At 67.8% G+C, this 55653-nt stretch carries 58 protein-coding genes and 2 pseudogenes (2 of these 60 running past the window's edge); 19 read left to right on the top strand and 41 right to left on the bottom strand.

What is annotated here, in order from left to right; translation table 11 throughout:
- Positions 1–163 carry the 3' portion of a hypothetical protein gene (locus EXE58_RS18945; protein WP_135269713.1) on the top strand. 119 nt of this gene lie to the left of the window's left edge, so the window shows 163 of its 282 coding nt (coding positions 120–282); its start codon lies off the left edge, out of view; the stop codon is at positions 161–163.
- Positions 164–218: 55 nt separating this feature from the next.
- The gene (locus tag EXE58_RS18940) at positions 219–551 is read left to right on the top strand and encodes a YnfA family protein (RefSeq protein ID WP_135269283.1); all 333 of its coding nucleotides are present in this window, start codon (positions 219–221) and stop codon (positions 549–551) included.
- Positions 552–862: 311 nt separating this feature from the next.
- Here EXE58_RS18940 and EXE58_RS18935 read toward each other — a convergent pair whose 3' ends face one another.
- The 19 genes from EXE58_RS18935 to EXE58_RS18845 form a co-directional block, all read right to left on the bottom strand.
- Positions 863–1087 carry a DUF2188 domain-containing protein gene (locus EXE58_RS18935; RefSeq protein ID WP_135269282.1) on the bottom strand — a complete coding sequence of 75 codons (225 nt, stop codon included), beginning with the start codon at positions 1085–1087 and terminating at the stop codon, positions 863–865.
- Positions 1088–1301: 214 nt separating this feature from the next.
- Positions 1302–2081, bottom strand: a complete 780-nt coding sequence (locus EXE58_RS18930; RefSeq protein ID WP_167289017.1) for a DUF305 domain-containing protein — start codon at positions 2079–2081, stop codon at positions 1302–1304.
- 169 nt (positions 2082–2250) lie between these two features.
- On the bottom strand, positions 2251–3162 hold the full coding sequence (locus EXE58_RS18925; RefSeq protein ID WP_135269280.1) for a cation diffusion facilitator family transporter: 912 nt from the start codon (positions 3160–3162) through the stop codon (positions 2251–2253).
- Positions 3162–3866, bottom strand: coding sequence for a methyltransferase family protein (locus EXE58_RS18920; protein ID WP_135269279.1), 705 nt, complete (start codon positions 3864–3866; stop codon positions 3162–3164). The genes EXE58_RS18925 and EXE58_RS18920 overlap by 1 nt, the downstream gene beginning before the upstream one ends.
- On the bottom strand, positions 3859–4545 hold the full coding sequence (locus EXE58_RS18915; protein ID WP_135269278.1) for a cation diffusion facilitator family transporter: 687 nt from the start codon (positions 4543–4545) through the stop codon (positions 3859–3861). Before EXE58_RS18915 ends, EXE58_RS18920 begins: the two co-directional genes overlap by 8 nt.
- Positions 4545–5327 carry a cation diffusion facilitator family transporter gene (locus EXE58_RS18910; protein ID WP_135269277.1) on the bottom strand — a complete coding sequence of 261 codons (783 nt, stop codon included), beginning with the start codon at positions 5325–5327 and terminating at the stop codon, positions 4545–4547. Before EXE58_RS18910 ends, EXE58_RS18915 begins: the two co-directional genes overlap by 1 nt.
- Positions 5324–5719, bottom strand: coding sequence for an ArsR/SmtB family transcription factor (locus EXE58_RS18905; protein WP_135269276.1), 396 nt, complete (start codon positions 5717–5719; stop codon positions 5324–5326). Before EXE58_RS18905 ends, EXE58_RS18910 begins: the two co-directional genes overlap by 4 nt.
- Positions 5720–6248: 529 nt before the next feature.
- Complete coding sequence (locus EXE58_RS18900) at positions 6249–9251, bottom strand: LysM peptidoglycan-binding domain-containing protein (RefSeq protein ID WP_135269275.1); 3003 nt, start codon at positions 9249–9251, stop codon at positions 6249–6251.
- Positions 9248–9667 carry a TadE family protein gene (locus EXE58_RS18895; protein ID WP_135269274.1) on the bottom strand — a complete coding sequence of 140 codons (420 nt, stop codon included), beginning with the start codon at positions 9665–9667 and terminating at the stop codon, positions 9248–9250. The genes EXE58_RS18900 and EXE58_RS18895 overlap by 4 nt, the downstream gene beginning before the upstream one ends.
- The gene (locus tag EXE58_RS18890) at positions 9664–10059 is read right to left on the bottom strand and encodes a TadE/TadG family type IV pilus assembly protein (RefSeq protein WP_244242325.1); all 396 of its coding nucleotides are present in this window, start codon (positions 10057–10059) and stop codon (positions 9664–9666) included. Before EXE58_RS18890 ends, EXE58_RS18895 begins: the two co-directional genes overlap by 4 nt.
- 29 nt (positions 10060–10088) lie before the next feature.
- Positions 10089–10436: a TadE family protein gene (locus EXE58_RS18885; RefSeq protein WP_244242322.1), complete on the bottom strand. Its 348-nt coding sequence runs from the start codon at positions 10434–10436 to the stop codon at positions 10089–10091.
- A gap of 19 nt (positions 10437–10455) precedes the next feature.
- Positions 10456–10644: a hypothetical protein gene (locus EXE58_RS18880; RefSeq protein WP_135269271.1), complete on the bottom strand. Its 189-nt coding sequence runs from the start codon at positions 10642–10644 to the stop codon at positions 10456–10458.
- A gap of 25 nt (positions 10645–10669) precedes the next feature.
- The gene (locus EXE58_RS18875; protein ID WP_135269270.1) at positions 10670–11572 is read right to left on the bottom strand and encodes a type II secretion system F family protein; all 903 of its coding nucleotides are present in this window, start codon (positions 11570–11572) and stop codon (positions 10670–10672) included.
- The gene (locus EXE58_RS18870; RefSeq protein WP_135269712.1) at positions 11569–12402 is read right to left on the bottom strand and encodes a type II secretion system F family protein; all 834 of its coding nucleotides are present in this window, start codon (positions 12400–12402) and stop codon (positions 11569–11571) included. Before EXE58_RS18870 ends, EXE58_RS18875 begins: the two co-directional genes overlap by 4 nt.
- Before the next feature lie 5 nt (positions 12403–12407).
- The gene (locus tag EXE58_RS18865; RefSeq protein ID WP_135269269.1) at positions 12408–13865 is read right to left on the bottom strand and encodes a TadA family conjugal transfer-associated ATPase; all 1458 of its coding nucleotides are present in this window, start codon (positions 13863–13865) and stop codon (positions 12408–12410) included.
- Entirely contained in the window at positions 13862–14626 is a 765-nt protein-coding gene (locus EXE58_RS18860) for a P-loop NTPase family protein (protein ID WP_135269268.1), read from the bottom strand. The genes EXE58_RS18865 and EXE58_RS18860 overlap by 4 nt, the downstream gene beginning before the upstream one ends.
- On the bottom strand, positions 14626–15300 hold the full coding sequence (locus EXE58_RS18855) for an SAF domain-containing protein (RefSeq protein ID WP_135269267.1): 675 nt from the start codon (positions 15298–15300) through the stop codon (positions 14626–14628). The genes EXE58_RS18860 and EXE58_RS18855 overlap by 1 nt, the downstream gene beginning before the upstream one ends.
- A gap of 28 nt (positions 15301–15328) precedes the next feature.
- The gene (locus EXE58_RS18850) at positions 15329–15964 is read right to left on the bottom strand and encodes a hypothetical protein (protein ID WP_244242321.1); all 636 of its coding nucleotides are present in this window, start codon (positions 15962–15964) and stop codon (positions 15329–15331) included.
- A gap of 290 nt (positions 15965–16254) precedes the next feature.
- Positions 16255–16812 carry a hypothetical protein gene (locus EXE58_RS18845; RefSeq protein WP_135269265.1) on the bottom strand — a complete coding sequence of 186 codons (558 nt, stop codon included), beginning with the start codon at positions 16810–16812 and terminating at the stop codon, positions 16255–16257.
- 320 nt (positions 16813–17132) lie between these two features.
- Here EXE58_RS18845 and mobF point away from each other — a divergent pair, with 320 nt between their 5' ends.
- Both mobF and EXE58_RS18835 read left to right on the top strand, forming a co-directional pair.
- Positions 17133–20654, top strand: coding sequence for a MobF family relaxase (mobF, locus tag EXE58_RS18840; RefSeq protein WP_244242320.1), 3522 nt, complete (start codon positions 17133–17135; stop codon positions 20652–20654).
- A 103-nt stretch (positions 20655–20757) separates the two neighbouring features.
- On the top strand, positions 20758–21114 hold the full coding sequence (locus EXE58_RS18835; protein WP_135269264.1) for a hypothetical protein: 357 nt from the start codon (positions 20758–20760) through the stop codon (positions 21112–21114).
- A 131-nt stretch (positions 21115–21245) separates the two neighbouring features.
- On the opposite strand, the gene EXE58_RS18830 is transcribed toward EXE58_RS18835, so the two are convergent.
- Both EXE58_RS18830 and EXE58_RS18825 read right to left on the bottom strand, forming a co-directional pair.
- The gene (locus EXE58_RS18830) at positions 21246–22643 is read right to left on the bottom strand and encodes a PepSY-associated TM helix domain-containing protein (protein WP_135269263.1); all 1398 of its coding nucleotides are present in this window, start codon (positions 22641–22643) and stop codon (positions 21246–21248) included.
- Positions 22644–22739: 96 nt separating this feature from the next.
- Positions 22740–23375, bottom strand: a complete 636-nt coding sequence (locus EXE58_RS18825) for a hypothetical protein (protein ID WP_135269262.1) — start codon at positions 23373–23375, stop codon at positions 22740–22742.
- A gap of 121 nt (positions 23376–23496) precedes the next feature.
- Here EXE58_RS18825 and EXE58_RS20530 point away from each other — a divergent pair.
- The 3 genes and pseudogenes from EXE58_RS20530 to EXE58_RS18810 all read left to right on the top strand — a co-directional run.
- Positions 23497–23604, top strand: a pseudogene (locus EXE58_RS20530) (AAA family ATPase); the annotation flags it as partial.
- Positions 23567–23932: an AAA family ATPase gene (locus EXE58_RS20525; protein ID WP_135269260.1), complete on the top strand. Its 366-nt coding sequence runs from the start codon at positions 23567–23569 to the stop codon at positions 23930–23932. The pseudogene EXE58_RS20530 and the gene EXE58_RS20525, both read left to right, overlap by 38 nt.
- 802 nt (positions 23933–24734) lie before the next feature.
- Entirely contained in the window at positions 24735–25661 is a 927-nt protein-coding gene (locus tag EXE58_RS18810) for a VldE C-terminal domain-containing protein (protein WP_135269259.1), read from the top strand.
- Positions 25662–26092: 431 nt separating this feature from the next.
- Here the strand turns inward: EXE58_RS18810 and EXE58_RS20420 are convergent.
- Positions 26093–26344, bottom strand: a pseudogene (locus tag EXE58_RS20420) (cadmium resistance transporter); the annotation flags it as partial.
- A 155-nt stretch (positions 26345–26499) separates the two neighbouring features.
- Here EXE58_RS20420 and EXE58_RS18800 point away from each other — a divergent pair.
- Entirely contained in the window at positions 26500–26919 is a 420-nt protein-coding gene (locus EXE58_RS18800) for a flagellar basal body-associated FliL family protein (RefSeq protein WP_135269258.1), read from the top strand.
- Positions 26920–27398: 479 nt separating this feature from the next.
- Here the strand turns inward: EXE58_RS18800 and lnt are convergent, their stop codons facing one another.
- Entirely contained in the window at positions 27399–28934 is a 1536-nt protein-coding gene (gene lnt, locus EXE58_RS18795) for an apolipoprotein N-acyltransferase (RefSeq protein ID WP_167289013.1), read from the bottom strand.
- A 187-nt stretch (positions 28935–29121) separates the two neighbouring features.
- Here lnt and resB point away from each other — a divergent pair, with 187 nt between their 5' ends.
- The 6 genes from resB (at position 29122) to EXE58_RS18765 (ending at position 35588) form a co-directional block, all read left to right on the top strand.
- Positions 29122–30600 carry a cytochrome c biogenesis protein ResB gene (gene resB / locus EXE58_RS18790; protein ID WP_135269256.1) on the top strand — a complete coding sequence of 493 codons (1479 nt, stop codon included), beginning with the start codon at positions 29122–29124 and terminating at the stop codon, positions 30598–30600.
- Positions 30597–31511, top strand: a complete 915-nt coding sequence (ccsA, locus tag EXE58_RS18785; RefSeq protein WP_135269255.1) for a cytochrome c biogenesis protein CcsA — start codon at positions 30597–30599, stop codon at positions 31509–31511. The genes resB and ccsA overlap by 4 nt, the downstream gene beginning before the upstream one ends.
- A 99-nt stretch (positions 31512–31610) precedes the next feature.
- Positions 31611–32210 carry a copper resistance CopC family protein gene (locus EXE58_RS18780; RefSeq protein ID WP_135269254.1) on the top strand — a complete coding sequence of 200 codons (600 nt, stop codon included), beginning with the start codon at positions 31611–31613 and terminating at the stop codon, positions 32208–32210.
- Between the two features lie 89 nt (positions 32211–32299).
- Positions 32300–34282, top strand: a complete 1983-nt coding sequence (locus EXE58_RS18775; RefSeq protein ID WP_167289009.1) for a bifunctional copper resistance protein CopD/cytochrome c oxidase assembly protein — start codon at positions 32300–32302, stop codon at positions 34280–34282.
- Complete coding sequence (locus EXE58_RS18770; protein WP_135269252.1) at positions 34279–34623, top strand: BlaI/MecI/CopY family transcriptional regulator; 345 nt, start codon at positions 34279–34281, stop codon at positions 34621–34623. Before EXE58_RS18775 ends, EXE58_RS18770 begins: the two co-directional genes overlap by 4 nt.
- A 5-nt stretch (positions 34624–34628) precedes the next feature.
- Positions 34629–35588 carry a M56 family metallopeptidase gene (locus EXE58_RS18765; protein WP_135269251.1) on the top strand — a complete coding sequence of 320 codons (960 nt, stop codon included), beginning with the start codon at positions 34629–34631 and terminating at the stop codon, positions 35586–35588.
- 171 nt (positions 35589–35759) lie between these two features.
- On the opposite strand, the gene EXE58_RS18760 is transcribed toward EXE58_RS18765, so the two are convergent.
- The 12 genes from EXE58_RS18760 to EXE58_RS18705 all read right to left on the bottom strand — a co-directional run bounded on the left by EXE58_RS18760 (position 35760) and on the right by EXE58_RS18705 (position 46614).
- Positions 35760–36377: a TlpA family protein disulfide reductase gene (locus EXE58_RS18760; protein WP_135269250.1), complete on the bottom strand. Its 618-nt coding sequence runs from the start codon at positions 36375–36377 to the stop codon at positions 35760–35762.
- Positions 36374–37156, bottom strand: a complete 783-nt coding sequence (locus tag EXE58_RS18755; protein ID WP_135269249.1) for a cytochrome c biogenesis CcdA family protein — start codon at positions 37154–37156, stop codon at positions 36374–36376. The genes EXE58_RS18760 and EXE58_RS18755 overlap by 4 nt, the downstream gene beginning before the upstream one ends.
- Positions 37157–37172: 16 nt before the next feature.
- Positions 37173–37760, bottom strand: coding sequence for a vitamin K epoxide reductase family protein (locus EXE58_RS18750; RefSeq protein WP_135269248.1), 588 nt, complete (start codon positions 37758–37760; stop codon positions 37173–37175).
- A complete protein-coding gene (locus EXE58_RS18745; protein ID WP_135269247.1) occupies positions 37757–38395 on the bottom strand; it encodes a DsbA family protein in 639 nt (212 codons plus the stop codon). The genes EXE58_RS18750 and EXE58_RS18745 overlap by 4 nt, the downstream gene beginning before the upstream one ends.
- A 130-nt stretch (positions 38396–38525) precedes the next feature.
- The gene (locus EXE58_RS18740; RefSeq protein ID WP_135269246.1) at positions 38526–39002 is read right to left on the bottom strand and encodes a DUF3093 domain-containing protein; all 477 of its coding nucleotides are present in this window, start codon (positions 39000–39002) and stop codon (positions 38526–38528) included.
- 118 nt (positions 39003–39120) lie between these two features.
- Entirely contained in the window at positions 39121–40959 is a 1839-nt protein-coding gene (locus EXE58_RS18735; RefSeq protein ID WP_167289007.1) for a multicopper oxidase domain-containing protein, read from the bottom strand.
- 257 nt (positions 40960–41216) lie between these two features.
- Complete coding sequence (locus EXE58_RS18730; protein ID WP_244242318.1) at positions 41217–41864, bottom strand: vitamin K epoxide reductase family protein; 648 nt, start codon at positions 41862–41864, stop codon at positions 41217–41219.
- 26 nt (positions 41865–41890) lie between these two features.
- Positions 41891–42652: a DsbA family protein gene (locus EXE58_RS18725; RefSeq protein ID WP_135269244.1), complete on the bottom strand. Its 762-nt coding sequence runs from the start codon at positions 42650–42652 to the stop codon at positions 41891–41893.
- A 353-nt stretch (positions 42653–43005) separates the two neighbouring features.
- Positions 43006–44241 (bottom strand): tyrosine-type recombinase/integrase, encoded by a 1236-nt coding sequence (locus EXE58_RS18720; RefSeq protein ID WP_135269243.1) that lies wholly within the window; start codon positions 44239–44241, stop codon positions 43006–43008.
- Positions 44242–44643: 402 nt separating this feature from the next.
- On the bottom strand, positions 44644–45273 hold the full coding sequence (locus EXE58_RS18715) for an NAD(P)H-dependent oxidoreductase (protein ID WP_167289006.1): 630 nt from the start codon (positions 45271–45273) through the stop codon (positions 44644–44646).
- Positions 45274–45325: 52 nt separating this feature from the next.
- Positions 45326–45700, bottom strand: coding sequence for a DUF4267 domain-containing protein (locus EXE58_RS18710; RefSeq protein WP_135269242.1), 375 nt, complete (start codon positions 45698–45700; stop codon positions 45326–45328).
- On the bottom strand, positions 45697–46614 hold the full coding sequence (locus tag EXE58_RS18705; RefSeq protein ID WP_135269241.1) for an NADP-dependent oxidoreductase: 918 nt from the start codon (positions 46612–46614) through the stop codon (positions 45697–45699). The genes EXE58_RS18710 and EXE58_RS18705 overlap by 4 nt, the downstream gene beginning before the upstream one ends.
- A 121-nt stretch (positions 46615–46735) precedes the next feature.
- On the opposite strand from EXE58_RS18705, the gene EXE58_RS18700 reads away from it, so the two are divergent.
- Both EXE58_RS18700 and EXE58_RS18695 read left to right on the top strand, forming a co-directional pair.
- The gene (locus tag EXE58_RS18700; protein ID WP_135269240.1) at positions 46736–47194 is read left to right on the top strand and encodes a winged helix-turn-helix transcriptional regulator; all 459 of its coding nucleotides are present in this window, start codon (positions 46736–46738) and stop codon (positions 47192–47194) included.
- 101 nt (positions 47195–47295) lie between these two features.
- Positions 47296–48774, top strand: a complete 1479-nt coding sequence (locus EXE58_RS18695; protein ID WP_167289004.1) for a sensor domain-containing diguanylate cyclase — start codon at positions 47296–47298, stop codon at positions 48772–48774.
- Here EXE58_RS18695 and ald read toward each other — a convergent pair whose 3' ends face one another.
- On the bottom strand, positions 48775–49890 hold the full coding sequence (gene ald / locus EXE58_RS18690; RefSeq protein ID WP_135269238.1) for an alanine dehydrogenase: 1116 nt from the start codon (positions 49888–49890) through the stop codon (positions 48775–48777).
- Positions 49891–49945: 55 nt separating this feature from the next.
- Between ald and EXE58_RS18685 the strand changes: the two genes are divergently transcribed.
- The 3 genes from EXE58_RS18685 (at position 49946) to EXE58_RS18675 (ending at position 51726) form a co-directional block, all read left to right on the top strand.
- Positions 49946–50335, top strand: a complete 390-nt coding sequence (locus EXE58_RS18685) for an ANTAR domain-containing protein (RefSeq protein WP_135269237.1) — start codon at positions 49946–49948, stop codon at positions 50333–50335.
- 108 nt (positions 50336–50443) lie between these two features.
- Positions 50444–51355 (top strand): universal stress protein, encoded by a 912-nt coding sequence (locus EXE58_RS18680; RefSeq protein ID WP_135269236.1) that lies wholly within the window; start codon positions 50444–50446, stop codon positions 51353–51355.
- Between the two features lie 35 nt (positions 51356–51390).
- Positions 51391–51726, top strand: coding sequence for a YnfA family protein (locus EXE58_RS18675; protein WP_135269235.1), 336 nt, complete (start codon positions 51391–51393; stop codon positions 51724–51726).
- Here the strand turns inward: EXE58_RS18675 and EXE58_RS18670 are convergent.
- The 5 genes from EXE58_RS18670 to EXE58_RS18650 form a co-directional block, all read right to left on the bottom strand.
- Positions 51701–52201 (bottom strand): YpsA SLOG family protein, encoded by a 501-nt coding sequence (locus EXE58_RS18670; RefSeq protein ID WP_135269234.1) that lies wholly within the window; start codon positions 52199–52201, stop codon positions 51701–51703. The genes EXE58_RS18675 and EXE58_RS18670 overlap by 26 nt on opposite strands.
- A gap of 79 nt (positions 52202–52280) precedes the next feature.
- Positions 52281–52868 carry a hypothetical protein gene (locus EXE58_RS18665; RefSeq protein ID WP_135269233.1) on the bottom strand — a complete coding sequence of 196 codons (588 nt, stop codon included), beginning with the start codon at positions 52866–52868 and terminating at the stop codon, positions 52281–52283.
- A gap of 292 nt (positions 52869–53160) precedes the next feature.
- A complete protein-coding gene (locus EXE58_RS18660; protein ID WP_135269232.1) occupies positions 53161–53895 on the bottom strand; it encodes an ABC transporter ATP-binding protein in 735 nt (244 codons plus the stop codon).
- Complete coding sequence (locus tag EXE58_RS18655) at positions 53885–54673, bottom strand: ABC transporter ATP-binding protein (protein WP_135269231.1); 789 nt, start codon at positions 54671–54673, stop codon at positions 53885–53887. Before EXE58_RS18655 ends, EXE58_RS18660 begins: the two co-directional genes overlap by 11 nt.
- Positions 54670–55653 carry the 3' portion of a branched-chain amino acid ABC transporter permease gene (locus tag EXE58_RS18650; protein WP_135269230.1) on the bottom strand. 42 nt of this gene lie beyond the right edge of the window, so 984 of the gene's 1026 nt are visible here — the last part of the coding sequence; its start codon lies beyond the right edge, outside the window; the stop codon is at positions 54670–54672. Before EXE58_RS18650 ends, EXE58_RS18655 begins: the two co-directional genes overlap by 4 nt.

Below are 55653 nucleotides of genomic sequence, written 5' to 3'. Positions count from 1 at the left end.
GGCGTTCGCCGGCGTCGTGTTCGCGGTCGTGGTCGGTCTCGCGAGTGTCGTGGCGGTCGTGGTGCGCCGCGCACGCTCGCGCCCGGTCGCCTGCGCCACCACGGACAGCGTGGGTCCCGTCGAGCTGGAACTGGGCGCGGCGCGGGCCGCCGACATCGGTTGACTGCACGAGGTACGCGCCCACGGCATTGCGAGGACCGGCTGGAAGACTCGCCGCCATGGTCGTGAAGTCGCTGCTGCTGTTCGCCCTGGCCGCTTTGGCCGAGATCGGTGGCGCCTGGTTGGTCTGGCAAGGCGTGCGCGAGCACCGAGGCTGGCTGTGGGTCGGTGCCGGGGTCATCGCGTTGGGTCTGTACGGCTTCGTCGCCACGCTGCAGCCCGATGCGAACTTCGGCCGCATCCTGGCCGCGTACGGCGGCGTGTTCGTGGCCGGGTCCTTGGCCTGGGGCATGGTCTTGGACGGGTTCCGTCCGGACCGGTACGACGTCGCCGGTGCGCTGGTGTGCCTCGTCGGGGTGGCGGTCACCATGTACGCGCCGCGGACAGGCTGACCCTCCTCTCCGGCTGGGATCAGGCTGGCGACAGGAGCGCACTGTCGGTCCACATCTCGACGACGGTCCACGTCGAACCGCCCTCGTCAGGTGCCGCAACGATGATGAGACCGTCGTGCTGACCGCCAAGGCTGCGCCACTTGAGCAGAAGGGCTGCCTGCGTGCCGTACGAGCCTTCGTACCATCAGTGCCGCAGGGGTGGCGGCTGACCCGCAGGTGACGGTTGGGCTGGTGGCTCCGTCTTCGTGCGAAGCGGTCCGGCGCCGGGGGCGTCTTGGCTGTATGCGTCTGTGCGGCCGGTGGGGCCGTGTTCAGCCGGGGATGTTGCGGGGGTCGTTGCCATAGGTGTTGCGTTCGGCAATGGTGCCGTCCAGGTTGCTTATGAGGTGCTCGACCTGGCGTTCGCGGGCCTCCTCACGCCCGACACCGACGGCTTGCTCCTTGGTGTCGTACTCGCCTGGCAGTTCTTCGAGAGCTTCGACGCGGTTCTTCCACTTGCCGTCAGCGTGGTAGGTCTCGATGTCTCCGGTGGGCATTTCGTGTCCTCCTCGTGTGGCATAGCCGGACGGCCTTGGAGGTCGAGTACCCGCCAGCAGCGGCGGCGATGCACCAGGTGCGAGGCTCCATGTACTGAGGGACGTTGTGGTCCCAGGGTCGGCAAGACAAGACAGGCTGTCCAGCACTGTGAGCCCAGACGGGTAGAAGCAGGTCAGGTGGTGCAGCTCGTCTAGGAGTCGGCGACAGGCTCAGCTACCGCATCATCCGCGGGCCGCCCGTGCCGTGCATGCCGTTCCATCCGCTGTCGCGCGGGCCGTGGTTCATGCCACTCCACCCGCCGTCGCGCGGGCCGCCCATGCTGTGCATGCCTCTCCACCCGCTACCGCGCGGACTGTGCTGCCAGTCGTACCCGAACCAGTCTCGGAGCCACCGGCGCATCTGGAAGATCTCGTCGTGCTGCTCGCTGCGGATGGTTCGAGCCAGCGCCGCGACTTCGTCGTGCTCGGCCAGTCCCCGCGCCAGCAGCCGCTGCGACATCATCACCGCTGCCATGTGGTGCCGGGTCATGTCCTGCAAGAACACCCGGTCCAGTCTCTGACCGGACAGCCGGGTCAGGTCCCGCATCGTCGGCTCGTAGTTCACTTCGTCGGTCCGGTTCGGGTACCAGTCGGCCAGCCACTGCTGCATCTGGTCGATCTGGGCGGACTGTGAGGCGACGATGGCGGCACCGAACTCACGTATCCTCGCGCGCGGTGAGCGCCGCAGCTCTCGTGCCGCCGCGACCGCTTCCTCGTGGTGCGCGACCATCTCGGCCAGGTAGGCGTCCTCGCTGCTCACTCGTATCCCGTGCATGCCACCGGGCATCATCGGTCCAGGCCCGTGCCAACCCGGCTGCCAGTTTCGATGGGGCCGGTCGTCCCGGTCAGACATCATCATTGCGCCGCCGCGTCCGGACCATCGGTCATCGTTGTCCGCAACATTCACCGCGACTGCCGTGGTCGCACCGACCAACAGCACCGTCACGACGGCCACGAGCCACACCACAGGGCGTCTCATCTCAAACCTCCAAGGTTCGCTCCCTCCACCGTGCGCTAGGCGTGAAGCCATGACCAGAGGCGAACGTCCTGCGCCCAGCGCAGACTGGTCCACCAAGGGCGGGCGGCGGCTGGTGCCGACGCTGTGTGACGGTCGGCCGGGTCGGCTACCAGTCGAGCTCTTGGCAGCCCTTGTCGGCTGCTGCCTCGACCTGCAAGGTGGCGTGCTCGATGCCGTGGTCGGTGCGGAGCACCCGTCGCGCTTCGGTCAGGACGCCAGCTGCGGTGGTGGTGTCGCGGGCGACGAGGTGGGCGGTGGCGACGTGCATGCCGGAGGTGAGGGTCCACACGTGGAGGTCGTGGACGTCGTCGACGCCGTCGATGGCCTCGAGGTCGGCGGTCACGTCGTTCATCTCCATGCCGGCGGGGACGTGTTGGCCGAGGACTGCGAGGACTTCGCGGCCGAGCATGACCGCACGCACGGCAACGAAGGTGCCGATGGCCAGCGCCACCAGGGTGTCCCAGTAGGACTCGCCGGTGGCCGCGACGAGGAGGCCGGCGGCGATGACGCCGACCGAGCCGGCGGTGTCGGCGACGACCTCGAGGTAGGCGCCCTTGACGTTGAGACTCTCGGCGGCGCCGCCGCGCAGCAGGACCATCGCGATGACGTTGATCAGCAGGCCTACGGCGCCGACGACGAGCATCGGACCGGTCTCGACCGTGACCTCTTCCCCGATGCGACCGAACGCCTCGATGACGACGTACACCGCGACACCCAGCATCAGCAGGACCGCCAGGCCGGAGGCGAAGACCTCGGCGCGGTAGGAGCCGTAGGTCCGGCGTCCGGTGGTGTCACGTCGGGTGGCGATGCGGGTGGCGACGAGCGCGGCGCCCAGGGCGACGACGTCGGCTGCCATGTGGCCGGCATCCGAGAGCAGTGCAAGAGACCCGGACAGCAGGCCGTAGGTGAGCTCGACGACGAAGAACACGGCGATGAGGGCGAAGGAGACTGCGAGGCGCCAGCGGTGCCGCCCGCCCGCATGCCCTGCTGCGGGTCCGTGGCTGTGTCCGGCGCCCATCAGGCGACTCCCTCGGTGGTTGTGCGCCGGTCGGTCGAGCCGTCGGCAGAGTTGATGGCGGGGTGGTTGGTGGGTCTGGGTGTCGCGCGTCCGAGGCCGGGGATGAAGCGGCCGACGGTGGCCGCGTAGGCGGCGTAGGACTGGCCGTGGGTGCGCACGAGGTAGGGCTCTTCGACGACGCGGACCTGAAGCTGCAGTGCCACGAGGAGCAGGGCGAACCCGAGGAGCGCCACCAGGTTGGGGACCATGAGGGCGAGGCCGAGGCCGGTGGCGGCCATGGCGGTGAAGATGGGGTTGCGCACGAGGCCGAACGGGCCAGCGGTGACGAGGTCGGTGCGTTCGGTCTCGTCGACGCCGATACGCCAGCTCGTGCCCATCGCGAGCTGGGTGGCGAACGTGGCGAGGACGCCGGCGACCGCCACCCCGGCACCGACCACCTGCACGACCGCATCGCCCAGGGCTGCGACCGGCTCGAGCCCGAGCAGGGCGGTGACGGGGCCTAGGACGCCGGCTAGGAGCGCGGCGGTGAACAGGACGCCGGCCCACCACTCGGCAGAGCCGAACCGTCCTGAGATGCCTCGCCAGCCGGTGTCACCGGTACGGCGCCACTGCAGCCAGGTGCGTAGCCCGAACCCGACGCCGAGGTAGACCGCGTAGATGGCCAGCGCGGCGACCGCGACCGCGTCGTTGCCCAGCTCAGTCATCGTTCTCCTCCTGTTCGTCGTCGTCTTCAACGAGTTCGCCCTCCCAGGCCTCGCGTCCCTCATGGATGGCGAACGCGGCGATGACGAACCCGGCGAGGGGGTCGAGCCACGCCGCACCGGTCAGGGCGTACAGGCCGAGGCCGACGAGCGTGGAGATGCTCAGCAGCACGCAGATGCGGGTCTCCGCGGCGTCGGCCAGGATGAGCGGGTCTCCGCCGAGTTGTTCACCGACTCGTCCCTTGGCACGGGCAAGCAGCGGCATCACGACCACTGAGGCGACCAGCAAGACGATGCCGACGGTCGAGTTCTCCGGCGGTTCACCTTCGAGCAGAGACCGGGTGCCCTCGAGAACGACGTAGGCGGCCAGGACGAAGAACGTGACCGCGACGGCCTTGAGGGCGCGTCTCTCCTTGGCCTCGTCGGCTTCGCCGTGGCGGAGCCGGGCGGCGAGCCGGAGCCCGACCAGGACGGAGGCGGCGGACTCGATACCCGAGTCCAGCCCGAACCCGACCAGGGAGACGAGCCCGGCCATCAGACCGACGGTGATGGCGACCGCGCCCTCGATGACGTTGTAGGCGACGGTGAACTGAGCCAGCCGCAGCCCGCGGCGCGTGAGCCGTTCGGTCTCGGCGTCGGTCAGCGACGGAGAGCCAGGCAGGTTGTGCGCGGGTCGAGACATCACGGCCGCCTGCCGATCTCGAAAACCTCGGAAACCGGGGCGGTGGGCTCGTGGTTCTGGTCGACGGGTGTGCAGCAGCCGTCCGTGCACGTGCCGCCGCTGCAGCACCCGTCGCCGGCTTCCTCAGCTTCTGTGCCGATGCCGACGGGTCCGCACCCGCAGTTCTCCCCGCGCCACGCCTCCCGGCCCTCCTTGACGGCGACGGCGGCGATGACCAGGCCCGCGATGGGGTCAGCCCACGACCAGCCGAGCGTCGCGTTCAGCACGAGCCCCACCAGCAGCACCGCAGACAGGTACGTGCAGAGCAGCGTCTGCGTGGAGTCGGCGACCACCGCGTTCGAGCCGAGCGCCTTGCCGGTACGGCGTTGGGCCCAGGACAGGAACGGCATGATGACCAGCGACGCCGCGGCCAGCGCGATGCCGACCGTCGAGGTGTCCGGGTCGTGCCCGCCGAGAAGCGCGCGCACCGACTCGAAGGTGACGTAGGCGGCGAGCGCGAAGAACGACAGCGCCATCAACCGCAGCGCCTGCTGTTCACGGGACTCGGGGAGCCGGTGGCGGAACTGCCACAAGATGATGAGACCGCTGGACACTTCGACGACCGAGTCGAGGCCGAAACCCACGAGCGCGACTGACCCGGCGATGATGCCGGCGGAGATAGCGATGACCGCCTCGATGAGGTTGTAGGTCACCGACGCGCCGGCGAGCAGCTGGGCACGGCGACCGAGGCGCGCCTTGTCCTGAAGCGTCAGCGCGGCCGGGGCGTGCACGTGGGCGCTCATCGAGAGTCCTTGCGGAGGGTGTCGGTGCCGAAGTTGGGGCACAGCGTGACGGCGTCACCTGTCAGCCCGAGGAGCTGCTCGGCGGCGGCGAGCAGATCGAGCACGGCTTCCGGGTGGGTGAGAGAGAACAGCGACGCGCGGCCCTGGGGTCGGGAGTCGACCAGGCCGCAGTCCTTGAGGCAGGCGAGATGCTTGGACACCGTCGACTGGGCGAGCCCGAGGTGCGCCATCAGGTCGACGACGCGGTGCTCACCGAGGGCGAGGTGGCGGAGGATGATGAGCCGGTTCCGGTCGCTGAGGCCGTGGAAGAGGCAGGCGGCAGCGTCTAGCCCCGCGCGTTCGAGGGACGCAAGCGGTCCAGTAGCGGGAACATCGTTAGTTGTTGGCAGCATGATTCAGCGATGTTAGCGCATCACGGCGTGAGTGTCGTCCTCGGTTGGACGGGCAGTACGAACGCACTCCAGTCCCAAGGGAGTTCCTTGCCATGTTCGGGCCTGGTCGCCGATGCCACCCACTACACGTTCGTCGACTAGTCGAGAGGCAGTGCGACTTGTTCCTCCGGCAGTGTGACGGTCGCTCAGCTCAGCGTGTCGGTGACTGGGCTGGCATAGCCTGGCAGCGCCGTAGCAGCGCTCGCACCCGCAAGACTCCACATGTCGGGCGCGTGCTCGATGAGTCCAGTCGCTGGGTCGCGCTGCCGATCGGTGGTCGCTGCCCATGACCGCTGTTCTCGTGCCGCGAAGCAGTTCTCTGCACTTGTGCTCTTCGCCCAATCGCGGTACCGATGCCAGGCCGCCTAGAGGCGACGCGGTGCGACTGTCGCCAGGATCCAGGTGTCCACGGCATGTGTGTGATCGCGACGTGAGCAATGGTGGCAGATGCCAGGGCAGGAGCCTTTGCCTCGGAGCGTCGGGATACTGCTCATCCGGCAGATCGGGATCGTGAGGTCGCCCAACCGCGCTGCCGAACGATGCGCGAGGTATGTGCGGGCGTGTCGAGGGGACCGAGGCCGTCATCGGATCGGTCCAGAACTGCATCTGCCAGCAGCCGCTCCGCAGCTTCATCTTCGCCGCATGCGCTCCTGACCGCGACGAGATCAAGCCGGCTTGTCTCGTCGTACGGACAGGCGAGGTTGCCAGTCTCGGCGGCGAATCGGGCGAGGTCGAGGTCGCCAACGCTTAGCGCCTGGGTGGTCACGATGTGTGCCGTGTCAACGATGGCGCACGACATGATGTGGTCGAGGCGCTCGCCCTCGAAGAGCCACGACCATCCGGTGGGCCTCAGATCGGAGAAGGTTTCACCGCTCACGAGGGTCAGCGCCGTCTGGAGATCATCGATGCCGGCCGCGCCGCGACTCTGTCCGCGGGCTCGTAGTCGGCGGAAGAGATCGAGATCCGTAGCCACACCGCTGAGGACGTACCGGGCTCCTTCGCCTTTGACGTGCGTCTGACGAGCATTTGGGAGGTGGGGTTTGCCGGTCCGTTTGTCCGTACCGAGCCAACCTCGGAGGATGCCGAGATCCTTCCGAGCACGCTCGGGCTGGATGCCGAACGCTGTGCCGATCTCATCGGCCGTGGCTCCATTAGGGCGGAGCGCGAGGAAACTGAGCAGTTCGATGTAGAACGGTCGGCGGTGCGCCATTCTGCGCGCGTCACCCAAGGTCCGAGCGGACACCGGGCCCAGGAGCGTGAGTTTCGGCCCCATCAAGTGCGGTGACTGCCAACGGGCGACCTCCTCATCGAGGTCAGGATCTGACTCCGACACCTGCTCCTGGGTGGACTCGGAAACGACGGGCGCCAGGAGGTCTACGTCTTCACGAGTCGTGGCGGCGACCTCCGCGTACTCCGTGGCCGACAAGGGAAGCAGGGATCGGTCACCAGCAGGGCCTTGGGGTCTTGGCTCGGTGAGCGCTGGAGCGAGCCCCCCTCCCACGGTGGTGGCCCCGTCTGGCTGGAGCGGCGGGATTGTCTCCTCGGGGATATCGCGAGTCAGGTCGATCAAGGTCGAGCAGGCCACGGCATCCTCTGCGGTGAGGCCGGCTGCTGTCAGGGTGAGGCCGAGTTCGGTGCCGGTGAGGCGTCCCTCCGCGTCGAGTGACAGCTGCGAACTTGAGTCCACCGGATCGAGTGAGATGGTGACGATGGCAGCGCCGGCCCGCCCGGGATATGAGGCGACGACCTTGCGGAGGGCGTCGTGCTGGGCGTCCCCAGACGAGGCGATCACGACCCGGAACTGGTCGGGCTCCAGTGCGGGGTCTTCGGCTTCGAGGCCGCTAGCTAGTTCATCGAGGAAACCGTCGTCGGTCTCTGGGTGGTGATGGTGTCGCGAGGGATCCATGTCGGCGAGCTCGCCTGCGATGCCGATCGTGTCGACCTCGACCAAGGTCGACCAAGGGCTGAGCGAGAGCTCGGCGGTCAGGTGGCGGCCCAAAGCGGCAGCGCGCTCGGGATCACCGGTGATGGCGACGGTTCGGACCTCTTCCAAGTTCACCAGGACGAGCGAGCCGGCGTCGTCCATGCCGATGCTGACGAGCAGCGGGTAGGGCGCGACGTCGCCACTGGACTCCTGAATGTCTGCGGACAGGTCGAGTGACCACGCCGCCTGCTCTCCCGCCCAAGGCGCGGGGAGGTAGGCCGCTTCGGTCAGGTGCAAGGTGATCTTATCGGCGCTGAGCTCGACTGTGCTGAGACGAGGGACGTCAGAGCTGATCGTCGCCAACTGGCGCAGTGCCCGATCGAGAACGTCGACTCGCGGTGCCGACACCGTGCCGGTCAGGTGCGCCGTCTTGTCCACGTCGAGAAGCTCAGCTGGCGGCGGGACGAGCACGTGGCCGGGAGTGCGATAGCGGCGCTGTGTACGACGCTGTTGCCGCAGGACCAGCAGCATCGAACCGGCCAGCACAGCCCCTGCCCCGGTCAGGCCGACCAGTGCCCACCCAGGCGTGGCGGAGCCGCTCGTTTCATCAACACCCGCGCGAGCGGTATCGGGGCTCGAATCTTGCGATGACGGATCAGGGACCACTCTGGGGGTGGGGAGGCGCCCCGGCTCGGCATCTCGCTCGATCTGCTCGGACTCGGAAGTGTTCGTCCGAACCTGGCTTGGCAAGGTCAACTTCCAGCCGGGCAGGATGAGGTTCGGGTCCCCGAGCTGTCGCCCGTCGGGCTGCACGGTGTCCTGTGAAGCCACGAAGATTTCCGGGTACGCCGACGCTTCGCCGAGCTCTCGCTCGGCGATCTCCGAGAGCGTGTCGCCGGGCTGGACGACGTACGCCTCGCCGTTCGCCCTTTCATCCGGGATGCGCAGGATGAGGCCGGGCGTGATGAAGTCTGGCTGTCCGTTGAGGACATCGCGGTTGAGCGCGACGATCCCGCCATACCTTGTGCCGTCGCCCAGGTGCTCTTCGGCGATCCGCCACAGGCTGTCGCCGCGCTTGACGGTGTAGAACTGCGTCGGAGTCGGGTCGGGGGACTGCTGCGGCACGGAGACAGCAGGGGCAGGGGAAGCAGCTGGGGGAGCGACCATTGAGGGGACAGGCGGCGCAACCCCTGCGGCAGGGGGCGTACCTAACAACGAAGGCGTGAGCGGCGCACTCACGAAGAGCAATGCCGCCACCGCTATGAGCCGCCCGGCCGCGAGCTGAGGGACGGCCAGTCCGGGAAGTCGCAGGGGCGGGCCCCCGCGGAGGCGCCCCACGGCTTCCGCGCCCAACGACACCACCATCACGGCCCAGGCGATCCAGGCGACTCCACTGATGAGGACCAGAGCCAAGGTGCCGTCGTCGGGGGCGGTGAGCTGAGACCAACCGAAGTCGGAGGGACGCGGGACAGCATCGATGGCGATCAGTGTCGATGGCATCCCAATGACGAGAAGAAGGATCGCCAGGCATCCCGCGAGTCCGATCAGGCGGGTCTTGAGTGCCGTCATTGTTCTGTCCCTCCCAGGCTGCGGACGAGTCGCGCTGATGCCGAACCCGTCACGGGCAGGTTGTTGATGCCGATGAGACCGAGGAACCGGGTGCTGTAGGAGTCGTTGACCTCGACGGTGAGTTCCGTGCTTCCTGAGACGGCGACCGTTCCGTCGACGTGGGCAGCGGTCAGGTACGCCCGAGCTGCTTGAGAAGCGGCGACGGCGTCGACGTGGACGTACGCGCCGTTGATGGCGGGCGCGGCCTGTACTTGTTCCCCGCCGGCCCGTGCGGCCTGGGCGGCGAGGTCGTGGGCGCGTTGCTGGGCGTGCACCTGTCCGCCGAGGTCTACGGCGAGGCCCACAAGGAGCATCATTGCCACGCTGGTCAGTGCCAGCCAGATCGTGATCGCTCCGCCTTCGCCGTTCCGCGTCATGGCGTGCGCTCCCGCCACGAATCAAGCGGGCTGCTCATGGAGGAGCGGAGCAGGCGACTCCCGGGCAGTCCCGGGATGCTCAGGTCCGACAGCTCGAGACGGCACGCGACGGTAACCTCGACGGATCCCTCACGTCCGAGAGGGAGCGCGAAGGCTTCGCTGTCGACGCTCACGTCGATGCTGCGGCAGTCAAGGTGCTGGTTGTCGAGGCTGGTCTGGGCCGCCGTTCGTGCCGCTTCGTCGGCGGCAGTTCCAGTACGAGCAAGTGAGGCAGAGCGCGCGGCGTCTGCCGCAGCGGATTCGAGCGCCTGGTGGGCGGTTGCCGTACGTCCCCCCAAGACGATCAAGACGACGAACAAGGCAAAGGCAGGCAGCCCCACCACGGCCTCCACAGCCGCCGACCCTCGTTCGCTCCGCCGCTTCATGACAGGCGTTCCACCGGCATGCTCGCCGCCTGCCGGATCTCGGGTCGCCACCCTGGGATCACGCTGAGTGCGTATCCGCGAACGATGACGGTTGCTCGAGTAGGCGTGCGATCGGCGGTGACAGTGGGCGAGGTCAGTACCTCGTCACCACCTGCCACGGCGACGAAGTCCTGCGCGGCCGAGATCCCTAGTCCTTCGTGGCCGTTCTCGGCCGCAACGACCCGGGCACCCTCCTGAGCGGCGGCGATCGCCACCGTCTGGGCGTGGTGATAGAGCGCGGCCTGCATCCCCAGGAAGAGGACCGCCATCAAGGCAGGCAGCAGAATCACCAGCTCGATGCTCACCGAGCCACGTTCGCTGCGCCTACTGGATGTTGCCGGCCTGCGTGGTGACATATGTCCGGATGGCCACGACGACGATCCCCGCGATCGCGATGAAGGCGACCGCCCAGATCACGTGCTCGATCGTGACCGAACCGCCCTCGCGGCGTCGGTCGTGTCGCAGGTCCAGGACCAGTTGCGCTGCGACCAGCAGCGTCACGATGCATCTCATCGGTTCTTTCCTCTCGTTGTTGCTGTCAGGTGTTCCCGAACATGCGAAGCAGTGAGGGCGCGATCAGCAGCGCCATGAAGACCACACCGAGCAGTGAGCCCGGGATCGACATCCGCTCGCCGACCGCGTTGGCCTCGGCGAGCTCGTCGTTGAGCATCGCGGTGCGCATGGCTCCGGATCGGGCGCGGAGGGTGGCGTACACGCTGGCGCCTTCCTCTCCGGAGAGGCGCATGATGTCGGCGAAGTCGTCCAACTGGGGGAGACCGAGCTCCTCGGCGAGAGAGTGGAGCGCATCCCACGGAGGCAGCCCGGACCACCGCGACCGGCTGAGCTCTTCGGCGAGCCTGGTGAAGACCCATGAATCGCCGATCTCCGCGGATGCCTCCATCGCCTGCCGTGCGCCCGACCCGCTGTTGCGCTCGAGCGCCACCAGCTCGATGTATGCACCCAGCGCTCGTTGGAACTCGATTCGTGCTCGCCTGGCGTCGTCGATCGCGTTGTAGTTCGGCAGGAAGAACATCACCGCAGCCAGCCCGAGCGTCGCGACGAAGGGGACGCTGATCGGCAGGCCCAGCCCGATCAACTCGAAGAAGAGTCCGAGCATCGGTGCCAACACCAGTCCAGCTGCGGCGTAGGCCAGCTTCTCCCCGTAGAATCGCGCCAGCGGGATCCGCAACAGTGCCAGCTCGCGGTGCGGCGTTCGCACCCACAAGCCGGGAGGAAGGGTGCGCATCGCCCAGACACCGACCCGTTCCTGCGCCGTGGTTGGAGCGGCGCGCGCTGGTCCGGTGGTCGGACGGGCTGGGGCCAACCGGTCCAGTGCGTCAGCGAGATCCGGGTGTGCAGGGACCAGGCGTACGACGAGCAGGGCGACGCCGAGGCCGATCAAACCGCCGGCCACGAGTGCGAGTTGAAGGCCGGTGATCATGCGGCTGCCCTGCGTGCGTCGAGGAATCGGGGGAGCGGCTTGCCGAGGGCCATCCGGCGCATCCAGACGAGCGTGGCGACGTACGCACCCAGCAGCAGCACCAGGACCACCTGGCCGACCGGAGTGCCGTACGGCTGCACGTAGTCACCTGAGACTGCGAGAGCGACTAGCGCGGACGCGCTGATCAACGTCACCCAACGTGCCGTGGCGCGTGGCTTGGCCCGGTCGGCTTCGACCTGGCGACGCGATCGCACGTCGGCGGACACCGAACCCGCCAGCCCCTCCAACACGCTCGCCAGCCCCGCGCCCCGGCGTCGGGCGCCCAGGATCAGGTTCGCCGCTATCAGGTCGCCGGTGGAGTCATCGAGCTCGTCCGCGAACGCCCGCAAGGCGTCCTCGGTCACCCAACGTGCGCGGAGCCGGGAGACCAACCGGTTCACCTCGCCCGCGATCGGTGCCGGTGTGGACCTCAGCGTCGCGACGAGGGCCTGCTCCAGACCGACGCCGACCGTGAGGACACCGGCGAGTGATCGGGTCCATTCCTCCATCGCCTCGAGCCGCACGATCCGGGCGGCCGCATCGGGAACTGTCAGCAGCATGGGCAGGCCGACCGCTGCCAGCGGACCGAGAAGCAGGGCCAGCACCCAGCCGGTTACCAACCAGCCAACCACGCCGACCACCGAGCCGACGCCGACCAGGAGTCTCGTCCGCCGCGAGATCCCGCGGCGGATGCGCCGTGGTGCCTTCGGTCCCACTGGAACGGGTCGGAGCCCGATCACGAGCGCGATCGATCCGGTGACGATCAGCGCGCCGGCCAGCGCGGGCACCATGACGATCACGGCCGCATCCCCTGACCGGTGAGATAGGCCGAGAGGTCGAAGCCGTGCTCGACCAGTGACTGGTAGGTATCGGGTAGGACCCCGGGGACGGCAACTCCGTCCGGGCCGGCGGCGAAGACATGTGTGGTGGCGTAGCCGGTCTCCCTCTCGCCGGGGTCGATAGCCACGATCTCGGCGACTCGTCTCGTGCGGGATGCGACGCCGGCGCGGGTCGTCGTACGCAGGTCCAGGTGGACGATCAAGTCGAGGGTGGCGGCGAGCTTGCCGGTCGCCAGCGTCTGGGTGATGTGTTGACCGGCCTCCATCGCGCACGTGACGAGCTTGCGGACCGCGGCGACGGCGTCGGATGCGTGGGTTGTCGAGATGGAGCCGGTCCCGGACTCCATCGCCTTGATCATCGCCCAGATCTCGCGCCCCCGGACCTCCCCGACGATCTGGCGGGAGAGGTTGAAGCGGAACGAGTCCGTCAGCGCCTCGTCGAGGGTGAACTCGCCCGCCTGACATCCGTCCAGACCACGCTCGCCCGATCCAGGGCGCGACTCCCACGCGTGGACCATGTCGTGGCTCTTCAACTCGTGGAGGTGCAGCTCGTACTCGGTCTCGAAGGTGCCGAGCATCTCCTGCGAATCGATCTCTCCACACAGCGCGCGCACCAACGTGGTCTTGCCCGCGCCCTGGCACCCAGAGACCACGATCGACTTCCGAGCGCGTACGGCGGCCCGCAGGAACGACGCGGCCACCGGGGTGAGCATGTCCCGCGCCACGAGGTCATCGAGTGTCACCTGCATCAGCCGGTGACGTCGGATCACCACGGATGGCCGAGGCGTCACCCATGCGGCGGCTGCCAACCGGGCACCGCCATCGAGGCGCATGTGGAGACGGGGTTGAGCCTCGGAGAAGGCACGCGCGTTGACCTCGCTGCGAGAGGCGAGGAACACGAGGAAGTCGATCAGCTCCTCGTCGGACCCGGCGACCGGTGGGCCCGGGAGGATCGTCCCGTCGATGAGCTCGAGCCGGACCTTGTCGTACCCACTGATCATGATGTTCTCGACCCGGTCGTCATCGACGAGGGGTTGCAAGCGACCCAACCGGAACAGGGAGTCGAAGACTGCACGCGCGAGCGCCTGTTGCTCGGCCAACGTCCAGGCAGCGGATCCGGCGTTGACCGCCTCGGCCATCGCGGACTCGATCAGGTCCAGCACGATCGCGCGGCCGTACTCCTGCTGGGCTCCCTTGTCGAGGCGTCCTCGCTCGGCAGCAACCGCCTGGCTCAAGCGCTCCGAAGCCTGTGACCGGAGGGCCGCGACGAGGCCCCAGTCCAGCTCGTTGTCCGAGTGATCGAAGTCGAGGTCCGAGATCTCGCCAAGTCCTGACGTGTCGACCGGCAGGGGATCGGCTGCTTGGGCGAAGAAGGGCAGCGATGTCAGGTCGTCGATTCGAGCTTCCGCGGTCACGCCGGTGCCTCCGTCAGCAACTCGAACCGACTACGAGCGATCGTCGCCTGGATCGACGCAGCAGCGGCTCGCATCGACCGCACGAACGGGCCGGACTCGAAGTTGCGTGGGGGAGTGGCGCCGCGATGGAACACGGCCGCGCCGTCGGCAGCGTCGGCCACCGTGGCGCACACCGGCAGGTCCAGCACCTTGCCGACCTCGCGGGATCCGTAGGGCTCGCCCTCACCGATCAGGAGCACTCCGGCCTGTCGCCAACTGCGCTCACGACGTACGGCGCCCGCCCAAGTGCGCGCTGCCGCGAGCGCGGGCAAGGTCGAGCGCGTCACCAGCAGGGAGAGATCGGCTCCCGCGAGCAGCGGTTCCGGGCATCCGACGAGACCAAGGCGGCCGGCATCGACGATCACGTCCTGTCCCTGTGCATCCAGCTCGGCAAGCGCTTCACCCAACGGCTCCCAGACGCGGGTGAGAGCAGTCGCCTGGGCGGGTGATCGCGTTCCGGCGACGAAGAAGGAGTGCCCATCGTTGAGCGGTCGTACGACGTCGCGCAGCGCGTCGGCAGGAGACGCGGGGGAGAGCGCCAGCTCAATCAACCCGACGTCGTACTCCCGGGTGCCCCGGAAGTAGCCAGCCAGCACACCGGATCCGCCGGTTGGATCTGCCTCGATCAGCAGCACCGGACGCGGCCAGGTCAGCGCCAGTCCGACGGCCGTCGTGGTGACGCCGGGAGATCCCGACGCGGAGGTGAGCGCCATGACGGCCATCAGCGCTCTCCCGAGTCCAGGACGAGGGCGACGTTGCCAGTCGCGACTCGAGCGGCCAGCACCCCAGCCTCGGCTCGAGGAACCAGTAGGTCGACGACGAGCGCGCCGGTCATCTTGTCCGTCCTGGCGCCCACCACCTCGGCCTCGTTGAAGGGCGGTGACCCAGTGGGCGCATCCGCCCCTTCGCCGGGGGTCAGCACGACCCGGACCCGGTCGCCATTCCTCAGCGTCAGGCCGGGCGCCTGCGCGGCGGTCAACGCGACACCGACGACGGACATTCCATCCGGGGGCAGCGGTTCGGCTTGGGTGGCGGCTTCAGTCAGCAGGCTCCCGGCCGCGATGTCCAGCGCCGCACGCTGCCCGAGGATGTCGTCGTACGCCGACGCAGGCAGCGGCTGCAATGCGGGATCCGCGTTGATCCGCACCCGAGCGATGTCGTCGCTGGTGATCACCGCTCCGCGAGCAATCGTGTCGCGAGCTGCCAGCACTTCCTGGGTGTTCGTGGTGGCCGACCACGCCCACCCGGCAAGGACCGCGCCCAGGGCCACCAGCGCGACAGCAGCGGCGATCAGGGCGGGTCGGCGTCGCAGCTTCGGAGGCGGCGCGACGGGAGGGCCGGCGGGCGCCGGCTCAGGGCCGGTCATCCTGTCGTCTCGCGTGATGGTGTGCGTCATCCTGTCGCCTCTCACGTCTCATCGCCCGCTACTGCACGAGCACCTGCGCTTCTCCGACCGCGATCCGGGCCATACGGGTGAGCCCGTTCAGCCGGATGGTCCCGGTCTGTCCAGCCCCCGACCAGGTGACCACCCACGACGACGTCGCCGTGACCGTGAACTTGTCGCCTTCCTGACCGGCGCTGGACTGTTGATAGGTGTGCCCGCAGTCCGGGGACGCCTGCATGCCGAACTCCGGCCGGTATCGAGTGCCCGGGGTCGAGCACACGACCTCCGTGCCGTCGCCCATCGACCAGGTCACCTTGAGCAGGCTGGCGGTCGCCGTCACCGTGATGCCGCCCGCGCTCGCAGTCGCGGTCACGGGTCCCACCGTTTCGGCGTCCGGCTCCTTGGCCCACATCCAGACCGGCATCCCGACGATCCCGATGCTGTCCTCGTCTGCCTTGGGTGCGATCCCGATGCGGACAGCCTTCAAGTCCATCGACGCGATGGCCTGCTCGGCGACGACTCGTGGAGTTGGGCCTTGGCCTGCCTGGTCGGGCGGGTTGGCCAACCACAGCGGCACGATGATCCCGGTCTGCGGCTGATAGCAGAGGTAGACCGCGCCGTCTCCAGGCTCGTGACCTTGCCACGCAGCGTCGCCCGCCTCAGGCTGCGGATCCATCAGCCGGATGTAGCAGTTCATGGTGTTGGACCAGTAGCCGCTCTCCGAGTCGCAGGGGACGGGCCCGGCCGGTGGCTGCGAGATCCCCTGCTTGGCGGGATCCCAGTAACAGGCATGACCGGAACCGGTGTCCTTCGGTCCCTCCTCGCCTGGCTCACCGGGAGTTCCTGGAGTGCCCGGGACGTCGACCCACACAAGACAAGCGCCTGTGGATGCGTCTACTTGTCCGCACTCAGTGTCCGCATGGACGGGTGCCGCGCAGAGGATTGTGAACAGGACCGTGAGGACGGTCACGCGGCCGAGCACGGCGCCTTCTCCAGGTCTCGTCCGGACGCGATCCGCCAGCCTCCGGACGGGTCTTCTTTCCAGTGGTGATTGGTGACCTGATAGCGGGTCCAGCCGCGGTCTGCCCGCTCGGGGCTCACAATCGACTCTCCCTTGGCATCCACGACATCGACGTCGGAGACGTCCCAGCAGATGTCCATCTGAGCCGTCGGAACCTGACCGTCGAGATTGACTGACTGGACCACGGCTTCCACCACGCGCACTTCGCCCGTCTGGCGATTCGCGGCCGCACGCTGTCTGCGGGTGAATACTTCCTGAGCCGCGAGTTGCTCACCGATGGCCACCCGCTTCAGTTGCTTGAGTGGTCGATCCGAATTCTGACGGAGCCGATCGAGCGTGGCGAAGTAGTCGGCCGCGAGCTCGGCGACTGCCTGCTCTGCGATGGCCGTATCGCTCGGTGGATCACTCGTGGACGAACTCAGCGACGGTGACGAGCTCGAGGGAGTCTCGGTGGGAGTCGTCGTACTCGCTGGGTCCTCGCTGCAGCCGGCGAGCGCGCTCACGAGGAGCGCTGCGACAGCCAGCGCCAAGGTCCTCCGTGTGTTCGTCATGCCCGAGACCCGTTCCGGACTGAGCCACCGAGACTCAGCCACCGTCCGCCCTCTATTACGACACCACTCCGACACATCCGCAATGCCCTTCTCTAGACCACTCCGCACACTTCGTCACTCGACTTCACTCACCTCAGGTACGAAACCCCTGCCACGGCCGCCCTGCCCAGCCGTCTCCTGCACCATCCGTCCTCGTCATCACACGCATTGCAGATCGAGGACCGCTCTGTGGATAACCCGGCACACCTGAGGCGTGTGGAACGGAAGCGGTCGTGACTGTCTCGCTGCGTCGCATGTCAGCGGGCAACGGCTACCGGTATCTGCTGCGAAGCGTTGTGGTCGGTGACGGCAACCGCGCCCTGTCGACTCCGCTCACCCGCTACTACACCGAGGCCGGCACCCCACCGGGGCGCTGGATGGGGTCAGGCGTACGACGTCTCGGCAGCGGTCAGCTGGCTCCTGGCATGGAGGTGGCCGAGGCGCAGCTCGCCCTGCTGATCGGCATGGGCAGGGATCCGCTGACGGGGGAGCAGTTAGGCCGCGCCTACGCGAGGTACCGGCCTGTTGCCGAGCGCATCCAGGAGCGTGTCGACGCGCTCGATCCCGAGATGACCCTGGCGGACTGCGCCGCCGAGACCAGCCGGATCGAAGCCGAGGAGACTGCCGCTGGTGCCCGAAATGCGGTCGCGGGGTTCGACCTGACCTTCAGCGTCCCGAAGTCGGTCTCGGTGTTGTGGGGGCTGGCTGATGCCCCGACACAGGAGCGAATCGTCGAAGCGCATCATGCTGCCGTGGCGGACATACTCGAGTTCTTCGAGCGGGAGGTGGCTGCCACCCGAGCGGGCGTTTCGGGGGGTGACGGGGCTGTCGCCCAGGTTGAGGTTGCCGGGGTGGCTGCGGTGGCGTACGACCACTACGACTCCCGGGCCGGTGATCCGCAGCTCCACACGCATCTGGTCGTCTCCAACAAAGTCCAGGCATGGCTCGATGGCCGTTGGCGCAGCCTGGATGGTCGCCCCGTCTTCGCGTCTGTGACGGCGCTGTCGGCTCACTACAACGCGCTTCTCGCCGACAGGTTGTCGCGTGAGCTCGGCGTGGAGTGGGAGCTGCGCGAGCGCGGGTCCGACCGCAACGCGCAGTGGGAGATCGCCGGCATTGGTGAGGATCTCGTCCGGGAGTTCTCGTCACGCAGTCGAGAGATCGACCTCGAGAAGGATCGACTCATCGACGAGTACGTCGCTGCGCACGGCCGTATGCCCTCGGAGAAGAAGATCGTCGAACTGCGGGCTACCGCCACCCTCGCGACACGACCGCCGAAAGAGATCCGGTCGCTGGCCGAACTCACGGCGGAGTGGCGTCAGCGTGCAAGCGACCGACTGGGGTGTGATGCCACGGCCATGGCGACGGGTTTGCTGGGAGAGCTGTCCGCCGAACCGCTGGTCGCCGACGAAGTGCCACTCCCGGCCATACATGCCCTCGGCGCGGACGTGGTCGCGAAGGTCAGTCTCAAGCGTTCGACCTGGACCCACTGGAACGTGATGGCCGAGGCATCGAAGCAGACGATGGACCTGCGCTTCGCGAGTACGACGGATCGCGAGGCCGTGGTCGCGATGATCGTCGACGCCGCCCAGCAGCAGTCGATCGCCCTCACCCCGCCCGAACTCGCGCCAAGCCCCGCTGCCTTCCGCAGGCCGGATGGCACCAGCGTCTTCCGGCCACGACACTCGGTGAAGTACTCCTCGGTCGGCGTGCTTGATGCGGAGACGCGGCTGCTCGATCGGTCCGAGGTATTGGGCGCGCCTACTGTGGGACGCGCAATCGTGGATCGCGTTGCCAAACACGAGACCCTTAGTGTCGAGCAAGTCGCTGCCCTCGAAGCGATCGCCGCCTCGGGCCGGCAACTGGATCTGCTGGTCGGACCTGCGGGGGCCGGCAAGACCACTGCGATGCGAGCACTGCGCCACGCCTGGCTGGCTCAACACGGGCAAGGGAGCGTGGTCGGGCTGGCGCCTTCCGCCGCGGCTGCCCAGGCGTTGGCGGGCGACCTGGGAATCGCCTGCGACAACACGGCTAAGTGGCTTCATGAGTTCGACCGCGGAGCCGCGGCATTCCGCTCCGGCCAGCTCGTGATCGTCGATGAGGCCACATTGGCTGGCACCACGACGCTGGATCAGATCAGCGCGATCGCATCGGCAGCTGGAGCCAAGGTCCTGTTGGTCGGAGATCCGAATCAGCTGCAGTCGGTCGATGCCGGCGGAGCGTTCGGTCTGCTTGTCGACCGCCGTTCCGACGCCGCGCAACTCACCTTGATCCACCGCTTCCGGCACGACTGGGAGAAGGCAGCCACCCTGGACCTACGCAGCGGCAACGCCGAGGTCATCTCCACCTACGCCCGCCATGACCGGCTTCGAGAGGGCGACACCGACCGCATGATCGACTCCGCTTACGAGTCCTGGCGCCTCGACACCCAAGCTGGCTTGGCCAGCGTGCTGTTGACCGAGTCGGCCCACGCTGTACGTGCCCTCAACGAACGGGCTCGAGCCGAACGCCTGGTCCACGACGGTGCGGACGAAGGCTGTGAGATTCATTTGGCCGACGGCGTGCGCGCCTCGGTGGGCGATGTCGTGATCACTCGCCGTAACGACCGAACCCTGCGTGCGATGTCGTCGGGGTGGGTCAAGAACGGTGACCGGTGGCGCATCACCGACATCCGCAAGGACGGCTCCGTGGTACTGCGTCGCGTCGACCCAGGGTGCCAGGGGAGTGCCGTACTCCCGGCCGACTATGTGGCACAACACCTCGACCTCGGGTACGCCGTCACCGCCCACCGCGCCCAGGGCATGACCGTCGACACGTCGCATGTGGTCGTTACACCGTCGACGACGCGCGAGAATCTCTATGTCTCAATGACGCGCGGTCGCGATTCGAACATTGCCTACGTCGCCCTCGACCAACCAGACGACAGCCACACCCCTCCCAAGACCGAGGACATCAGCGCCAGGACCGTCCTGTACGGCGTGCTCCAGCACAGCGGTGCCAGCCTATCGGCACACAAGACGATCGAGGCCCAGCATGAGGAGTACGCATCCATCGCCCAGCTTGCCGCGGAGCTCGAGATGATCGCGGCCGCGGCGCAACACGATCGCTTCGCCGACCTTCTGCGCCGCTCAGGGCTGACTGATGAGCAGCACACCGCCGTTATTGAGTCGACGGCATTCGGCCCGCTGTCGGCGACCCTGCGGCGCGCGGAGGCACACCACCACGACCTCGAACGGCTGATGCCGCGCATTGTGAGTCAGCACCGCCTTGATGACGCCGATGATCTGGCTGCTGTGCTTCGGCATCGCTTGGAGAAGGTTGCTGCCTTGGGGCCACGGGGGAATCGCGCGCGACCCCGGCTCATTGCCGGATTGATCCCAGAGCCGCTCGGACCAATGGCTCCTGAGGATCGGCAAGCGATTGCTGATCGCGCCACGCTCATCGAATCGAGGGCACGCGTTCTCGCAGAGGAAGCGCTGGGCTCGGGCGCAGTGTGGGTTAACGGTCTCGGGAGCACGCCGCGTGAGATCGATGTGCGGGAGCCATGGCTCATGGAAGTCGTCACCGTGGCCGCCTATCGAGACCGTTATCGGATCGTCTCCGACCAGCCGGTCGGTCGGGGAGTGGACGACGATGCCCAGAAGAGCGACCGCGAGCGTGCGTTGCTCGCCCTACGCCGAGCGCGCGCTGCCGTAGCGCAACGCCCGGTGCGACCTTCGGCCGACCTCAGCTCTCCAGCCGTTGCCGGTCCATAGAGCGCCGTTACCCGGCTTCTCCACAGGACCGGGCGCGACATGCCGTCCCGCGTCGTGGGCAGGCGTACGCAGGGAGCCCCATTCCCGCACCGCGGAGGAGATCATGCTTCTTCTGGTCATGCTGCCCGTTGTGTTCGTCGTGGCGCGCGTGTACGACTACCTCCAGTTGAACGCACCCGCCAACGTCTCGATTCCACGTGTGCGTGCGGCGGCTCCGCGCTGGCGAACAGCGGCCGGGCTGACTCTTCTGGCTGCGACCCTTCTCATGGCGATGCACGTAGTCGCGGAGGCAGTCGTGCACGGCGCGCCCGGCTGGATGAACCTGATCGTTCCCATACTCGCGTGGGACTCCATCAGACTCGGACTCTTGGCATGCATCACCGCGGTTCGTCGGGTCGTGCACGTCGTGAGCGCGCGTACGACGACGTTAGGCAACCAGGTGGGGCGACTTGTTCGGTGATTCCACCCTTCAACGCGCGAGCATCCGGTCGGGGAGGGGGAAGGAGACCGGGACGTGGCCCGCAGATGGCGGGCAGGGAACCCCCGGTCCGTCATCTGTCCCGCCATCCTGTGAGCACCCTCGCGGTTCGCCTACTGCGCGCCGAGCCACCTCGTCATGACCGGCAGCCGGCGCACCACCAGCTGGTCGAACACCAGGACGGCGAGCAGCGTCACCCCGAAGAACGGCAGCAGCACGCCGAGCACCACCAGCCCGGCCAGAAGCCATGGCGACCCCGCAACCGGCATCCGTCCGCGGGGCGCATCAAGGCCAGCGCCGCGGCGGCGCCGCCACCACATCAGCGGGCCGGTCACGCACGAGGCGATGATGACTCCGCACATGAGCGCGGAGGCCCAGAACGTCACCAGGCCGAGGGAGCGGCCTTCGTGCAGGCCGATGCCTTGGGCGACCACCTTGGCGAGCAGCGGGTAGTCGTCGTAGCCGTAGGTCGACACGACCTCGCCGCCGAACCGATCCACGTGGACGGTCTGCTCGTCTGAGGGTGCGTCGAAGGCATAGCCGATGGCGGAGAAGACGCCGTCGTCACCGTCGGGCAGCGCGACCGTCATCGGGTGCCGCAGTCCTTCACCGGCCGCGACCTCGATGGCGGTGTCGACGTTCGCGACGGCGCCCTCGTGGCCTTCGTCGTCCGACTGGGGAACCTCCGTCTTCCCGGACCCCCAGGGCACCGCGTGGCTGTGCGGCAGGGACTCATCGAGGGTGGAGGCGGGGTTGGACTCGGCGCCGTGGTCGAGGCTCCACATGGAGGTGCCTTGGTTGGTGGCGAGCTCCTGGACCTGGGCTCCCCAGAACCCGGTCCACGGTAGCCCGGAGACCAGCAGAGTCACCAACCCGACGCCGGCCACGGCCCCGATGCGGGCGTGCCACGACCTCAGGGTTTTCGGTTTGCGCGAACGGGCACGGCGTCCGCGCCAGAACAGGTAGTAGCCGAGCAGAGCGGTGACGAGGGCCCAGCAGGCGCCGAGCTCCATGAGCCGGTCACCCCACACCCCCGACATCAAGTCGGCGTGGAGACGGACGGCGTATCCGCTCAGGGTGGTGTCGGGGTTCAGCGACCCGAGAACGTCGGCGCCCCACGGGTTGACGAAGATCTCGCGGGGTGACCCGTCGGGCATCTCGGCGGTGATGACGGTGGCGCGCTCCTCCGTCCGAGGCTCCGCCAGCGCCAGGAGGGTGGCGTCGGGATAGGCCCGCTCGGCGGCGTCGAGCTGGGCGCTGTAGGGCTGGGTGAAGTCCATCCCGGCTGGCTGGTTCGCGTGGAACAGGTCCGGGTGCAGGAGTGGCTCGAGCTGGAAGCGGAACAGGTAGATGAGGCCGGTGGTGGCGAGCACCAGCAGGACGGGAACGACGACGATGCTGGCGAAGAAGTGCCAGCGCCACACGGCGCGGAACCAGCCGCCGGACCTGGCGCGGGCTTGGGAGCGTGGCGGGGCTGGCTGCGCGGGCGGGCGCGGGTCGAGCTGGGTCATGGGTCTCCTCGGTGGGCCCGGAGGGCCTGGCGGGACGGGACGCGCCGACGGCCGCCGGGGTGCGGGGTACCAGTCGGCGGGTGGCGTGTGGAAGTCTCAGACGGGAAGGAGGTGTGGTGGTCCGCGGCGTACGACGCTTCCAACCTCAATGCGCGGCAGCAGCATGCCGAGCGCACCCGAGGCCGTTGCTCGCACCGGCGCGGGCGAGGCTGGTAGCGGCAGCAGTGGCAGGACCAGAGCGCGCCAGATGAGGCTCGCGAGGGTCCACACGGCTCGGTCGCCGGCCGCGAGCCACACTCCGACCACGACGGCCGCGGCGGTATGGGCGAGCAGCATGCGAGCGTCAGCAGCGAAGACCAGCTCGGACAGTTGAGTCACGACGCTGCTCCCCGCCGTCGTGCTGGCGTGGGCGTGGTGGGCACCCCCCAGCGCTCCACCTGACATGACGTGAGTAGGGCTGCTCGCGCCGCTCTCCTGAGCGGCTGCCAGCGTGAGGGTCGCGTGGGCGACGAACTGGCCGACCACCGTGAGCAGGACGATCCGTGTGCTGGAGGCCGGACGGGCGAGGAACGGTGCGAGTGCCGCCGTCAGGGCAAGGACGAGGAACGCCAGCACCGGAGACGAGGGAGCGGACCCGTCGGCACCGAGGTGTGCAGCGAGAGCCACCACCGTCGCTGCCGTCGCAACAGTCGTTGCGCGCGCCCAGCGCAACCCCGTCGCGGCAGTTCTCATGCGCGAAGTGTCCCACGACGCGATGACGCCACCTCGAACTGGAACATGGGAAGCAGAACCTGGTCTTCGAGCGGCACGGTGAACAAGTTCTCTCGGCCAGGGGGACAAGACGGCTGGTCTGATGGCCGGCCCCGCTGGCGCCGGAAAGACCACCGCGATGCGAGCGCTCCGACTCACTTGGCTGGCCGAGGATGGGCAGGGGAACGTCGTGGGGCTGGCGCCTTCGGCCGCACTGTCCAAGCCCTGGCGGACGACCTCGGAGTCGCTGCGATAACACAGCTAAGTGGCTCCACGAGTTCGGCCACGGAAACGCGGGGTTCCGCGCCAACCAACTCGTGCTCGTCGACGAGGCGACACTGGCCGGGACTACGACGCTCCATCGGATCAGCGGGCTAGCTGCGGCTGCCGGCGCGAAGGTCCTCCTAGTTGGGACCCGAGCCAGTGCAGTCGGTCGACGCTGGCGGAGCCTTCGGGCTCCTGGGTGGACCAAACGCCCAGACGCCGCGCAACTCCCAGCAATTCATCGCACCCGCAACGAGTGGGAGAAGGCAGCCTAAATGGATCTGCGAAGCGGCAATGTGGACGTGATCTCCACCTACGCCCGTGAGCATCGGATCCGGGAGGGCGATACCTACCACAGGCTCGACGACGTCTACGAGGCGTGGTGTGTCGACACTCAGGGTGGCCTAGCCAGCGTTCTCGTGACCGAGCCGGCACACGCTGTACGTGCTCAACGAACGGACGCGAGCCGAGCGACTGGTCCTCGAAGGGGCGGACGGCGCCAACGAGATCCAACTGGCTAACGGAGCACGCGCCTCTGTCAGCGATGTTGTGGTGACCCGCCGCAGCGACCGAAGCCTGCGGGCACTGTCGTCTGGGTGGGTCAAGAACGTGACCGGTGGCGAATCACTGACGTCCGTATGGACAGCTCCGTGGTCGTCCGTCGCGTCGCGCCACGTCGCCGGGGGAGTGCCGTACTCCCCGCCGGCTAGCTCCCGAAGACGCCGCTACGTCATTGTGGTTGCAAGATGTTCTGCAAAATGCCGGACGCGTCGGGTTCGACGAGGTGCCATTGGCCCGGTTGCCTGGCTCGACGTCCTGGCGGGCTGTCTGCTCGCCGACCCCAACGCGCTTGAAGAGCCACGAAGCGCGAGGAGTGGAGATAGACCCTGCTGCTGAAGATCCCCGAAGTCATGGAGCGGCTCACTCATCAAGCATTGATGACGGGTTCCTCGGTGCAGATTGAGACAGGCTGGGGTTGCTGTGCTTCACTCGGTGATCGTGCCCGCGCTCCGGACTGCCGGTTCCCCTGGAAGCGGCAGCACCTCCCCCGTCAGCACACAGCAAAGGATCAGCGCCGTGGCTCAGCATCGCCACAAGCGGGAAACCCCTGCCGGCAGTTTCTCTCGGGCCGCCCTGGTGGCCGCCCCTGTCGCCATCGTCGCCACCTTGTCAGCCGTCACTATGGGCGTGCTCAACGCCGAACCCGGCACGTCCGACCAGGATCTTCTGGCGTCCTCGGTCGGCTCCACGATCTCACGCACGCTCCCGAGCCACACGGCCCTCGTGCACCGGCGGGACCTCACCGTGTCACGGTCGCAGACGCGATCTACCGCTGGTACCAGAGCCCGCTCGCGACGTGGGGTCGGGAACGCACAAGGCCGCAACAGGACCGGGCTGATGGATGCTCGCGCCACTCTGAGCGCCGTACGAGGCGCCGACTCGAAGCTCTGGACCACCGCGGATCTGAACCTCTGGAACGGCCCTGGTCAGGATGCCGCCAAGGTCGGCCTCGTTGAGGAGCGAAAGCACGTTCTTGTCACCGGACGCCGCGAGGCTGACCGCGCGGAAATCGTCATCGGCGGTACTTCCCGCTGGGTCACGGCCGCCTACCTCAGTGCTGAGAAGCCGGCCCCGCCGGAGACAGGTCCGTCCCTCGGGGGGGTGTGCGCCAACGGCACTGCGATAGACGCCGGGCGACCTTCGCTCTATGACATCTTCGATGCCGTGTGTTCGAACTGGCCAGAGATCACGTCCTACGGGACATGGCGTAGCGACGGTGAGCACGGGCAGGGTCGCGCCATGGACATCATGGTGAGCGGCGCGACAGGCTGGGAGGTCGCCAACTTCCTCCGGGCCAACTATGGCGAACTTGGCATCGAGTACCTGATCCACGCCCGCAAGATCTGGTCCGTGGAACGCGCGGGCGAGGGTTGGCGGAGTATGGCCGACCGTGGCTCCGTCACAGCCAATCACCTGGACCACGTACACGTCACCGTGTACTGAATCTGCGGTTGTCACGTCCACTCGAGCTTGCCCTACTGCGAGGCGATTCACTGACGTCGCCCATCCACCGCGCAAGAACCGCCACCGAACCACACGAAGAGCTGAACACCGTCGAACGGGGCGTTGAGTTCATTGCCGCCTGCGGCGGCTAGCACGAATCCCCGCAGTCAGGATCCCTACGAAAGCCATGACGTAGGCCACGCGCGCCCCGCCACCGTCCCATGCGGACGGCGGGAGTCGTCGTGCTCATCACAGGGACGGTAACCACCGCGCTCGCTGCGCCTGCGGCGGGCAGTCGTGTGATCACTGTTCCGTCGGGTGCGATCGCACCGGAGATGCCGTTCATCGAGGAGACGACGACGGTGCGTCCGGGTTCTATGGCGCGGGCCCGCGTGATCATTCACTGCTGCTTCTGCTGTCCGGTCCCGAGGACCGAACGCGCCGCCTTCGATCGGGATGACGAGGCCAATCAGGATGAGGACGAGCGGGAACAAGATGTGTTCCCAGCGCTCCAGAACCTCTGCGATCGGTTTGCGGGTCGCCACGATCTTGGCGGCAAGGACGAAGACGACGACCTGGCCCAGGAACACGACGCAATAGGCCACGAGCGCGCCCGTTCCGACCGCGAGGAACACCGGCACGTGACCCCGATGTTGTCGACCGTTGGCGAAGGTGACCACGGCAAAGGCGCTAATCGCACCCGCGGTCGACGACGTCGGCCCGGATGTGCTCGATTCGAAGAGGCTGCCTTCGAAGTCCTCAAGAACAGTGTGCCCGGGCCGATCGGTCTGATCAACAGCGATGACTCGCCGGGACCCTCTGACCAGGAAGCACCACTATGACCAAGTCTGCGACGCCCGACGACGAGCCGAGGAAGGGCAAGAAGAAGATCCTCGCGATCGTCGCCCTCCTCGCCGTCGCTGCCGCAGCGTACTTTCTCGTCCTCCAGCCGAAGGCTGAAGGGGATCCTGAGCCAGTCGCGGGCGAGGTCGTCACTCTCGAGCCGATCCAGCTGAACCTCGCAGCCGGAAGCTATCTGCGGATCGCAATCGCGCTGCAACTCACAGTTGAGGCTGAGGAAGCGGACGGCAGCAGAGCTCTCGACGCCACAATAGAGATGTTCTCAGGCCGAACCGTCGCAGAGCTCTCTGACCTCAACCAGCGGAAGAAGCTGAAGGAGGAGCTCGCCGCTGAGATTGAGGAGCTCTACCACGGTGAGGTTATGGATCTCTACGTTACGGAGTTCGTCACGCAGTAGTCGCTGGAACTCCTCGAGAAGACTCCGCGACTCCAGGCACGGCAGTCCGGAATGTGTACCAACCCAACCCAGGAGACCAGCAACAAGCCGCGCTCGGCGGAAGTATCCCCGTCCTCTAACGGGCAGGCACGGGAGTTGATTGGCCGGGAGTAGCCTGCTGGGCCAACCGCAACGGGTAGGGCGTCACTGGGGACTGACCGTTGCCCTCGACGATGGGCGCACCGCCTGCGCAGAGTCGATCGAGGCGTTCGAGCTGGCTCCGTCACAGCCAATCACCTGGACCACGTACACGTCACCGTGTACTGGGAGAACCCGATCAGCATGGGGGTTCGGAGAAGTCCCAACAGCGCACGCGGGCGGCCGTCGCGATGAGGAGGCCACTTTTCCTCGGGCGCTGCGGCGGACTTTGCCTTTCCTCCAGGCGCGAACCGGCACGGAACCACACGAAGAGCCGAACACGGTCGAACGGCGCGTTGAGTTCATTGCCCTCTGCGGCGGCTAGCACGAATCCCCGCAGTCAGGATCCCCACGAAAGCCATGACGTAGACCATGCGCGCCGGCCACGAGCCCATGCGCACGGCGGGAGTGGTCTCCGTCATCAACGGCACCGTGACCATCTTGCTGGCTGCGCGTACGCCAGGTAATCGCGTGATGACACTTCCGTCGGATGCGATTGCACCGGAGATGCCGTTCATCGAGGAGACAACGATGGGGCGCCCGAGCTCGATGGCGCGCGCACGGGTGATCATCCACTGCTGCTCCTGCTGTCCCGTCCCGAGGAACATGGCGTTGCTTGTCTGGACGACGGCCAACTGGGCGCCTTGGGCGACCTGTTCTCGGAGGACGTCGTCGTATGCCACATCGAAGCAGAGGGCGTTGGCGAGCACGAGTCCGCCCGCCCTCAGGGGTGAACTGGGAGGACCGGGCAACATGTCGCGATGAATGTCCGACACGCGTGAGGAGACCCGGCTCGCAAGGGACCTCAAGGGGACGTACTCGCCGAACGGCACGAGGTGTTGCTTGGTGTAGCGACCCTGGTCGCCGTCGGCCGTCCACACGATGCCCTGGTTGAGTGCCGTCGAGGGAGAAACGCCGTCCACCACCGACCCGGCCAGCACCGGGGCCTGGGATGCCTCCGCTGCGGCGAGGAGCGCCTCTCGAGCCGTGGAGTCGGCGGCGGGATCCACGGCGGTGGCGTTCTCCGGCCACACGGCCAGGTCGGGAGGCGGCTCTTCGGGGCCGAGGAGCTGGGCCAGTCGACGCGTCTCGTCGAGCAGGGTGCGGGTGACCTGGCGGTGGTGGGAGACGACGTCTGTGCCGGTGCCAGGCACTTCGCCCTGGACTACGGCAACCCTCGCTGTGGGACTTCGCCGGGAAGACTCGGTGTCTGCGTGCCCCGTCTGGAGGACTGTCGTGGACGCGAGGAGCAGACCAGAGGCGACCGTGCATGAGACCAGCATGGGGCGCGTGAGAACCAGCGCCGGGCGTCTTTCGCGCATTGCCTCGACCGTTGCCGCGAGGATGGCACCGACCAGTGCCACGAGCGCACTCGTCCCAGCAACACCCACCAGGGCAAGCGAGGCGGCCCATGGGGTCTCTACAGCGGTGTAGCCGACGCGGCCCCAGGGCAGGCCGCCCCAGGGAACTGCGGACCGCGCCCCCTCGACGGAAGTCCAGAGGGCGGCCGCCCAAATGGGCCAGTACGGCAGACGGCGCACGAGCACCACTCCGGCACCGAGCAGTGCGAGCCAGCCCGCTTGCAGGGCCACTATCGCCGCCCAAGCTGCAGGGGCGATCGCCTGCGCCAGCCACCACAGGGTGGGGCCGAAGAACGCCAGGCCGAACACGAACCCGGTCAGGGACCCGGCGCGAACGCCCCAGTGACCCACAGCCAGGAAGAAGGCAACCAGGCCGAGGGGTGCGAGCCACGGCGCAGACAAGGGCGGGAATGCCGCAGCGAGGGCGAGCCCACCGACAATGGCCGCAGCCGCCCGCTCGCCTCCAGTGATGACCACTCGACCTCCTGAACAGAGCATCTACTATCCGAGATAGTATGTGGTGGTGGAGTCTCGAGGAGCGCACCGGACCGGTGGCACGGATGTCGCGGAGGGGAACCGTCCCGCGCCCGTCCGCGGGACAGACCCTGGCGGGCCTTCGGAGCTGGTGGCCTGGAGCCGCTGGGCTTGGCGCCGGCTGACGGCTATGCGCACGGCGGTGGTGCTGCTCATCCTGCTTGCTCTCACGTCGGTGCCCGGGTCGTTGCTGCCTCAGCGAGGCGTTGCCAGCGATCCCTCGGCCGTGCCCAACTTCTACCGTGAGCACCCAGAGCTTGCGCCGTGGCTGGATCGGTTGTCGCTCTTCGATGTCTACAGCGCACCGTGGTTCGCTGCGGTCTATGTGCTCCTTCTAGTCTCCATGACCGGATGCGTCGTGCCCCGGTGTGCTCGGCTGTGGCATGAGGTCCGCTCGGTGCCGCCGGCCGCACCGCGACGTCTGTCCAAGGAGGCCGGATATCGGAGCGGGCACGTGCGTGACGTGGACGTTGCCCTGGACACTGCGGTGACCCACCTCCGCCGTCGTCGCTTCCGGGTGCTGCGCGACGGCGACGAGGTCCGGGCCGAGAAGGGCCAGGTCCGTGAGCTCGGCAACTTGGCCTTCCACCTCTCTCTGCTCGTGCTCCTCATCGGCGTAGCAGGCGGTCGATTGTTCGGCTACGAGGGGCGGGTCGCGCTCGTCGAGGACACTACGTTCGCCAACGTGGCCTCCTCGTACGACGCAATGACTCCCGCACCGTGGGCCGACGTTGCAGGCCTCGAGCCGCTGGACCTGACGCTCGAGGACTTCGTCGCCGAGTTCGAGAACAGCGGGCCACGGTTCGGAGAGCCGCGCGCATTCGAGGCGACGGTGTCCTACCGCAGCGCTGAGGAGGGTGACGGCACCTTCGCTGTTCGGCCGAACCGGCCGCTGGACATCAACGGCACGAAGTTCTTCTTGACCGGCCACGGCTATGCGCCGCAGCTGACCGTGCGCGACGGCAACGGTGACGTAGCGGCGTCGGGGCCGACCATCTTTCTGCCCATGGATCAGGCCTTCACCTCCGATGGAGTGGTGAAGGCGCCGGACGCCCGACCAACGTCCTTGGCCTTCCAGGGTCTCTTCCTTCCCACGGCGGTGAACGGCCCAGAGGGGATGAGCGTGTCGGCCTATCCCGACTTGGCCAACCCGATCGTCCAGCTCACCGCCTACTTCGGGGACCTCGGTCTGGACAAGGGCAGCCCGCAATCGGTCTTCACCCTCGACTTCACCGACCTGGAAAGGGTGGAGCGCGGGAACGGGGAGCCGTGGCGGGTGTCGCTCGCTCTGGGCCAGACCGTTCAGCTGCCAGACGGGCTGGGGTCGGTGACATTTGGCGGTGTCTCCCGGTTCGCCAACTTCCAGGTCGCCCGCGACCCGGGCAAGGAGATCTCACTTGTAGCGGCGATCCTCCTGCTCACGGGTCTCACCGCCTCGCTCGCCGTACGTCGCAGACGGATCTGGGTGCGGCGGGCAAGCGACGGGACCATCGAGGTGGCCGGGCGCTCGTTGTCGCGGCGCCCATTGCCACCCGGCGAGTTGACGGATGTGGCCGCGGCCGTCGGTCTGCCGCCGACAGACGCCGGCGGCCTAGAGGAGGATCGATGATGAAACAGCTCGACCTGGGGAGCGTCTCCGACGGTCTCGTCACGTCGGCCCTGGCCGTGTTTGCCTTGGCGCTCGCCCTGTATGCCGTCTCAGCGGCGGTCTCGCGCCCGGCCGTGTCGCGGGCCACCCTGCTCACAGTCCCGGCCGGTGGCCCGCCGCCGGGTCGTGACAGCTCCACGAGTACAGGCTCGCGCATATCGGGCCGCGCCCGGGGCATCGGCCAGGTGGGCACCGCTTTCACGGTGCTCGGCACGGTGCTGGTGTGCTTGGCGGTGGTGGCCCGGGGGTTTGCCGCGGGGCGGGCTCCGTGGGGCAACATGTACGAGTTCGGCCTGACCGGCTCGGCAGCGGTCGCGGTCGTATTCCTCGCCTACCTGCGTGGTCGGCCTGTGGGTGGTCTTGCGGCATGGCTGGTGGCCGTGGTGCTGGTGCTGCTGGGCGTGTCGGTTACCTCTCTCTACACGCCCGTGGACGACCTGGTGCCAGTGCTGAATTCACGCTGGCTGGTCGTGCACGTGGCCGCGGCGATCGTGGCGGGAGCGCTCTTCACCCTAGGGGCGATCGCGACGCTTGCCCACCTGATACGGCGCGGGCGGGGCGGCGATGACGACCCGTTCGCTTCCTTGGCGCACACCGTCCACCTGGTTGCCTTCCCGATCTGGACCTTCGCCGTGATCGCCGGTGCGGTCTGGGCCGAAAACGCCTGGGGACGCTACTGGGGCTGGGATCCCAAGGAGACTTGGGCCTTCATCACCTGGGTTCTCTACGCCGCCCATCTCCACGCGCTGTCGACGAGCGGTTGGCGCCGCGGGGCATCGCTGCTCGCCGTGTCTGGCTTTCTGGCCTTCCTGTTCAACTTCTTCGGGGTCAACCTGTGGATCCCGGGCCTCCACTCATACGCAGGAGTGTGACTTCATGGATGTTTCTGGACCCGGCCTCTCGACGGTCATCATCGGACTCGTCTCGTTGGTTGCTACCGTTCTGGTGCTGTACCTCATCTCGAGGGCACGATGGTGAGCCACGTGCGCGTGCGGTGGGTGCCCGCGCTCCTCGCCGCGATGGTCGGGGTCGTGACAGCTTGCCTGCTCGCCGGTCCGGCGGCGGCGCACACCGACCTGATCTCGGTGGATCCCGCCGATGGGGCTGGGCTCGAGAAGGTCCCCAGTGAGTTGACCTTGGAGTTCTCCGAGGAGATGGATCCCGGGCTGAGTACGGTGACCGTGCAAGTTGACGGCGGTGCACCCACGACCCTTGAGGTGACAGCCGGACGGTCCGCCAGCATCTTGGTCGCGACGGTGCCCTCCTCCTTGGCGGCACAGCCCGGCACGGTGTCGCGCTGGCGGTCCGCGTTCCGAGTGGTCTCCAAGGACGGCCATCCCGTCGCGGGGGAATCGTCATTCACCGTACGTACCGCCGATGCGCCGAGGGAGGAGCGCACCAGCGCCGCGCCGACACCTGCGGGAGAGGAAGCCCATACCTCACCCCCTTCCGGCGGGGACGACAGCGACATCCCGTGGGGCCTGGTAGCCGCTGCCGTTGCCGTGCTGTCCTTGCTCCTCCTCACAGTCCTCGCGGCAGTGCGGCTCTTGAAGCGAGACCCCGACGCATGAGTGCCTCGATCGGCAACCATGCGCGAGCTGCAGCTGTGGCACTGGCTACACCCGCGTGGGCAGTGGCCGTTGCTCTCACCGCGGCTGGCTTGGTAGGCGCTCTGGCACCGCTCGGCATCGTCGGTCTGCCCGACCCCGGCGCCGCGACCCGGGTGGGACTGCCACTCGTCCAGACCCTTCGCGACGTCGCCGCTCTGACGACCGTCGGCGCCCTGGTTCTGGCCACGACGTGCGTCCCCGCCGCGCGCGAGGCAGAGCTGAACAAGCTCAGTGGCGCACAGCGGAGGCTGGTTGCGCTGGCCCAGTTCGCGGCGTCAGCCTGGGCGCTCACCAGCGGATTGTTGATCGTGCTGGTCTACTCGGATGTTTCAGGCACGGCCCTGCACGCTCCAGGCTTCACCGAGCAGGCAGTCTTCTTCTTCGTGCGCTTTGAACTCGGCCGGTACGCCCTCTGGGGAGCCGGTTTCGCCGCACTCGTGGCGCTTGGCTGTGCCATGTCCTCGCGCATGGGCGGCGTCGGAGTCACGACCGTGATCGCAGTGGTAGGACTATGGCCGATCGCCCTCACCGGCCACGCTGCGGGCATTCTCAATCACGACGAGGCCGTCAACCTCCAGATGTTCCACCTGCTCGGCATCGCCGTCTGGATGGGTGGGCTTGTGTCGCTGGTCGTGGTGCGCCGACAGTTGGGAGGGGGACTGGGGCCGACGGTTCGCCGCTACTCCACGCTTGCGGGATGGTGCGTCGTCCTGGTGACGATGTCCGGCTTGTTCGCCGCGTGGCTGCGGCTTCCCTCCATCGCTTCCGTGGCGTCTCCGTACGGCCTGCTGCTGGGGATGAAACTCACCGCCGTCAGCGCTTTGGCCGGGGCCGGATGGTGGCAGCGCCGTCGCACCATGGCAAGGCTGGAGGCGGGCGACTCGGGGGCGTTCTGGTGGCTGGTGTCCGTGGAACTGGCCGTGCTCTCAGGCACCGCTGGCCTCGGCGTCGCACTGAGTCGTACTGCGCCACCCGCCCCGGACGGCGGCGCCCGGCCACTCACCGCGTCGGAGTCGTTGCTGGGGCGCTCGCTCCCGGAACCGTTGGACGCCGCTGGATGGTTCACGTCCTGGGACTTGGACACGCTGTTCCTGCCCCTCGGGGTCGCTGGCATCGCCTGGTACCTCTGGTCGGTGCGCCGCCTGCGTCGACGCGGCGCGGCGTGGGCGTGGTGGCGCACGACCTCGTGGGTGGTGGGATGCCTTCTCTTCCTGTGGGCAACCAACGGGGCGCCTGGCGCCTACGGGCGGGTCCTCTTCAGCATGCACATGGTCCAGCACATGACGATCGCCACCAGCGTGCCCGTGTTCTTGGTGCTCGGCACCCCGGTGACCCTGGCTCTGCGGACGCTCCGCCGTCGCGACGACGGATCTCAGGGGCCGCGCGAATGGCTGCTTGGGGTCGTGCACGCGCTGCCGGTCCAGCTGTTGGGCCACCCCATCGTGGCGGCGGTGATGTTCGTGGTCAGCATGGTGGTCTTCTACTCCTCCTCCTCGCTGTTCGAGGCATCGCTGGAGTCCCACACCGCCCACGTGTTGATGACGCTCCACTTTCTGTTGGCGGGCTATCTCTTCGCTGAGTCCGTGGTGGGCTCCGATCCCGGACTTCGTCGGCCGCCCTATCCGCTGCGCGTCCTCCTCGTCATGGTCACGTTCGGGTTCCATGCGCTCTTCGCCGTGAGCCTGATGGCCACCAGCACCGTGCTGGCGCGCCAGTGGTTCGAGGCTCTAAGTCGGCCTTGGGGCAGGAGTCTCGCCGACGACCAGTACCTCGGAGCTTCACTGGGGTGGGCACTGGGGGAGTACCCGCTGGCCGTCATGGCAGCGGCCCTCCTCGTGTCGTGGGTCCGCGCGGATGGACGAGAGCGCCGACGGTTCGATCGACGGGAGGCTCGAGGACAGGACCGCGAGCTGACGGCGTACAACAACTATTTGGGCGCCCTCGCTCGCGCGGAAGAGACCCGCGGGGCGACTCCGCCTACGATGGGCCGTCGTAGTGAAGACATCCACCAGGAGCAGGGGGACCGCCCGTGAGACAGCTGGGCCAGCTCGAGGCCACGGTGATGCAGCGTCTATGGGGACTTGGCAAGCCCGCGTCGGTGCGTGAGGTGCTCGAGGACATCAGTCAGGAACGGCCGTTGGCCTACACCACGGTCATGACCGTCCTGGACAACTTGCACTCTAAGGGACTGGTCCGGCGGGAGAAGCACGGCAAGGCCTACGTCTACGTGCCCGCCTCCACGCGTGAGGAATACACCGCGGAGATGCTGCAGGAAGTGCTGGCCGAGAGCGACGACCGCACCGCGGCGCTGATGCACCTGGTGGGCCGGATGGAACCAGGGGAGGCGGCCGCCCTCACCGAGCGAGTGGAGTAGCTCACGTGATCGCGGCGCTCCTGTTGCTCGCCTACGCCACGACCGTCGGTGTCGTGGGTGTCCGGCTCCTCCGCAGACCCTGGTCGACGCGTGCTCCCCGCGCAGCGATTCTGGGGTGGCAGGTTGTGTCCACGTCCGTGGTGTTGGCAATCCTGCTGGCCGCGGTCGCCCTTGCGTTGCCATTCCTGCCGATGCGGTTCTCTCTGGCCTACCTGCTCGGCGCACACACCATCACCGTCGTCGAGCACTACGAGACCCCGCTCGGAATCTTGCCGGGCGTCGCCAGCCTCGGTATCGCCGCGTTGTGCGCCGCCATGCTCGCGGCCACGACCGCGTGCACCTACTGGCGCACGGCGCGCGTCCGCCGATCACAGCGTGATGCACTTCTTCTCGTGGGGAGCCCGCATCCGGATGGCTTCACCGTCATCGACCACGCCGTACCCGTCGCCTACTGCCTGCCCGGAGGATCGGGCACCGTGGTGCTCTCCACCGCCGCTCTCGAGATCCTCACCGACCGTGAACGCGAACTGGTGCTCGGTCACGAGCATCGACACTTGCGGGCTAGACACCACCTCGCGCTCGCCTACGCCGACGCACTCACGCGGACCTTCCCGTGGGTTCCACTATTTACCGCGGCCCACGAACAGGTGACAGTCCTCCTGGAGATGACCGCTGACGATGCGGCCTCCGGCGTCGAAGACCGCAGGGTCCTGGCTAAGGCATTGGTGGCCTTGAGCACTGGAGTGCGTCCCGAGGCCGCCTTGGCCGCCAGCGACACTGCTGCCCTGCAGCGCGTGCGGCGCCTGACCGCTACGCCCTCGCCGCCTCGGCGAGGGGCGGGACTCCTGGTGGGCGTAGCTTCGGTCGTGGCGCTTTCGGTCCCAGTGGGACTGGCGTTGGCGCCGGCGATCGAAGCAGCAACGAGGGACTGCTGCTCCCTGACTGCGCCCCCCGCGCGGGCTTGAAGCTGGCCACCCCTCGGCCAGGCGGCTCTCGGCCGGTCAGCTCCGACAGCCCTTGAGCCCGTCGGTCCTGTTGTTGCAATGACTGGGCTGGCGCGACCGTGGGCGGCCAGCGCCATTCCCGCGATGCGGCGGCCCTAGATGGCCCCGAGCGCGAGGGGAGCCCTCGGAACCTCAGTCTCGCGCACCGGCCGCTGGCCTTGTGGTCTGGTCGAGCACGTCGGTGATGAGGCCTCGTAGGGTGGTGGCATCGACCTGTCCCACGACGCGCGCGGCGACCCTGCCTTCGCTGTCGAGCACGACCGTCGTGGGAATGGCGGCGGCTGTGAGTGCTCCGTTGAAGGCGAGGATCGTGCGGGCACTGTCGTCTGGATGCACGCTCTGGTAGGGGACCTCGAAGGCCCGCTCGAACGCGCGCGCCGCGTCGGGGCTGTCGCGGACGTTGAGACCGAGGAAGCGGACTCGGCCTTCGAAATCGCGGGCAACGCGCACGAGGTCCGGCGCCTCGTCTCTGCACGGAACGCACCACGAGCCCCACAAGTTGACCACGGTGGGCCGACCGAGCAGATCCTCACTGTTCAACTCGGTGCCGTCGAGCAGCGAGGCGATGAAAGCGGTGATCGATCGCCGGTCACCTGGTTCGTACTGCTGGACCACATCGGTGGCGTTGGGTGACCCGCCGGCCGAGCCGGATTCGGGCGCATCAGGCCGCACGAAGAGCATCCACGCAGCGACGAGCGCCGCCACCAGGAGCACGCCGACGACCGCGCCCCGCGGGATCCGAGCGTTCACAGTGGGGCCTGCCAACCGACCACGAGTGTCTGTACGGCGGCGACGATCTGCGACCAGACGCCCGATACTTGGAGTACGCCGACGACGACGAGCAACGCGCCTCCTCCGCGGGTGATCCAGAGGGATCGGCGGCGTACCCACGCGAACACGCGGGTCGCCCGGGTCAGGGAGATGGCAGCCAGCAGGAAGGGCAGCCCGAGGCCGAGGGCGTAGGCGAGTGAGAGGGCCGCGCCCCGCCCGGCAGTGGCCGAGGTGGTGGCAAGGGTGAGCACGGCGGCCAGAGCCGGCCCGATGCACGGTGTCCAGCCGACAGCGAACACAGCACCCAACACGGGCGCCCCGACCAGCCCGAGTCGGGGGGTCATCCTGGGACGCACAGTGCGACCGAGCAGCGGGAGTCGGTCCGCTCCGCCCGCGAACAGCAGCCCCAGCACGATCGTGAACCCGCCAGCCACGCGCCAGATCGTCTCCTGGTGGGCCAGCATCAGCGATCCGAGCGAGCCGAAGGCCACCCCGTAGCTGGTGAACACCGCAGAGAATCCCAGCACGAACAGGGCAGCTCCCAGCACGGTGCGGGACCGGCGGACAGGAGTGCCTCGGCCCGGCTCATGTGCAACCGCAGATTCAGCTCCTGCCATTCCAGCGACGTAGGAGAGGTAGCCCGGGACGAGGGGGAGCGAGCAGGGGGTGAAGAAGGACAGGAGGCCTGCGGCGATCGCGATAGGAAGGGCGACGAGCATGGAGCCGTCGAGGATCGCCTCCTGGACTCCGCTGATCATGGCCGGTTCTCGGCTCTCACAGCAGTGTGGACCAGTAGGCCCAGAACTGGATCGTGATGAGCACGAGGACGAGCAGGTACGCCGCCAGCAGCAGCGGTGCGTGCCATGCGCGCACCGCGGCCGTCACTCGAGATGATGCGGCCGCCTCCCCGAAAGCTCCACTTTTTAGGTTGTGGAGGGTGACGTACCAGAACAGCGGAATCACCACCGCCCACACAACCATGCAGTAGGGGCACAGGGCTCCGATCCGGTAGAGGCTCTGGAATGCGAGCCACATCACGAGTGCCAGCGCGGCGGACACGCCGGCCTGCAGCCCGAGCCAGTACCAGCGGGCGAGCCTGCCGCCGGCAAGCAGTGCGGCACCGGTCGCCACGACGATCGGGAAGGCTGCCACCCCGATGAGCGGGTTCGGGAAGCCGAGAAGGGAGGCCTGGGCGGACTCCATGACCGAGCCGCAGCTGATGATGGGGTTGATGCTGCAACTGGGGACGTAGTCGCTGTCCTGGGCCAGATTGATCCGTTCGATGAGCAACACCGCGGAGGCGACGAGACCCGCCAAGCCACCGACAACCAGGCCCGCGGAAAGCCTCCGGTCCGGGGTCACTGGGCGAGCGCCTCATCGAGGACAGTGGAAAAGTCGTCCACGCTTTGGGGCTGGAACAGCTCGCCGTCGACGTAGAAGGTCGGCGTTCCCTGCACGCCGAGCGTGGTCCCGTCCTCGATGTCGCGAGCCACCCGGTCCGCGACCTCGGCGGAGGCGTAGTCGGCGTCGTACTGATCCATGTCGAGGCCCAGCTCCTCAGCGAAGCTCCTGAAGAGGTCGTCGTGCGGCTCTCTAGCCTCGCCCCAAGTCTCTTGCGTCTCGTACATCTTGCTGTACATCTCCTCGAGCTTGCCCTGACGGGCAGCAGACTCGACCGCGCGCGCGGCCCGCTCGGAGTTGAAGTGGCCCGGGAGCGGGAAGTAGCGGATCACGAACGTGACCTCGCCCGCGTACTTCTCGCGCAGGTCCTCGACGATCGGGTAGGCCGCCCCACACGCCTCGCACTCGAAGTCCAGGAACTCCACGAACGTGACACCGCTCGTTCCCTCCTCACCGAGAATGCGACTGTCAGCTCGGACGATTGCGTTCTCCTCGGTGGGCGACTCCACGGCCGAAGGACCGACCTCGTCCTCGCCGGACTGGTTGACGACGAACAGAATTGCCAGCGCCGCCACTACGATCGCGCCGGCCACCATGGCCAGCAGTGTTTGCTTCCGCACGGGTCCACCCTTCGAAGAATCTACTATGCGAGATAGTAGCAAGTGGAGGGGCGGCGACTGTCCGCAGCCGGTCTCCGTGAGTGCGCTGTCCCTGGGAAGCCGTCCCCTAGGCCGAACCGCCGGCGGGCCGCCGGGCGCTGTTCAGTGACGCAGCGAGCGCCTCGCCGTTGCGCGAAGCCACCAACCAGTACGGCGTCGGATCGGTGGGGTCATCGATGTCGATACGCACGGCATGCGGGAGATATGGTCGCAGCAGGAGAAATGCGCGAGCGTCAGCCTGCGGCCCGCAAACGGCACGAGACTCAACTCGGTCGAGAGCCCGCGCGGACGCCACGAATCGGACCTCGATTCGTGCCCGCCCGGCTCGAAGCCACCCGTCCGCCACGACGATCCGCGCGCCGCCGTAGGCGCGAAGCATGAGTATGAGAAGCACGGTCAAGGCGGCGGCAATGCCCCACGCGAGCTTCTCGGGCACCGCGACGATCATGGCGAGCCAGAAGCTGGCCACCAGCAAGCCGCCTAGGAGCCACCAGCGCACCGGTACGTGAAGGCGTTCGCGAAACGCCGCTTTTGGATCGCTCAAAGTCCAGCCCTCACCAAGCGCGGCGCACAGGGTCGCCGCTGCTCCTATGAAGGATAGTAGATGGGAGCAGGCCGGATGCGCACCGCCGCAACCGGCATCGACGATCTCGTGGTGTTTGCTACGGGGATCGCGTAGGCAGGACCTTGAACTGAGCCATCATTCCGTGATCTTCGTGATTGAGCATGTGGCAATGGACCATGAACAGCCCCGGGTAGTCGGTGAAGCGGGCGAACACGTCGACGGTCTCGCCCGGGTCGAGCCGCCACGTGTCCTCGTACCCCTTCTCCCAGGGCGGCGGCTTGTCACCGTTGCGGCTCAGGGTTTGCCAGCGCTCCTCGTGCAGGTGCACGTAGTGGGTCATGTCGCTGACGTTCCGTAGGCGCCAGCGTTCGACAGAGTTCATCCGGACCTTGTGGTCAACCCGCCCGGGGTCAAACATCTTGCCGTTGATCGACCAGAAGGAGCCGCGGCCGGTTTCACTCAGGCCGAAAGTCCAGGTCTTCGCGACCTTCCTTGGTGCCTTGATGTTCTCGATCTTCGTGAGCCGGGCGGGAATCCGAGCCGTCTGGTCGGTGCTACCCCGAACCCGGAACTGCATCAGAGTCGCCGACCGGCTGCCTGTGCCGGTCGTATCGTCGCTGCGCGGAATCGTCCGCAGGAGGACGTTCTCGCCCCGCTGCCGTCTGAAGTCGACGATGACGTCGGCGCGCTGAGCCGGCCCGAGCAGGAGATCCTGACGTACTACTGACTTGGGCAGCAGCCCGTTGCCCGTCCCGACCTGCACGAAAGGGCTGCCGTTGGAAAGAGCAAAGTCGTAGGCGGAGAACAGTGACGCATTGAGCAGACGTAGCCGGTACAGGCCAGGCTTGACCCGTAGGTACGGTGCGTACTGGCCGTTGACGAGGATGCGGCTGCCCACGGTGGCGTCGTTTGGTGGCGCCTTGGGGCCGTTCATCCAGTGATGCATCCCCCTGCCGGGGCTGGGGAACGGGTTCGTGAGCTGATTCTTACGCGTGAAACTACGGTCGGAGAAGTGAAGCGGGACGTCGAACTTGCCGGTGGGGAGCCTCAAGCGGCGCTCCCTCGGGTCCGTCACCAAGAACATGCCTTGGAGACCCCGCCAGTTGTTGCGCGCGGTGACGTCCATCTTGTGGTCGTGGTAGAAGGCGAAGTAGGCGGGCACGGGCGCGCCGAAGTCGGTCAGAGGGTAGGTGTAAGTGCGCCTCCCGCCTTTGCCGATCAAGTATCGCGTAGGTTGGCCGTCGTCGCGGGAGCTCTGATGTCCGCCATGGTTGTGCACCGACATCGACCCGGCCTTTCGAGGCAGCTGGTGTACGAAGGTGACTTTCGTTGCACGGCCCGTGGGCCGCTTGATGGTCGGGCCGGGGAAACTGCCGGCGTAGGTCCACATGCGTGTTCTTGGCCCGCTGGCCATGACCCGTACCTTGCCCATACGCATCGGGATGGTGACGTTGTTGCCGGTCAGCACCTTGGGGATGCGGAGTGGCTGGTCGAACGGTGGTGAGGTTGGAATCTCGCCGGTGGCGTCTCCTTCGATGGTGAGGGTGCCACGCATGGAGGGATGGAAGCCGCAGAAGAACGCGTACTTGCCGCCTGCCAGGCGGGCGATCACCAGCGTGCGCGTGGTTCGGGCGGGCACGACCACATGGAACAGCGGGTCGCCGTCAGTCCCCACGGCATCGGAGGTCACCGTGTGGGCCATGGAATCGTTGTTGACGACTGTCACCTCGCCGCCCTGGGCGACGGCTACGTTCGGCGTCGCGTATCCGGTAGCGGCACCACCCAGCTCGATCAAGATGGTGGCGAGTTGGGGTGCTGGGTCTGCGGCTGCAGTTAAGGCACCGCCGGGGCCTGCGCTCGAGGGCGCCAAGGCCAAAGCAAGCGCCACCAGCACGGCGAAGAACAGAGACCCCCTGCCGAAGTCACTGATGCCCATTTGAAGATTGTGCGAGACAGGCGTCGCCGCGACTATCCCTTGCGGGCCGCGGGAGTAGTGGTCTGGACCGCCCGCGGCGCTGTGGCGGACCATGGTGAAGGGCGGCGTCGACGTCTACCTCGTGGCGAGGTGCATGCCCAGACCGTACGCGTCCGGGACGGCATCGTGCACCCTCGAGGCCCGACGGACCTCGGACGGGGGCGTCGCTCTTGAGGCGGCTGCGGGCATCTTCCGCCCGCTGCGCTGACCGGCGCTGGTCAGGCGACTAGCGCGTCGCCGTACTTCACCACGATCAGCAGGGCGAGACTGAGGAGCCACACGACGACAAGGAACAAGTCGAGGTTGGCGCGGACAGCAGCCGCCGCTCTCGCCTGGATGCCGTGCGGCAGGAAGAGGTTGTTGTCGCGGATGTTGACATGGGTCATCTCGAAGAACACCAAGGTGGTGGCGACGGTCACCAGCAGGCACCAGGGGCACAGGGCACCGATGACGAACATCGCCTGGTAGAAGAGCCAGTAGGCGAAGACGAGGCCGATCAGGTACACGATCTGGGCCGCGAACATGAACCAGCGCGGGAACCGTACGCCGCCGAGGCTGGCGACGGCGATGGTGAGCACGACCGGCTCGGCGATGAGGCCCAGGAACGCGTTGGGGAACCCGAGCAGCGAAGACTGCCATGCCGAGCCGACGGTGCCGCAGCTGATGACTGCGTTGATGTTGCAGCCGAGGTCGGCGGCGGGGTTTTCGGCGAGCACGATCGCGTCGACCGAGAGCACGAAGGAGGCCCACAGGCTCGCGATCGAGGCCAGCAGCATCGTGGTCCAGATGGCAGTGTTGCTGTGGCGGATCCGCTGGAACCACCCGGGGCCGACCGCGTCGACGTCGCCTTCTCCTGGTCCGCTCACGGAGTGTTCGGTGCCGGTGGGCACGCTCACTCGGCGGCGGCCTCGACGGCGGCGGCCAGGACACCGGGCTCGGCCCAGTTGCCCTCGAAGGTCTCGCCGTCGATCTTCACGGTCGGGGTGGAGTTCACGCCGGCCTCGGCGGCGGCCTGGTTGCTCTGCGCCACCCAGCCTCGGTAGGTACCGTCGGTGAAGGAGTCGGCGACGTCGGCAGGTACTCCGACCGAGGTGGCGATCGAGGCGATCTCCTCGTCGCTGAGGCCTTCGGTGCCCTCGGCAGGCTGGTTGGCGTACAGCGCGTTGTGGAGGTCCCACACCGCCTCGGGTGCGTCGTTGGCCACTGTCGCGAGCGCGTTGCCGGCGCGGGTGGAGTACTGGGTGCCGTTGGACTGCGCGTCGAGGAAGTTCATCATCCGTAGGTTGACCTTGACCGTACCGGCCTCGATGAGGCTGGTGAGGTCATCTGCGTTGCTGGCTTCGAACGCCCCACACGCGGGGCACATGTAGTCGTAGTACAGGTCGACTGTGACGGGCGCCTCTTCCTCACCCACGGGGATGACGCCGTCGACGACGTTGGCCGGCACGACGACCCTCCCGTCAGCCTTCGTGTCCCGGCCCCCGTTGCCGCCGCCGGAGGCGTTGACGACTGCGAGGACGATCGCGATGAGGAGTCCGAGGATGACTACGCCGCCGCCGATGGCGAACATGCGCTGATTGCGCTTCTGGCGTGCGGCCTGCGCGGCACGCTCGGCGCGCATCGACTCGGTCCGTGCCCTTGCTTGATCCTTCATCGGGAAATCGCTCCAGGGTTCTCGTGCGGGTCCCACGTCGGGGGCGGCTTGCCCCACGAAACCAGTGCCGCAGTGTCAACCACAGGGCCATTGGTCCCAGGCATCGAGGCATTCGTCCCCGTGCCCCAGGCAAGCGAACCGGCCACGAAGACTCCAGTCGACCCACGTCCAACCACCGGCTCCGATGGCGGAGGCGGTCACGCCTGTTCAGGCACTCCTTCGTCGGTGACGACTCCACCTGCAGCGTCGCGTGCTCCACATGGTGCTGCCCTCGCATGACCTTCTGGGCCGATTCGAGAACCGCCTGCGCGTCGGCTGCGGCCTCGACGTCTTCAAGGGGACCGGGTTCAATTCTAGTCTGATCTCGCGGCCCAGCCTCGAGCCTCGGCCCGCTTGCGGACCAATTCGGCCAGGCGATCCGAAGCGGCCTGCTGGTAGCGCATGGCTGCTTGGTTGGTGGAGTGACCACCGAGCGCCATGAGCTCTGCGAGCGTGGCACCGTGTCGAGCTGCTTCCGTAAGCGCCCCGTGGCGTAGGTCATGGAAGCGAAGGTCCTCTCGGGCGGCGAGGCGGCGTGCTTCGTACCAACCCCATCCGGTCGTCGGGAGCTTGCCGCGGCGCTTCTTGGAGACCTTGCCGTAGAAGGCGCTGGGGGAGAGGTGCTCGCTGTCGCGGCCAGGGAACAACAGACCCTTCGGTCCCGGGGCGGCGTGGAGGCCGATGTGCTCTCGGACGGCGTCGACGATGTCGGGCGGGATCGGCACGTCACGGATACCGGCCTCGCTCTTAGGTGCCTTGGCTACAACCCCGGCGGAACGCGAGCGGACAACGCCACGGCGTACGTGGATGACCGCGTTCGTCAGGTCAATGTCGGAGCGGCGGAGCTCGCAGAGCTCGCCAAATCGGAGGGCGCAGCCGTCGGCAAGCAGGACCAGCAAGCGGTGGCGTTCGGGGAGCGCGGCCACGATCGTGGCGATCTCCTCCGCCGTCGCGGGGCGGACCCGGCGCTTGGAGCCAGATGAGCCGCCGCCGGAGATCCCGCAGGGGTTGAACGGGATGAGGGGACGACCGTTGTGCTTCGTCGGGTCGGCAGCGGTGCGCATGATGGCCCGCAGCAGTGAGTAGGCGTGGGCTTGGGTCGTCGGTCTGTCGGGCGCAGTCGTGTCGTACCAGTCGGCCACCCTCTCGGGGCTGATGGCCTTGAGTTCAACGTGAGCGAACGTGGGGAGGATGATCCGATCGAGCAGGTCTTGGTAGTGGTCTCGCGTACGGTCCGCGAGGGGTTGTCCCTTGACCTTGCGGGCGGCCAGCCACCGTGGGGCGTACTCGCCGAAGGTCAGAGCCTTCTCTCGTCGCCGAGCCTGGCGTTCGGCCGGGGGAGTCCAGGTTCCACTCGAGATGAGGCGCCGTTCGTCGATCAGCCACGCTTCGGCGTCGGTTCGAGTGTCGAAGGTGTACGGCGCCTTGTGACGGAGACGCTTCCCGTCCTTCGTGACGAGTCCGTCCGGGTCGGAGTACCTTGCCTGAAAGCGCCCGCTGCCCAGTTTGAGGATCTGGCCGAACTGCCGACGATCACGCTGTTGCGCCACTGGGCGCACCCCATTTCGTAGTCCCTACGTAGTCCAAGCGTAGTCCTAGATGGGTGTTTTGTGTCTCCCTGTGTCGCCTTGTGGCGACCGTGGACCTTGTCAAAGCTGCAGGTCAGGAGCCGTTTCAAGCGATCTGGCACCTGAATCGTGGTGTCTCAGAAATCAGTTTCGAACCCAGTATCGCCCACCGAGTAGAAAACCGCCTCTGACCTGCGAAAACAGCAGGTCAGAGGCGGTTCTGATTAGGCCTCCGTGTCCAATGGAGGGGTGCGGAGCCTGGCGGATTCGGCGGTCCTCGTCGCGGCCTCGGCGCTGCTGCTGTAGACCGGCATCGTGCGCGGGTGGCGGGCCGTTGGGCACACGCGGCGGACTGGATCGATGCCGTGGATGAGCAGCCCCGTCTCAGCCGCTCGCCCTGCTCTCGGCGTGAGTTCGTCCCCCCGCTGCGAGGGCGCGTGCCTGAGCGAGCCAGACGGCGCGTTGCTCGACTGTGGAGCCACTCACGGGCGTGGCGAGCAGCCGGTCCACAGAGGCGTCGCCGAGGTAGGCGCCGACACAGCGTTCCCAGATCGCGGCCAGTGGGTCCCCGAAGACGTCGGCCTCGCGCTCTGGCGAGGTATCGCCGGTGTTCAGCACGACGAGTCGTCTGAGTCGTAGGAGACAGGTGGGCAGGCCGTCGGCGCTGTCGAGCTGGTAGGCGACGCCGGGGACCAGCACTCTGTCGATCCACCCCGCCATGATCGCCGGCGGCTTCCCCCACCAGTTCGGGTGTGCCACGACGACGGTGTCCGCTTCGGCCAGCTCGCGTCGGTGTCGAGCCGTCAACGGATCCGCGCCGCTGGTGAAGGCGTCGCCGGGCTCGGTGGTGATCGCCTCACTCGGGTCGAGCACCGGATCGAACTCCTCTCCGTAGAGGTCGTGCAGCCGAACGTCGTGACCGGCGTCGACCAGCGTCGATGCGGCCGCTTCGCCCAGCGCGTGGACGAAGCTGCCTGCGCGTGGGTGGGCGACCACCACCATGGAGAGTGTCATCGAGTCTGCATCCCTTCCAAGGGTGTCCTGTGCCATCGCGCGGGCGGGAGGGTCAAGCCAGGAGCAGCACGAGACCCACGGCCAGCATGACAGCGGCGGTGGCGGCGTGGACGCCGTACGCGACGTGTTTCGGGCCACCGCTGCGCAGCACGATCGCGGCGTCGCCCGCGGGGATCAGGGCGAAGGTGAGTAGGTACCAACCGAGCACCGCGGGACTCGCCGTCACCATCGCAACGAAGATGAAGATGCCTGGAACGATCTCGCGCACGCCCTTCGGTTGCATCCACCGCAGGAAGTCGGGATGGTCGACAGGTGCGGGGATCCCGAACGCTGCGGCGGCGCGAGGGGCGATGAAGGCGTTCGTCCCCAGCCAGATGAGTGCGGCACCTAGCAGACCTGCGGCGACCGTGGCGATGGTGGTGATCACGGGACCACCACGATCCGGCCGCGCACGTTGCCCTTGGCCAAGAGCTGGTAGGCACTGACGATCTCGGTGAGGGGGAGGGTGGCGTGGATCCGGGCGGGCAGGTGTCCGGCGGCGACGCGTTCGAGGAGGCTGGACAACAGCGTCACGTCCGGGTGACTGACAACCACGTCGACCGTGATGCCTCGCTCCTCGGGAAGTCGCAGTGCGGGCTGGACGCCCACGAATCGGCCCCCGTCTCTGACCAGCCGCAGCGCCTCGGCCTGCATGGCTGCGGCGTCGACCACGACGTCCCAGCCCTGGGTGGTCTCGTCGACGAACTCGACGCCGAGGCCTCGTACGAACTCCTCGTCTCCTGCGCGCGCCAGGCCGGTGACCTCCCAGCCGTGCTCCTTGGCCAGTATGGCGAAATGCGCACCCACGGCGCCGGCCGCGCCGGTCACCAGCAGCCGTCGCCCCGCTGCGGGCGCAGCCCCGATGAGCTTCACCAGCTGGCCGGCAGTGGTCACGGCGAGCGGCACGCCGGCCGCCACGTTCAGGAACATGCCGTCGGGCAGGGGAGCGACGTGCGCAGCGTCGACCACGACGTGGTCGGCATGCGAGCCGTAGTCGCGGTCGAAGCCGTCGACGAATTTGGCGATCAGGGTGCCGACGGTCAACGTGACACCATCACCGACGGCTTCCACGGTGCCAGCGAAGTCCCAGCCCAGACCGGTGTGCACGGGCTGGTGGACCACGCCGAGCTGGTGGAACCGGCCGCTCGCGACGCCGAGGTCGACCGGGTTGATGGCGGCCGCGGCGACCTCGATCCGGACCTGGCCCGCGCCGGGCTGAGGGATGGGCACGTTGATGATCTCGATCGATTCGGATCCGGAAGGGTCGCGAACCACGGCGCGTCTCGAGGTCTGGTCGTTCACGTCATGTGCTCCTTGCTGCGTCTTGTGTCGAAGGTCGTCTCTGCAACATCCTTGAGGGCATCACTTCCCGTCGGGAAGTACGCACCTTGAAGTGCGTTAGTCACTGGATCGGGGAGATGGAATGCCCACCATGACCGCGGCCCAACGGCGGGCAGCAGCAAAGCAGCAGTACGACTCGTTCCTGGCGGTCTGTCCCAGTCGCCAGCTGCTGGCGCGGATCTCGGACAAGTGGGTCGCCCTGATACTCGCGGCTCTCGGCGGTGACGGTCCGGGAGCCGACCGCCAGACCAGCCCCCAGCGGCTGCGCTACTCCGAGCTTTCCCGGCGTATCTCGGGCGTGAGTCCGAAGATGCTCACCCAGACGCTGCGCTCACTCGAGCGCGACGGTCTTGTGACCCGCTCTGTCACCGCAACCGTCCCGGTCACCGTGACGTACGAGCTCACCGACCTGGGCCTCTCCTTGCAAGAGGTGATGCGGGGGATCAAGGCCTGGGCCGAGGACAACATGGCCGACGTCCTCCTCCATCGCAGCGTGTCCGCTGACGAATCGCCCACGACCCCTCCGGTGACAGGTTCATGACAGTGGGCTGATCGGCACATCGAACGGGACGGCCGCGAGATCACTAGGAGAAATCCTCAATCCCGACCATGCGCGGCCGATTGTTCGCGCATGGTGATCCTGTGACTTCCGTGCCTGTCCTGCAAGGCCTCGCGCGGATGGTGTCTGGCGAGCCGCACGACGCTCTCCAGCGGCTGCTCGCGCTCGCGTGCGAGCAGCTCGCGATGGACTTCGCCTTCGTCAGCGTGCTCGACGGAGCGGGCAACCGCACGGTGCGACAGTCGTCGTACGCCGACGGCACGGCGGGGCCCGTCGGCCTCCTGGAACCGCTCGAGGCCACGTGGTGCGGCCTGGTGGTGACGGACGGGCCGATGCTGGTGGGGGACGCCCGCCTCGAAGATGCGCTGCAGGCGCGTGCCAAGGGCGCCAACCGCTCGATCGTGTCCTACGCGGCAGTGCCGCTCATCAAGGACGACGGCAAGGTGTTCGGCACCCTGTGCACGCTGAGCCGCGAGCCGCACGACTCGCTCAACCCCCGCGACCTGGACGTGCTCACGGGTCTCGCCGAAGTTGTCGGGCCGTTGGTGAGCGCGCTCGACGCACCCCCGGCGCCTCGTCCGACCACCACCGGACTGGCTGACATAGCCGCGGCCCTCGAGGGAGCCGAGGACCTCGAGCGACTGAGTCGGCCCATGCTGGACGCCCTGGGCGACCTGACGGGCTTCGTCACGACGTTCCTCACCAGGATCCACACCGACGAGGCCATGCAGGAGGTCCGCTACGTCCGCAACGTCCGGAAGGACTGGGCGATGCCGGAGGGGTTCCTCATTCCCTGGAAGGACACCCTGTGCAAGCGAGCCATCGAGGAGGACCGCCCTGTCGTGAGCGACGTCCCGGCCGTGTGGGGCGACAACGAGGGCGCCCGCTACATCGGCATCAACGCCTATGCCTCGGTCCCCGTCACGACGTCGGACGGCGAGATCTGGGGCACCCTGTGCGCGGCCAGTCCCGTCGTGTCGGAAGACGCCGGGGAGCACCTCCCCACGATGCGTCTCTTCGCGCGGCTCATCGGAGCGCAGGTGGAGCGGGAGGCAGCGCTGAAGCGGGCCCGTGAGGAGGCAGACACCGACGCACTCACGCGGTGTGCGTCCCGCAGGGTCGTGGAGCCGTGGATCGCCGCCCAGCTGGAAGAGCTCATGCCCGACGAGGTGCTGGTCGTGGCCTTCGCCGACCTCGACGGCTTCAAGTCCGTCAACGACACCCTCGGGCACGCGGCCGGGGACGAGGTCCTCGTCCAGGTGGGGCACCGGCTGCGCTCCACGGCGCGCCCGGGTGACCTCGTGGCCCGACTGGGTGGCGACGAGTTCGTCGTCGCCGCGCGCGTACCCCGGGACTACGCAGCGCCTATGGCTGAGCGCGTGCGCACAGCGGTGACCTTCTCGTTGATCTGGCAGGGGACCACTGTCGACGTGCGCGCCTCCGTCGGCGTCGCCCTGTCGGACGAGCACGACCTCAGCTCCTTGATCTCGGCTGCGGACGCGGCGATGTACGACGTCAAGGCCGGGCGGTCCCGGAGAGCCGAGACAGCCTCGACTCGCTGATCAGGCGAGCACGCTGTCGAGCTCGACCGACTCGATGTCCAAGGCCTCTCCGACCGGGGCGTTCGTGAGGCGGCCCGCATGGGTGTTGAGACCGAGCGCCAGGCTGCGGTCCTCACGCATCGCGCGCTCCCAACCCTTGTCCGCCACTGCGACCACGTAGGGCAGCGTCGCGTTGGTGAGGGCGTAGGTCGACGTGTTGGGCACGGCCCCGGGCATGTTGGCGACGCAGTAGAAGACCGAGTCGTGCACTGTGTAGGTGGGGTCGTCGTGGGTGGTGGCGCGCGAGTCTTCGAAGCATCCGCCCTGGTCGATCGCGATGTCGACGAGGACCGACCCCGGCTTCATCCGGGACACCAGGTCGTTGCTCACCAGCTTGGGCGCGGCGCCACCGGGGATCAGCACGGCGCCGATGACCATGTCGGCCTCCAGGACCTGCTGCTCGATGGCCATCCTGGACGACGCGAGCCCGTGGACGCGATTGTTGTAGCGCCAGAACGACAGGCGCAGCTTGTCGAGGTCGGTGTCGAGAAGGGTCACGTCCGCGCCCATGCCGAGGGCGATGTTCGCGGCGTTCTGGCCGGACACGCCCGCACCGATGATGACGACCTTTGCGTTGGCGACCCCGCCGACGCCGCCCATGAGCACTCCCCGCCCACCCTGGGCCTTCATGAGGGAGTAGGCCCCCACCTGGGGCGCCAGGCAGCCGGCGACCTCGGACATCGGGTAGAGCAGGGGCAGGGACCCTGACGGCAGCTGCACCGTCTCGTAGGCGATGGCGGTGACCCTGCGGGTCATGAGCTCCGCGGTGAGCGCCTTGTCCGCGGCCAGGTGGAGGTAGGTGAAGAGGGTCAGGCCCTCCCGCATCCGGGCGTACTCCTCGGCCACCGGCTCCTTGACCTTCAGGACCATGTCGGCGGCGCCCCACACGTCGTCCGCGGTGTCGAGGACGGTGGCCCCCGCCGCGACGTAGCTGTCGTCGGGGATCAGCGACCCCTCCCCGGCGCCCCTCTCCACGAGCACCTGGTGCCCGTGCGCCACGAGCTCGTGGACTCCCAGGGGGGTCAACGCCACCCGGTACTCGCGGTTCTTGACTTCCCGGGGTACGCCGACCTTCATGTAGTGATCCTCCCGCCTGTGGCACGGACGTGCGCCGAATCGTCATAATTCCTCCATGAGCGACCAGCGACAAGGAGACAGCCAGGATCTCCAGAGCCAGATAGATGCCCTGACGGCGCAGATCGGGTGCGACCGCGCTGCCATCGAGACCCTGCAGTCGGACGCGGCCGACACCTTGGGTCGGATCGAGGACATCGAGGCAGCCGCAGCACTGGACCGGCAGATGATCGCCGAGCTCCAGGACGCCGGTGTGGTGAGTCGCGAGCACGCCGCCCAGATGGAGCGGGCTCTGCAGTCTTCCCGCACCATCGGCACCGCGGTCGGCATCCTCATGGCCGAGCGCGAGATCCGCCAGGACGAGGCCTTCACGGTGCTGAAGGCAGCCAGTCGTAACTCCAACCGCAAGCTGCGCGAGGTCGCCCAGGAGCTGGTCGAGTCGCGCTGAGTCTGGAGGCGACGGGACCTCTGGCTCTGTTGCAGAACGCCTGCCGAGATGGATCGTTGATCCGCGGCCCCACGGCTGCGGGCAGCACGACCCATCGAGGAGGACTCCATGCAGACCACAGAACTGACACGGCGCGGAGCCGTCGTCGTCGGCGTCACGGGCTCGGGACGAGAGGCCGGGATCCTGCGCTTCGCTGCAGAGACGGCGAGGCGTCACCATGCCCCGGTCGTCCTGGTGCACGCCTACGGGGTCGGCCACCCAGCACCACCGCCCGGCTACCTGATCGACTACGAGGAAGCGGCCAACGTCGCCCACGACATCATCAGTGACGTGGAGGACGAGTTCCTCGACCTCAGCGGCGGGTCGGTCGAGTGCAGCTCCAAGGCTGTCCTCGGCCCGCCCTCCCGCGTGCTCGTCGATCTGAGCCAGGACGCCCGGCTGGTCGTCGTGCAGCACCGGGCCACCCCGCTTCTTGACCGTCTTTTCGTCGGGTCCACGGTCCATGGCACCGCAGCGCACAGCACCTGCCCGGTGGTCTCCGTGCCGACGGACTGGCAGCCCCGCTCGGCCCCGCATCACGTCGTCGTCGGCGTGCACGACGACGGCTCGCCGGCCGAGGCGGTCGCAGCCGGCCTCGACTGGGCTGCTGCCACGGATGCGACGCTGCAGGTGGTCAACGCGTGGCGTCTGGATCCTGCCTACGAGGACATCCTCCGAGCACCCATGGCCGATGAGTGGCACGACGAGCAGGTCCGCGCCCTCGAGGGGAGGATCAGCAGCCTCCGGACAGCCCACCCTTCCGTCCCGGTCCGGGTCGAGGTCAACCACGAGTGGCCGGCCCAGATGCTCGTGGAGGCGTCCGAGGTCGCGTCCCTGGTGGTGGTGGGACGGCACGCCGGCCGCTGGCGCGTGTCACCGCATCTGGGTTCCGTCGTCCGGACGGTGCTCCGTCACGCCGAGGCTCCCGTCATGGTGGTACCCCTGGCTCGAGCGGCCGGAGAGGCCGCAACGAGCAGGTAGCCCTTGGCCGGCGCTCGCTCTGGCACGATGCCGCCGTGGACCCGCTGAAGTCGATCACCCTGTTCGTGGCGGCCGCCGTCGCCGAGATCGGCGGCGCCTGGCTGGTCTGGCAGGGCGTGCGCGAGCACCGCGGCTGGATCTGGATCGGTGCGGGCGTCATCGCCCTGGGCGTCTACGGCTTCGTGGCGACCCTGCAACCGGATGCCCACTTCGGCCGCATCCTCGCTGCCTACGGTGGTGTGTTCGTCGTCGGGTCCCTCGCCTGGGGCATGGCCTTCGACGGCTTCCGGCCCGATCGCTACGACGTCGCAGGAGCACTGATCTGCTTGGTCGGCGTGGCCGTGATCATGTACTCGCCGCGCCCGGCCTGAGCACGCCGGCGAGGAGCTTGCGCGTGAGCTCGTAGGCGCCGGGTTGCTCGCTCTCACGCGGGCCCGCGACGTTCAACGTCAGACCGGGGCCCATTCCGTCGAGCCAGCCGATGACCTCGTCGAGGTCGTTCCCGTCGGTCATGAGCACGGGTCTCTCCAGCTTCGCCGCGGTACGACGAGTCAGGTCGCTCCCCGGCGACGGGGTGTCCTGGCCCTGCACCACGAGGGTGGCATCGCTGTCACGCACGTTGAGTCTCGTGCGGACGTCCGGGTCACGGGTGTCCGTCTCGGCCAGTCCTGGATACAGGGCGAGCAGCCCCGGCGGATCGGGAAGGTCCTCCGCCCAGCCTCCGGCGGGGCACCAGCCGCCGTACGGCACGCCAGCGGCGATGGCCGCGTCCAGGGCTGCCCGGTCTGCTCCGGTCTGTCCGCCCGAGACGACGCGGGCGATGAGGTGGTGGCTCTGGTGGCCCAAGGTCGGTTCCTCCTGGGCACAAGCCTAGGGAGGCAGGTCCCCCAAGGAACCTGCCTCCCGGATCCGGTGTGCGACCGTGTCAGGCGGTCACCCCGACGTCGGCCCGCTTCGAGTGGCGCAGGCCGAGGAGGGCGAGGAGCGCCAGGATCGCAGCGCCGATGAAGGCGACGACCGCGGCGATGCCGGCGATGGTGCCCATCGTGGCGAAGGCGTAGCCGTAGAGGAGCAGGCCGCGCAGGGTGCTGCCAGTCTGAGCGGTGGCGCGCTGCGCGTTCACCGTGTTGCACTCCTCGCTGGGCTCCTCGGTGGACCCGCGCTCGGGGCACACCTCGCGCTGCTTGTCACCCAGCGTGGCGTAGGTCTCGCCGCCGGTCGACGCGTTGGTGTGGGCCAGGATGTAGTGGTCGGCGTAGGCCTTCGCCTCCGCGCCGGTGTCCATCTTGCTGCCGGCGAACTCCTCCAGCGCGTCCCTGTCGGCGTCGGAGAGTGCCTCGTCGCCTGCGATGGCCTCCTGGACGGGCATCACGATCTGCTGGTCCGACAGCTGCTTGTCGACCTCGCCCCCGATGAACACAGAGGCCCAGGTCAGCAGCCCTCCTGCGATCAGCAGGACCACAGCAAGAGCCAGACCGGTCCAGGAGACGAGCTTGTCGACGAACGCGCGCATGATGTGCCTTCCGTTGGGGGAGCCGTATGTGTGGCTCCCGCTTCGTCCACGAGCGTAGGGAGGCCCACGGGTGAACTCCTGAGGCGAAGGCCATCAACGAGGAGGACGAAGGTCCTCACTCCGCAAGGCACTGCCAGGCGATCAGTCCGACGGAGGTGCGGCCGAGATCGCCGCGAGCGACTCGGAGATGTCGTCGTCGGCGCCGATCGTCACGGCGCCCCGAGTCCGTCGACGGTGTGCCCTGTGCCCCATCACTACCTTGACGAGTTCTTCTCGAGGTCGCGGTGCGAGGTCATGCGGTGACCTCCAGGTCCAGCCCGAGGAACGCGGCCAAGAGCTGGCGGTCGTTGGACAGATCGGATGCTGTGCCGGACGTCGTGATGGTGCCGGCCTCGAAGACGTAGGCGCGGTCGCACATCTCCAGGGTCGCCTCGACGTTCTGCTCCGAGATGAGCACGGAGCAGCCACTCTCGACCACCGAGCGCGCGATGTCGAGGACCTGCTCGACGAGGAGCGGAGCCAGGCCGAGCGACGGCTCGTCGAGGATGAGGAGCTTGGGCTGGGCCATCAGTGCCCGGGCGATCGCAACCATCTGCTGCTCACCGCCGCTGAGGGTGCCCGCCAGCTGTTTGCGACGTTGACCGAGGATGGGGAAGCGGTCCTCCATCTCGATGACCTGACGTCCGACATCGTGGCGGCTGAGGCCGGTGCCGGTAGCCCCCATGAGCAGGTTGTCGTGTACTGACATCGCGGGGAAGAGGTGGCGACCCTCCGGGCACAGGGTCAGGCCGATGCCCGCGACCTGCCGGGGGGACTTGCCGACCAGTTCGATCTCGCCGTAGCGGATGCTTCCGCGACGAGGCTTCTCGATGCCCACGAGTGCCTTGAGGGTCGAGGACTTCCCTGCCCCGTTGGGTCCGATCAGGGCCACGCACTCGCGGGCACCCACGCGGAACGACACGTCGTCCACCGCCAGACGGGACCCGTAGGTGACGGTGAGTCCTTCGACGACCAGCTCACTTGACATGACCGACCTCCTCTAGCGAAGTGACGAGTGCGGCCGCCTTGCGGCCCAGGTAGGCGTCTTGGACCGCGGTGTTGCTCGCGATCTCGTGCGGGGTGCCGACGGCGAGCTCCTCGCCCGCCGTCATCACCATGATCCGGTCGCAAAGGTGCATCATCAGCCGCATCTTGTGGTCGATGACGACGATCGTGAGGCCTCGGTCGCGCAAGCCCCTGATGAAGTCGAGCAGCTGCCCGACCTCGGACTCGATCAGGCCCCCGGAAGGTTCGTCCAGGAGCAGGAGGCGTGCACCGGTGGCGACCGTCATGCCGATGGCGAGCTGCTGCTGCTGGACGTTCGTCAGCTCCGAGGGCAGCGAGTCGGCCGCCTTGGTCAGGCCGGTGAGCTCCAGCAGGTCGTCCAGGGCGCGGCGGTCCTCGTCGGTGTCGTGGGAGGAGAGCCAGCCGCGGATGCCCCGGCGTGCGGACCCACGGGCGGTGCGCAGGCTCTGCGCGACCGTGTGGGTGCTGAACAGCTGGGCTGCCTGGAAGGTTCGGCCGAGGCCCAGCCAGCTTCGGCGGTACGACGGGAGTCGATCGGCCCTCTCGCCGAACAGAGTGAGCTGACCGCTGGTGGGGCGGACCGTCCCTGCGATCAAGTTGAAGAGCGTGGTCTTCCCGGCGCCGTTGGGGCCGACGATCCCGTAGATCTCGCCCTCCTCCACCGACATCGTGACGTCGTTCACGGCCGTCAGACCGCCGAATTCCCGACGCAGAAGACTGGTCTCGAGCACCGTGCTCATGTGCGTGCCACCTCTCTGGTCTCCGTGACCCGCGCACTGGGGGCGGTGTCGGGCGTACTCGGTTCGTCCAGACGCTTGCGCTTGACGTAGGCGCCCAGCGCGTTGAGCCGGCCGGCGATGCCGTCGGGGGCGAAGATCACCACGATGATCAGTGCGACGCCCATGATCACCATGCGGTACTCGTCAGCGGCACGCAGCACCTCCGGGAGGATGACGAAGATCGCCGCTCCGATGAAGGGACCGGCCACCGATGCCCGACCACCGACGATGATCGCCATCAGGGCCGTGAAAGCGATGACCTGCCCGCCGACCTCTGGGTTGATGTAGGACAGCGACGAGGCCTGGAAGCTCCCGGCGAGGCCCGCGATGCCCGCGCTGACGACGAAGGCGACCAGTCTGGCCCGCACGACGTCGACGCCGATGGCGGCGGCGAGCGCCTGGTTGTCGCGGATCGCCCTCAGGCGTTGCCCGGTCCCGCTGCGCATCATCCACGCCACGAAGACCGAGACCAGGACCGTCACGGCCAGGACGAGGTAGTAGAACCCCTCCATCGAGGTGAACCAGGTGCCGCCAGGGCTCTCAGGCAGCGGGATCGGGCTGATGCCCAGATCGCCGTTGGTGACCGACTTCCAGTTCTTGATGACGATCGTGCCGACGAGGCCCAGGCCGAGCGTGGCGATGACGAAGTAGTGGCCGCCCAGCCGTAGCGTGAGGAGCCCCACCATCAGGCCGACCACCGCGGCCAGCGCGATCGCCATGGGCACCGTCGCCCAGAAGGTCCAGCCGTGGGTCACGGTGAGGACCCCGGTCGTGTACGCACCGACACCGAAGAGGGCGCCGTGCGCCATGGACACGAGTCCGGCGTGACCGACAGCCACGTCGAGCCCGATGAACAGGACCGTGAAGATCAGGAGCTGGGTCATGATCTGGATGTAGTAGGGGGACCCCAGTACCACGGGGAGCAGCGCCGCCGCTGCAGT

Origin of the sequence: Nocardioides seonyuensis (assembly GCF_004683965.1) — a bacterium.
GTDB classification, from domain to species: Bacteria; Actinomycetota; Actinomycetes; order Propionibacteriales; family Nocardioidaceae; genus Nocardioides; species Nocardioides seonyuensis.
The sequence above is the reverse complement of the archived record's forward strand: the minus strand, read 5'-3'. Positions and strand labels throughout refer to the sequence as shown.

What these genes read in the sequence shown, in the direction of transcription:
- EXE58_RS18935 (WP_135269282.1), bottom strand. Translation starts at nt 1,087, where the DNA reads ATGCCCACCGGAGACATCGAGACCTACCACGCTGACGGCAAGTGGAAG.
- EXE58_RS18850 (WP_244242321.1), bottom strand. Translation starts at nt 15,964, where the DNA reads ATGGATCCGCAGCCTGAGGCGGGCGACGCTGCGTGGCAAGGTCACGAG.
- EXE58_RS18735 (WP_167289007.1), bottom strand. Translation starts at nt 40,959, where the DNA reads ATGGGCATCAGTGACTTCGGCAGGGGGTCTCTGTTCTTCGCCGTGCTG.
- EXE58_RS18940 (WP_135269283.1), top strand. Translation starts at nt 219, where the DNA reads ATGGTCGTGAAGTCGCTGCTGCTGTTCGCCCTGGCCGCTTTGGCCGAG.
- EXE58_RS18895 (WP_135269274.1), bottom strand. Translation starts at nt 9,667, where the DNA reads ATGACGCGGAACGGCGAAGGCGGAGCGATCACGATCTGGCTGGCACTG.
- EXE58_RS18875 (WP_135269270.1), bottom strand. Translation starts at nt 11,572, where the DNA reads ATGATCACCGGCCTTCAACTCGCACTCGTGGCCGGCGGTTTGATCGGC.
- EXE58_RS18685 (WP_135269237.1), top strand. Translation starts at nt 49,946, where the DNA reads ATGAGCGACCAGCGACAAGGAGACAGCCAGGATCTCCAGAGCCAGATA.
- EXE58_RS18715 (WP_167289006.1), bottom strand. Translation starts at nt 45,273, where the DNA reads ATGACACTCTCCATGGTGGTGGTCGCCCACCCACGCGCAGGCAGCTTC.
- ccsA (WP_135269255.1), top strand. Translation starts at nt 30,597, where the DNA reads ATGATGAAACAGCTCGACCTGGGGAGCGTCTCCGACGGTCTCGTCACG.
- EXE58_RS18855 (WP_135269267.1), bottom strand. Translation starts at nt 15,300, where the DNA reads ATGACGCACACCATCACGCGAGACGACAGGATGACCGGCCCTGAGCCG.
- EXE58_RS18825 (WP_135269262.1), bottom strand. Translation starts at nt 23,375, where the DNA reads ATGAGAACTGCCGCGACGGGGTTGCGCTGGGCGCGCGCAACGACTGTT.
- EXE58_RS18900 (WP_135269275.1), bottom strand. Translation starts at nt 9,251, where the DNA reads ATGACGGCACTCAAGACCCGCCTGATCGGACTCGCGGGATGCCTGGCG.
- EXE58_RS18835 (WP_135269264.1), top strand. Translation starts at nt 20,758, where the DNA reads ATGCTTCTTCTGGTCATGCTGCCCGTTGTGTTCGTCGTGGCGCGCGTG.
- EXE58_RS18780 (WP_135269254.1), top strand. Translation starts at nt 31,611, where the DNA reads ATGGTGAGCCACGTGCGCGTGCGGTGGGTGCCCGCGCTCCTCGCCGCG.
- EXE58_RS18700 (WP_135269240.1), top strand. Translation starts at nt 46,736, where the DNA reads ATGCCCACCATGACCGCGGCCCAACGGCGGGCAGCAGCAAAGCAGCAG.
- EXE58_RS20525 (WP_135269260.1), top strand. Translation starts at nt 23,567, where the DNA reads ATGGGCAGGGGAACGTCGTGGGGCTGGCGCCTTCGGCCGCACTGTCCA.
- EXE58_RS18920 (WP_135269279.1), bottom strand. Translation starts at nt 3,866, where the DNA reads ATGACTGAGCTGGGCAACGACGCGGTCGCGGTCGCCGCGCTGGCCATC.
- EXE58_RS18800 (WP_135269258.1), top strand. Translation starts at nt 26,500, where the DNA reads ATGACCAAGTCTGCGACGCCCGACGACGAGCCGAGGAAGGGCAAGAAG.
- EXE58_RS18870 (WP_135269712.1), bottom strand. Translation starts at nt 12,402, where the DNA reads ATGGTGCCCGCGCTGGCCGGCGCGCTGATCGTCACCGGATCGATCGCG.
- EXE58_RS18830 (WP_135269263.1), bottom strand. Translation starts at nt 22,643, where the DNA reads ATGACCCAGCTCGACCCGCGCCCGCCCGCGCAGCCAGCCCCGCCACGC.
- EXE58_RS18755 (WP_135269249.1), bottom strand. Translation starts at nt 37,156, where the DNA reads ATGATCAGCGGAGTCCAGGAGGCGATCCTCGACGGCTCCATGCTCGTC.
- EXE58_RS18680 (WP_135269236.1), top strand. Translation starts at nt 50,444, where the DNA reads ATGCAGACCACAGAACTGACACGGCGCGGAGCCGTCGTCGTCGGCGTC.
- EXE58_RS18880 (WP_135269271.1), bottom strand. Translation starts at nt 10,644, where the DNA reads ATGAGATGCATCGTGACGCTGCTGGTCGCAGCGCAACTGGTCCTGGAC.
- EXE58_RS18925 (WP_135269280.1), bottom strand. Translation starts at nt 3,162, where the DNA reads ATGGGCGCCGGACACAGCCACGGACCCGCAGCAGGGCATGCGGGCGGG.
- EXE58_RS18660 (WP_135269232.1), bottom strand. Translation starts at nt 53,895, where the DNA reads ATGTCAAGTGAGCTGGTCGTCGAAGGACTCACCGTCACCTACGGGTCC.
- EXE58_RS18915 (WP_135269278.1), bottom strand. Translation starts at nt 4,545, where the DNA reads ATGTCTCGACCCGCGCACAACCTGCCTGGCTCTCCGTCGCTGACCGAC.
- EXE58_RS18725 (WP_135269244.1), bottom strand. Translation starts at nt 42,652, where the DNA reads ATGAAGGATCAAGCAAGGGCACGGACCGAGTCGATGCGCGCCGAGCGT.
- ald (WP_135269238.1), bottom strand. Translation starts at nt 49,890, where the DNA reads ATGAAGGTCGGCGTACCCCGGGAAGTCAAGAACCGCGAGTACCGGGTG.
- EXE58_RS18860 (WP_135269268.1), bottom strand. Translation starts at nt 14,626, where the DNA reads ATGGCCGTCATGGCGCTCACCTCCGCGTCGGGATCTCCCGGCGTCACC.
- EXE58_RS18665 (WP_135269233.1), bottom strand. Translation starts at nt 52,868, where the DNA reads ATGCGCGCGTTCGTCGACAAGCTCGTCTCCTGGACCGGTCTGGCTCTT.
- EXE58_RS18745 (WP_135269247.1), bottom strand. Translation starts at nt 38,395, where the DNA reads ATGGTGGCCGGCGCGATCGTAGTGGCGGCGCTGGCAATTCTGTTCGTC.
- EXE58_RS18910 (WP_135269277.1), bottom strand. Translation starts at nt 5,327, where the DNA reads ATGAGCGCCCACGTGCACGCCCCGGCCGCGCTGACGCTTCAGGACAAG.
- resB (WP_135269256.1), top strand. Translation starts at nt 29,122, where the DNA reads ATGCGCACGGCGGTGGTGCTGCTCATCCTGCTTGCTCTCACGTCGGTG.
- EXE58_RS18655 (WP_135269231.1), bottom strand. Translation starts at nt 54,673, where the DNA reads ATGAGCACGGTGCTCGAGACCAGTCTTCTGCGTCGGGAATTCGGCGGT.
- EXE58_RS18905 (WP_135269276.1), bottom strand. Translation starts at nt 5,719, where the DNA reads ATGCTGCCAACAACTAACGATGTTCCCGCTACTGGACCGCTTGCGTCC.